Below are 43,550 nucleotides of genomic sequence, written 5' to 3'. Positions count from 1 at the left end.
TCGCAACATCCACCCGAAGGCTTCCGTCCGCGAAAACTCCGCTCGACTTGCATGTATTAGGCACGCCGCCAGCGTTCGTCCTGAGCCAGGATCAAACTCTCCATTAAAGGCAAGAGTCGATTGACTCATCTCGTACGTTCGCGCTTTGCTTCGTCTCCAAAGGAGACGGGCAACTCAAGCTCGTTGTTCAGTTTTCAAGGAGCCCTCTCGCCGTCCGCCGTTTCAGCGGCGACTTTTATAATATATCACAGTTCATCAGGAGTTTGCAACAAGTTTTTTTCTGGAATATTTACATTCCTGCAAGCTCAGAATGAGATCGAGCCGCAGCGGATATATATAATAAGCAAAATCGCCGCCCGAATCAAGCCCCGATGCATGGCATTCAAAGTAGAATTCGCCTGCCCAACCGGATTTCCCGACGTGTGATCACTCTTTCCCGTAACAATTGTCAATCCGTCAAACGCCCCAAGCACACAGACGACAAAAACCCGCGCTTGCATGTCCATCATGCTTACGCGGGTTTGAACGATTTTCATCACATCGATGCTAGATTTGAACCACGACGCGGGGTGTGCCGGCAGCCGGTGACAGCTTTATCCCTTGAGGCGTCGCTTCCGCCGATGCGCCTTCAACCGACGGCGTACCTTGGATACCGCGCAGCACGACGTGCCACGGTTTTACGGCGCCATCCGCTGCAATTTCGATGGTGCCGCCGGTGCGGAATGCGCTGACGGTCAGAACCGGACAGCCTTGCAGATCGTGAACGACCGCTTTGGCCGTCTGACCGTCTTCCAGCTCGAACAGATGGAACGTCACGTTGTCCGCATAATCGTAGTCCGGCCGCTGGTTGTTCGCGCCGATGGCAATCAACGAGTTCGGACGGACGAGCAGCGGAAGCGACATGTAGCCGTGCTTCTCGCGGTACCATTTGCCGCCGGTGACCGTCTCGCCGGTCAACAGATTCGTCCAGCGCCCTTCCGGCACATAGTACAGCACTTCGCCCCGGTCATTGAAGATCGGCGCTACGAGCAGCCGCTCCCCGAACATGTATTGCCGGTCGAGATAGTGGCAAGTCGGATCGTCCGGGAACTCGAGCACCATCGCGCGCATCATCGGCAGGCCGCGCTCCTTCGCTTCGACCGCATAGGTGAAAAGATGCGGCATGAGCGAACATTTCAGCTCGGTGAAGAAACGGAGCACGTCGACCGACTCCTCGTCGAACAGCCACGGGACGCGGTACGATTCGTTGCCGTGCAGGCGGCTGTGCGAGGAGAGCAGCCCGAAGGCGACCCAGCGCTTGTAAATGTCGGCGGGTGCCGTCCGCTCGAAACCGCTGATGTCGTGGCTCCAGAATCCGAAGCCGCTGAGGCCGAGCGACAGGCCGCCGCGCAGCGTCTCGGCCATCGAATCGTAGTTCGCCGAGCAGTCGCCGCCCCAGTGGACCGGATACATCTGTCCGCCGGCCGTCGCCGAGCGGGCGAACAGCATCGCTTCGCCCTTGCCCCGGTATTCCTCGAGCAACTCGAATACCGCTTTGTTGTAGAGATGCGTGTAGTAGTTGTGCATTTTCTGCGGATCGGAGCCGTCGAACCAGACGACGTCGGTCGGAATCCGCTCGCCGAAGTCCGTCTTGAAGCAGTCCACGCCCATGTCGAGCAGCCGTCTCAGCTTGCTCTGATACCAGCGCACCGCATCCGGGTTGGTAAAGTCGACAAGCCCCATGCCCGCCTGCCACATATCCCATTGCCAGACGTCGCCGTTCGGCCGCTTGACGAGGTAGCCGCGCTCCATCCCTTCCTTGAACAGCGGCGACTTCTGCGCGATGTACGGGTTGATCCAGACGCAGATGTGGAGGCCGCGCGCCTTGAGCCGCTTCAACATCCCTTCCGGATCGGGAAACATGGCGGGATCCCACTCGAAATCGCACCATTGATATTCCTTCATCCAGAAGCAGTCGAAGTGGAAAACATGCAGCGGAATGTTCCGGTCGGCCATGCCGTCGATGAAACTCTTGCACGTCGCCTCGTCGTAATCCGTCGTGAACGACGTCGTCAGCCACAGCCCGAACGACCACGCCGGCGGCAGCGCCGGTCTGCCGGTCAGCTTCGTATAGTTGTCGAGCACATCCTTCAGCGTCTCGCCGCCCACGATGAAATACTCGAGCGATTCGCCTTCGACACTGAAGCCGACCTTCGAGACGATTTCGGACGCGATCTCGAAAGAGACGCGCTCCGGATGGTTCACGAACACGCCGTAGCCGCCGCTCGACAGATAGAACGGCACGTTCTTGTACGCCTGCTCGCTGGCCGTGCCGCCGTCCTCGTTCCAGATGTCGACGACTTGTCCGTTCTTGAGAAACGGGGTGAACCGTTCGCCGAGACCGTAAACCAGTTCGCCGACGCCGAGATCGAGCATTTCGCGGAAGTACGGTTTGCCGTGATCCAGGATATAGCCCGCTCCTTTTACGCCCGTGCCGGTGATGCGGCGATCGTCGTAGAAAAACTCCAATCCCCAGGCCGGCTGCTTGATCCGCGCCGTCAGGCGGCCGCTTCTGACCGTTACATGATCTTCGTGCCGCTCGATCTCCGCCTTGTGGTTCACATCCGCGTTGATGGTGAAACGAGGCCCCTTCTCCCGCAATCCCGCATGATGGTACCACTTCACGCGAAGAACGTCCGGCAGCGGCGAGCTGATTTCGCACGTGAGCAGCGCAGCGTTCAGCGTGTCGCCTTTGGTGCGGACGAACTTGGTCGCATTGTACACGGACACGGCGCCGTCATGGACCACCACGTCGCGCACTTCGGTCGGATATTGAATTTCGACGCCTTTGCGCACCATCCAATAACCGTCGGTAAACTTCATTTGCGATCCCTCCCTTGCTCTGCCTATAATGATATTGTCGTCTGGCAACGCCTTCATCCCTGATTTTTGTCTGATTATATCAGGATTTTGACTAATTTGCTCCGGAACGTCCCAAGGAGGACCATCCCGATGAACAAAGCGCTGCTGAAGGAAGCCCGCCGGCACGGCAGCCCCGCTTTTCCGGTCAGGATGTATCATTTCCATTGTCCGCCGGATCAGCCGCTGCTTGATCTGCATTGGCACGACGAGCTGGAATTTTTCATGGTAACGGAAGGCCGGGCGAACCTTCGCGTGGGGACGAAGGACTATGCGGTGTCAGCCGGTGAAGCGATCTTCGTCGGCAGCGGCGAATTGCACTCCGGCTCGGTGGCCGGCGAGGAGGGCTGTTCCTTCTCCGCCGCCGTGTTCCATGCGGATCTGCTGTCGGGCAGCGCCCCCGATCTCATCCACCAGCGGTATATCCGCCCGCTGCTGGAACGGCAATACGAAGTCCCCGTCCATCTCGACCGGATGAACGGGGACAGCGCCGCCTTGCTGGATATCTTGAAGCAATTGTTTGAAATTGACCGGGCGAGACCGCACGGGTACGAGCTGGCCGTCCGCGGCATGCTCCAGACTTGCATGGCGCTCCTGCTAAGGATGGCTTCACGCACGGAGCAGGCGCGCCGCGCGGGCGCAGACCAGCAGACGGAGCGCATCAAAGAGGCGCTCGAATATATCGAGCGCCATTATGCCGAGCCGATCCGGCTTCGCGAGCTCGCCTCGACCGTGTCGATGAGCGAAGCATACTTCTGCCGCTTCTTCAAGCGGATCACGGCGGCGACCCCGGTGGAGTACATCAACCTGTACCGCGTCCGGCAGGCCGCGATCCTGCTCCGCTCCACCGACAAGAAGATCATGAACATCGCTTATGAAGTCGGGTTCAACAATATGAGCTACTTCAACACGGTGTTCAAGCAGCGGTTCGGCTGCACGCCGATGGAGTACCGGCAGCGCGGCGCAACCGGCGCGCCGTCCGACGAGTTCGGCATCGGCCACAGCTTCTAGTGCTTCGCCTTCTCGCGGTCCTGCCCCTTGTCCGCCGCGGCCGCGTTCTTCGTCGCCTCTTCGCGGTCGCGCTCCATCTCTTCGACCGTCTTCACTTTAAGCCGCGCCGCGCCTTGATAGTCGCGCGTCGGAATGAGCGTGCCCGCCGCCCGACCGGCTTCGAGCCGCGCTTTCGCCGCCGCAATCGCCTCCTTGTATTGCGGCAGCCATTGCTCCTGTGCGACAAGCATCTCGTCGACCATCTGCCAGATTTCCTTCGGATTGCACACCGCGCCGACGAGCGGGTCCATCATGAACGCCTGGCGCAGCAGGAAGTCGTCGCCGCGCACCGCCGCTTCGACGGCGAGCCGCTGCACGCTGATGCTGGCATTGCAGACGGCGGCCGGGCCGAGCGGCAAATCGCCGATATGCGGAATGGAGATGCCGTTCGCGTCCACATAGCCCGGCACTTCCACGATCGCGTCGTCCGGCAGGTTCGAGATGACGCCGCCATTCACGACGTTGAAATGTCCGCGATAGACGCGGCCCGTCTCCAGGCTCTCGATGATGAACGAACCGTGCTCGTAGCCGCGGTCTTCCGGACGGAACTTGAGCGGAGGCTCCTTCAGCCAATTCGGGAAATCCGTCTCGAACCAGTTCCGGCCTTCGGTGCAGACGCGCAGGTAGCCCCCTGTCTCGCCGTTGATCCAGCTCCCGAGATCGATCCAGTCGCGGATCTCTTCGGGGCGCTTCCGGTACCACGGTACATACTCGCTCAGGTGACCGTTCGACTCCGTGCTGTAGTAGCCGAACCGGCGCAGCATGTCGATCCGCACCTTCTCGGTCCGGCTGTATACCGGATGGCGCTCGAACGCCTCGAGCAGCTCGCCCGTCAGATCGCGGCCCTTGTGCCGAATCTGGATGTACCACGTTTGATGATTGATGCCGGCGCAGATGATGTCGACTTCCTCTTTCTTCAGACCGAACACATCGGCGATCTGCTTGTGCCCGTGCTGCACGCCATGGCAGAGGCCGATTGTACGGACGCCGCCGTATTTGTTGCACGCCCACGTCAGCATCGCCATCGGATTCGCGTAGTTGAGCAGGAGCGCATCCTTCGCCGCCACTTCGCGGATGTCCTTGCAGATGTCCAGCATGACGGCGATGCCCCGCTGGCCGTACATGATGCCGCCCGCGCACAGCGTATCGCCGACGCACTGGTCGACGCCGTAGCGGAGCGGTATGTCAATGTCCGTCTGGAAAGCTTCCAGCCCGCCGACGCGGATCGTGTTCAGCACATATTTCGCGTCCTTCAGCGCTTCCCGCCGGTCAGTCGTCGCCTCGATCCGGATCGACAGTCCGTTCTCGTCGATGTCACGCTGGCAAAGCTGGCGCACCATCTCGAGGTTACGTTCGCTGATGTCCGTAAACGCAACGCGGATGTTCCGGAATTCCGGCACCGACAGCAGATCCCGCAGCAGACTGCGCGTAAATCCGATGCTGCCCGCGCCGATGAACGCCACTTTGAATGACAAGCAAATCGCCCTCCCGTTCGTTGGCTCCGGGCTCACGCCCGTCATCCCCATTGTACCAACGGGAGAGCGAAAGCGTTATCGCAATCGCAGCCATTTGACAGCCGATATGTCCGTAATCGAAACTTAAATGTCCGAGTAGCGCTCTGTCCCGAATGAACGACGGTAGGCGGCGGGCGTCATGCCGGCATGTTTCTTGAACAGGTCGTGAAAATATTGCCGGCTGCCGATGCCGACGTAATCCGCAATGTCGGCCACCGGGATGTCGGTCTGTCGGAGCAGCATCTTCGCCTTCTCCATCCGGAATGCCGTCAGGTAGCCCATGACGGATTGGCCGGTCGACCGCTTGAAAATCCGCTGCAAGTAAACCGGGTGAAGGTTCACGCTTGCTGCAATGTCCGCGATGCGCAGCGGCCGGTCGTAATGCTCGTGCATGAACGCGGCCGCCTGCCGCACGTAGCGCTCCGCGCCGGGCTCGTCCGCCGCTTCCGATTCCTTGTGCAGCGCCGCGATGCGAAGCAGCAGTTCGGACAACAGAATCTGGACCAGCGGCTCGCGGCCGTCCGGATTGTCCAGCTCCAGCACGAGCGCCTTGAGCGCGTTGTAGATGTCATGCGGTTCGCGCAGCACGAGATGATCGCGCGGACAGGCGATGAGCGAGGCCAGCGCCGGATCTTCCGCCGCCAGCTCGCTGATCGACGGCAGCCCGCCCGACCGCTCGGCAAAACGGAACTCCACATTCAGCATCCGGCACGTCTCCGGCACGACCAGGCGGTGCGGAACGGCGGCATTGAGGAAAATAAACTCGCCCTTCTTGAGTCCGTACGCACGCCGTCCGTCGGTGCCGGGACCGAGTTCCACCCGGCACGCTCCGCGGATCACATACATGATCTCCATCGACGGATGCGTATGGTCGTCCATCTCGTAGCCGCGCCACTCTTTAAAATAATAAGCGGTCACAACCGGCCGGAATCGGCCGGTCATGATCCGCTGCGGAAACAGGCTCATTCGGGCACACGCTCCCGTCCGTTCGAATCGTTCGGAGCTCCGGTTACTGCGCCATTTTGGACCAATCGAAACCGATGGCGTTCAGGAACGCCCGCGCCAGAATCATATGGCCGGCCTGCGTCGGATGGACGCGGTCCCAAGCCAGCGTGCCGGCATACAGTGTCCCGAGCACCTTATTGAACGCCGCCTGCGTGTCGACAAACAGCGCCCCCTCCTCTTCGGCGATCCGCTTCACCACGGCGCCGTATCGGTCCATCGCCGCGCGCATCGCATCCGCTTCATTCGGCTCAATGTAGAAGGGCGTCATCAGGACGAGCCCCTCTACGCCCGGTTTCGTCCTTTGCACCAGTTCGCGCAGCGTCGCCTCATATTCGTCGATGTACACGTGCCAATCCTTGATGAACGGCACGTCGAACTGCCGCCACACATCGTTGATTCCGATCATGATCGAAAGCCAGTCCGGCCGCTGCGCGATGACGTCCGTCTCCCAGCGCGCTTTCAGGTCGCGCACCGTGTTGCCGCTGATCCCCTTGTTGACGACGCGGATGCCGAGCTCCGGATAAGTGGACGTCAGCAGCGCGCCCACGATCGTCACGTAGCCGCGGCCGGTCGCATCGAACAGCCCTTCGCCGTCCGGTTTGCTGCGGTCGCAGTCCGTGATCGAATCGCCGATGAACAGCAGTTTCTGGCCTTGCTTCAATTTCATGGCGCCATCCCCCGTCTCATGATTCGATTTCGCCGCGGCAGAAAGCGACGACATCGCGGTATTTCAGTTCGCCGCCGAACAGATCGAGCGCGCTGCCGACGGTAATGTCCAGCTTGCCTTGCGTCAGCTTCCGGAACAACGCCAGATCGTCCAGCGACCGCGCCCCGCCGGCGTAAGTGGTCGGAATCGTCATCCAGGCGGCAAGCTGCTCCGCCAGATCGGCGAGGATGCCGGTACGCTTCCCTTCCACATCGACGGCATGCACGAGAAATTCCGCGCAGTGCTGCTCAAGGCCGCGGATATTCGCTTCATTCAGCTCGAAATCGCTGAACACGGTCCAGCGGTCGGTCACAACGTACCAGCGGCCGTCCTTGCGCTTGCAGCTCAGGTCGATGACGAGCCGGTCCCGGCCGACCTCGCTGACGATCCGCTCGAGATGATCTTCGCGAAGCCGCCCGTTCTGGAACAGATACGACGTGACGATGACATGCGACGCCCCGCGCTCGAGCCATGCCGCCGCATTGTCCGCCGTAATGCCGCCCCCGATCTGGAGTCCGCCCGGCCAGGCGGCCAGCGCCTCCGCCGCGGCTTCTTCGTTGCCCGGTCCGAGCATGATCACATGCCCGCCGGTCAGGCCGTCCTTCCGGAAGAGTTCCGCATAATAGGCCGGTTCGCGTTCGGAAACGAAGTTCTCGACCAACCCCTGGCCGCTGTCGTTTAACGTTTCGCCGACGATTTGTTTGACCTTACCCTGGTGCAAGTCGATGCAGGGTCTGAATTTCACGTTTCTGCTCAGCCTTTCTCTTGCCGGCCGCCGCCTCTCCGGCCGGCAGTATTCCAATACAAGGTTAGCGCATCCGGCGCAAGTTTGTCCATCGCTTCCGTAGTGCCGGTTCCCGGTTGCCCGCAATCGGTATTTCCCGAATGATTATTTCCCGGGCGAGCGCGCGAATCGACGAATTGCCGCATTTTTCTGACGATTGTCGGCGACAACATTTTGCAAGCGTTTCCACATTTATGGCCGTTTTGCCGCCTGTTGCGGCCGTTTTCGACACGGGCCGTACCGGCAGCGGAAACCGCCTCGCACGCGCGCAGACGGTCCGCAACGCCGCAAGCGGCGCCGGAGCCGACGGCGACGGACGCCGGCAGGCAGCATCGCAGCGGCCCGCACCGCGCCCGCCGGCAGACTGTCCAACGCTTACTCCGGCAGCTTGATCTCCACTTCCCGCTTCGCTTCCGCGGAGCGGAGCACGCCGTCGATGATCGCCTGCTGAATCAGAATCTGCTCGCCCGGAATCGGCGCCGGCTTGCCGTCCCGCACCGCTTCGGCGAAATCGCGCACCTTCTCGAAGAACAGGTTCGTCTTGTGCTCGATCAGCGGAATCTCCGTATGGGTATGGGTGCCGAATTCATCGTGATAGAGCGTCATCGAGCCGATTTTGCCGTCCCAAGCGCCCGACCACGGGCCGGTGCCGTACGGCGTCACCTTCAGCCCCGCTTCCGTGCCGAGGAAGAGCGTCGGACCGAGCGTGTCCATGTGCATGGCCCAGGAAATCTTGAACTGCAGCACCAGATCGTTCTCGAACCGGATCATCGCGACGCCGAAATCTTCCACCTCGAACTTGTCCGCTTCGGGATGATACTTCGGGTTCCGGCCGAAAAGGTTCGAGGCATATGCCGATACCGTCACCGGCCGCGGATGGCCGAGGGCGTTCAGCGCCATGTCCAGCGAATAGCAGCCGATGTCCGCGAGCGCTCCGGCGCCGGCCAGCTCCTTGCGGATGAACGTGCCGCCCGGCATACCCCTCCGGCGTCCGCCGCCCACTTCGACATAGTAGATATTGCCGAGACGTCCGGACTGGACGATCTCCCTGAGCAGCTTCATGTTCGGATCGTAGCGCGGCTGAAAACCGATCGACAGCAACGTGCCCGCCGCCTTCTGCGCGGCCACCATATCCACCGCTTCCGCGAGCGTCACCGACATCGGCTTCTCGAGCAGCACATGCTTGCCGGTTCGCAGCGAATCGATCGTCGTCTGATAGTGGGCGACATTCGGCGTGCAGATGCTGACCCCGTCGAGCGGCAGCTTGAGCAGTTCTTCATGGGAATCGAACGCCGCCGCGTTCGTCAGCCCTTGCGCCTCGGCAAATTGCTTCGCCCGTCCCGGCACAACATCCGCCACCGCCGCCACTTCGACGTACGGGAGCTGCTTGTAGGCTTCCACGTGCGCCCGCGCGATTCCGCCGCTGCCGATAATGCCGATCTTGATCGTTCTCATGCCATGAGTCCCTCCCAGGTATGTATGCCACAGGAAAAGCCGTTTCGCCTTGTCCGTCAAGGCGAAACGGCATTCCTGACAACCGTTTCTTTAACGGCTCGTGTTCACGATGGAATTCACCGACGCAAAGGCAAGCGGCAGAAATCCTTCCGAAGCTTCACCCTGCGGCTGATTGAACTTCAATGCATAATCCGCGCCGTCGATCGTCTCCACGACGAACGTCCGGGTCAATCCGGTCTTCTGACCGGTCAAGTACAGGGAAGCGCCCTGCATCTGCTTGTAGATCCGGTCGCCCGTCCATTCCTCGACCGTTCCCGCGCCTTCTTTCACCCAAGCTTCGCCCGCGTTCCGGATTTCATCCGGATCATAGCCGGCCGGCAGCTTCTCGATATCGACATAGTAATTCGAATCGACGTTCATGCTCATCCGGTTCGTCTCCGGGTCGAAGGTGAATTGCGGGAAAACGTAAATGGCGTAGCCGGAACCGACCGCTTTCGTCGCTTCACGTTTCTCCGGCATGCCTTCCAGCTCGACGTCCAGCTCCTTCGTCTCGGGAAGCCGTGCGGCATCTTCGCCGGCGCCCGCGCCTTCCGCGCGCGAAAGTTCGGTGATGGTCAGCACCTTCAGCGTGTCGTCGCCTTCCACGGGCTGTTCCGTATATTTGAACTGGACGGGATCGTTCGGGTTGAGGCCCTCGAGCACGTCCGCGACGCCTTCACCGAGCTGGAACACGACCGGCGTGCCGCCGACTTCAATTTCGATCGAATGCGGATCGATCTGGCCGATATAAATGCCCGATCCTTCCTTCAGTTCCGTCTGTCCCCCGTCGTCCGTCTGGCCGTTATCCTGCTGCGGCGCTTCATTCTGCGGTGTTCCGTTGTTTTGCGCGCCGCCGTTGCCGGCATTGCCGTTGTTGTCCGAGCATGCGGTCATCGCCATCGCCGCCGTCAGAGCGGCTGCCAGCAATACCAACCTGATTTTGCGCTTGGTTGTCATTTCAGCACCTCCGTCTTTTCGACGAAAGTGTTGCCGTAAAAGTTGCAGGGCAAACGGCATGACCTGATTTTGTCACACCAGCAGCCGTTATTTCGCGCGCAGACGGTAGACGCGGCTGCGGAAATCGCCGTGGAACTGCGGCACCGGCATCCCGGCGTTCATGAGCTCGTCGCCGCCGTACACCAGGCCGTCCCGGTCCAGTTCATAATCGAGGTTCGGATCGAGCCCCTTCAGCCGAAAACGGTCAAGCGGCGCATACGGTTCCTGCAGAATCTGCACATAGACGGCGAACGCTTCCCGTTTGTCCTTCGCGACGAACATCCAGGCCGCCGCGTTGCCTTCGAACGGGCTGAGCAGCCGGTAGAAGTCGCCGAACTGGACGAGATGGCGGATTTCTTTGTACAGCGCGATCTGCGCCTTGACGATCTCCTTCTCTTCTTCGGTGAACTTCGTCAGATCCAGCTCGTATCCGAAGTTGCCGGAGAGAGCGACGTGGCCGCGCGTCTCGAGCGGCGTCACCCGGCCGACCTGATGATTCGGCACGGCGGACACATGCGCGCCCATCGCGCTGACCGGATAGACGATGCTCGTGCCGTACTGGATCTTGAGCCGCGAGATCGCGTCCGTGTTGTCGCTCGTCCACGTCTGCGGCATGTAGTAGAGCATCCCCGGATCGAAACGTCCCCCGCCGCCCGAGCAGCTCTCGAACAGCACGTGCGGAAACGCCGACGTGATCCGTTCCAGCACGCTGTACAAACCGAGCATGTAGCGATGCGCCGTTTCCCGTTGGCGCTCCGGCGGCAGCTTCGCCGAGCCGATCTCCGTCATGTTCCGGTTCATATCCCATTTCACATAGGTGATCGGCGCGCTCGAGAGAATGCCGGAGATCGTCTTCACGATATAGTCCTGCACGTCCTCGCGCGACAGGTCCAGAATGAGCTGCTGGCGCGCCTCGGTGCGGCGTCGCCCTTCGATGTGCAGGCACCAGTCCGGATGCGCGCGGTACAACTCGCTGTCCGGCGACACCATCTCCGGCTCGAACCAGAGGCCGAACTGCATGTCGAGATTGCGCACGCGCTGGACGAGGTCTTCCAGACCGTTCGGCAGTTTGCGCCGATCGACGAACCAGTCGCCGAGCGACGAATTGTCACTGTCGCGCTTGCCGAACCAGCCGTCGTCAAGCACGAACAGCTCGATGCCGAGCTCCTTGCCCGCGCGGGCGATCGCCTCGATCTTGTCGGCGTCGAAATTGAAGTACGTCGCTTCCCAGTTGTTCACGAGAATCGGACGCGTCTTGTCGCGGAACGTGCCGCGGCACAGGCGCGAGCGGTACAAGTCGTGATACTTGCGCGACATGCCGCCGAGCCCTTCCGCCGAGAAGACAAGCACCGCTTCCGGCGTCTGGAACGACTCGCCCGGCTCGAGCCGCCAGCCGAAGTCGAACGGATTGATGCCGATGAACAGCCGCGAGGTGTGGAACTGGTCCACCTCGACGCCGGCCGTGAAACTGCCGCTGTACACGAGGCTGACGCCGTAGACGTCGCCATGGTCTTCGTCCGCGCCCCGCTCGAGCAGGGCGACGAACGGGTTCTGCACATGGCTGCTCGAACCGCGCCGGCTCTCCACCGCCTGCAGCCCCGGCACGAGCGGCCGCCTGTGCACATAGCGCTCGCGCGCCCATGCGCCGGACAACTGCAGCAGGTCATACCGGTCGTGCGCGAAATCGACGCTCATGCTGAGCGCCCGCTGCACCTCGATCGCCGTGCTGCCGTTGTTGATCAGGCGGGCCGACCGGGCGATGGCGTTCCACTTCTCGAAGACGGTGTAGGCGAGCACGACCGCAAGCCCGGAAGCCGGATCTTTCATCGTGATCTCCAGCGTCTCGGCTTCGTCGTCCCGCTCGACGTAGGTCGCGGGCAGTCCGGGCAGCTTCGGCTTGCCGGGCACGATCCGGTGGCTGTCGTACACCAGTTCCGAAGCGGTCGAACCGTCGGCGAATTTCACCTGATAGGCCGGATGGCGGAAATCCGATGTGCCGTATCCCGGATATTCCTGCGGCAGCGTATCCAGCGAGAGCTCGGGGATATCCTTGATCGTCGTCGGGCTGAAGGACGCCCGGGTTTTGTACTCAAGCAGCTTGTCCAGCTTGAGCCCCCTCACGCGCGCTCCCCAGTAAACATGGGCCAGATAGCCTCCATGCGCAATCTGGATGGCGTAGCTGGTGTCATCCGTCTGCAGATGGAACAGACGGCGGGATGCGTCGTACTGAATGGCCATGATCGTCCAGCCTCCATGGTGACAATTGTCGGGCTTTTCCCGATACCATTATGGCATTTCCGGCACGGGACAGAAATGGAGGGTTGCCAGCCGTACATGGACAAATGTAGGATATTCAATCTCGTTCCGGTCGAGGTTGCGCAAGCAGACCGAGGATGCGCCGCGCCAGATCCGTGAAACCATCGGCGGTCAAATCCGCTGCCGGCCGCGGCTCCGCCGCGCTTCCCCGGGCATTGAACCAGACGGTGCGCCATCCCGCACCCGCCGCTCCTTCGACGTCGTTGACCAGCGAGTCGCCCACCAGCACGCTGGTCTCCGGCCTCGTCCCCGTCACCCGGTTGACGTGGGCGAACAGCGCCGGATCGGGCTTCGCAATCCCGATCTCGCCGGAGATGAACCAGCGCGTCCGCGGAATGAACCGCTCGATGCCGAGCGCCTCGAGCTTCCGGGCCTGATGAGGGCCGGGGCCGTTCGTCACGACGCCGAGCAGACAGTCGGCCGCCTCAAGCTCGCCGAGACACGCTTCCGCGCCGGGATGCAGCCGGATCCGGTACTGCCCTTCCTGGTACGCTTCCTGAAATTTGCGGCAATCGCCTTCTTCCGCTTCAACCCCGAATTCGGCGAGCGCTCTCCGAATCCGTTCGACCCGCATCGCATCCAGAGGCAACCTGCCCGCGCAATAGGGTTCCCACAGCGCGTCGCTGTGGTGGCGGAACCTGCGGTACAAGTTCTCCTCCGAAATTCGTCCGATCGCGGGTCCGAACACCCGCAAGGCCGTCCGGAACGGCTCCAGCTGGTCGTACAACGTGTCATCCAGATCGAAGAAAACGGCTCTCCGCCGCGCGTTCCCGCTCATGCCTGGTCTTGCTCCTCCAAATCCCGATCGTCCGCGCAATGCATGCGGCCGCCCGGCCGCTTACAGCGCAATGCCCAGTTCCGCCGCCGTCTGCCGGATGTAGTCGCTCGCCTGCCGGTATTCTTCTTCCGTCTTCAGATGCTCGACGATCATCGGCGTATCCGGATCGAGCTTCGCGATTTCGCTCAGGAACACCCGGTAATCGAGCGCGCCGGTGCCCGGCAGCACTTCCTCGAGATGGACGGTAAGCCGGGTGTCCAGGCGGATGTCCTTCGCGTGGCAGTTCGTGATGTACGCGCCGAGCTTCTTCACGAAGTCGCGGATCATCTCGCCGTTCCGGAAATAGACGCGCGGGCTCGAAATCATGTTCACCGGGTCAAAATGAACGGAGATCGCCTTCCGGTCAATCGCCTTGATGAGCGCCAGATACGAATCCGCCGTATCGGGGAACACCCACGGCATCGTCTCCAGCGCGAACGTCGTGCGCGTCGGATTCACCGCGTCGATGATCTCGCGCGTCGTCTCAACGATCAGCTCGAACGTCTCGTCCGAGAAGTTGTCCGGATGCGGCCCGTCCCATTTTTCCACATTGCGCGATCCGGCGATGTTGACGCAGCAGCGCGCGCCGACGCGGTCAGCCAGCGCGAGCTGGTTCTTGCAGTATTCGATCGCCTCGCGGCGCACCTTCTCGTCCGGGCTGATCGGGTTGCTCCAGGCGCCGACTTCAGCGATGACGAGGCCGGCCTCTCGGGCTGCGCGCGCATACGCGTCGATCACGTCGTCGCCGGCGTCGTGGCGCACCGGGAACACCGCCGCGCGATACCCCATTTTCGCATGGTCCGCCGCCCACAATTCCGGTTCCTTCCGTTCGGGAAACACTTGTCCGCCCAGTCGCATGATGCTCCATCCCTTCCGAAATGTATGGTGTGGTGTGTGAAAAATGTCGCGTGAAAAACCGTTCCGCCGTTTACCGGACGACGATCGCCTTGATCAGCCCGTCCTTCGCCTCGATGACATCCCCGAATTTCTCGGGCAGTTCCTCCAGCCTGAACATGTGGGTGACGAACGCCATCGGATCGATCTCGCCCCGCACCATCAGTTCCTGCACCGCGCGGCCGGCCGGCATCGTCGAGTAGAGCGAGCCGGTGATCGTGAGATGCTTGTGGATGATCCGGCTGGAGTTCACCCGGATCTCCGCCTTCTCGCCGACGACGACGATCGTCCCGCCCATGCCGATGACCTCGAAGCCGAGGTCGTACGAGGACGGATGGCCCGAGCATTCGACGACGCAGTCAAAACCATCCTCGCCCGCGAACCTCAGCAGCTCGTCCGCGAGCCCGTCCCCCGGGGCGCCCGTCCATTCGGCCCCCTGGCGCTTCGCCGCCGCAAGGCGCGCGGGCAGCACATCGACGGCCGCGACGCGTGCGCCGTGCTGGCGGCACAGGCCGACCGCCGCCAGGCCGATCGGCCCGCAGCCGGTGACGAGCACGGTGTCGCCCGCTTTCAGGTTCGTCCGGGCAAGCGCAGAGTACGGCGTGCCCCAATTGTCGAAAATGAGCGCGCCCTGTTCAAAGCTGATCGCATCGTGCAACTTGAGGCAGTTGCGTTCCGGCACGGCGATTTTCTCGCTGAAGCCGAATCCCATGTGGGAGAGGCCCCCGGTGCAGCGGACATACGCTTCCTCGCGGCATGCCTCGCATTCGCCGCAGCCCCGCACATTGTTGACGGCGACCCGGTCGCCGACGCGCAGTTCCCTCACGCCCGGCCCGACCGCCGACACGACGCCCGCCGCTTCGTGGCCGGCCACATACGAATGCGGCCCCTCCACGTACCAGAACCATTTGTCCGAGCCGCAAATGCCGCACGCCATCACGTCGACGACGACCTCGCCCGCGCCCGGAACCGGATCTTCCGCTTCCACCATCCGCAAATCCTGCGGACCGAATGCCCGAATCTGTCTCATGGCTGTTCCTCCTGACGTCACTCAAGCCGGGACATCCGCCCGAATCGATTGTCTCCGCTGCCACCTGCGCATCAACATGGCAAGCACGGCGAGTTCCGCCGCGACACCGCAGGACTGTGCCAGCGCGCCGACCATCCCGTTCCAGCCCGGGACGGCGGCGGTCAGCACGATCAGCGCCGCGATCGTCACCGCCAGGTTGCCGGTCTGCGACCCCATCATGAACCGCGTCTTCTTGTTCAGCATCGCCAGTCCGTTGAAATAATCCACCCACGGGAAGACGAGCGCGAACAGCAGAAAGACGCGCAGCGCCTCAATGCTCGCGTCGAGCAGCTGCCCCTCCGCCCCGACGATCGCGCCGAACGCCGCCTTCCCTAACGGCGTCCAGGCGAGCAAGGCGACCACGGCGGCCGGCAGCAGGTTGGCGCCGAGCGCGAAGCGGCGAACCGCCGCGGCGTCCAGACGGTAGAAGTTCAGCACGATCTGGTGCACGTAAGTAAAGAAACTGTTCACCAGGTTCAGCACGCTGAGCGCGACCGAGTAGGACGCGATCGCCAGCTCGATGTCCACCGTCTTGCCGAGCATCACATTGATCGCGGGGGCCAGCATGACCGAGATGAACGACGTGATGACGAGCGGACGATAGAACGGGAACACGTCGCGCGCCCGGCGGATGGACGAATGCGCCAGCCGCTCGGGCATCTGCCGGTAAATGCGCCTTCCTTCCCAGGCGCTGACCGCCGCTTCCACGAACATTCCGGTCAAAAAAATAAGCGCGCCCGCACGCCCGTCAATCGTCCAACCGGAATGCAGATAGGCGAGCGACAGCCCGTACATGGCAAGCAGCCGAACGATCATGCCGATCGTCAGCCACTTCGTCTGCATGTTTCGGATGATGATGCCGTGGAACAGGCAGCGAATCGCCGAGAACACCGTCACCAGGAACAGAATCCGGTAGCTGCCGAGCGTGCTGCCGAGCAGCGATTCGCCGGCGTTGAACAGCGTCCGGAACACCCAGGGCCCGAGCGGCGTATAGGAAAGCAGCGTGCCGAAACCGAGCGTGAACAGCAGCACGTACACCATCACGACGGCCACGGAGCGAAAGCCCGTCCGGTCGGCCGCGAGCGCGGAGCAGGTCTGCCGCAGGAAAACGGCCGGCCGCTCCGTGATCGTGAAGATGCTCATCGCGATCGTATAGGCGGCGATCGTCGATTCGGGATCCGGCGCACGCGCCAGGGTACTGTTGATGATGACATGCGACAGCGAGACGAGGCTTGCGGCCAGGCCGAGCGGCACGAAAAACCGGAGAATGCCGCGCACCGACACCTTCTCCGCGCTGACGGAGCCCGATGCCCCTGGTCCGGCGGGTGCGCTTCCGGCTGATCGGCCGCCGTCGACTGTCCGACTCATGCTGCATCCGACCTTTCGCTGACTTCGGCCGTCCACAGGTTCATGATAGCACAGCCGTCCGTGCGAAAACATGGACGGAGTTGACCTTGAGGAGGCCGGATTTGATCTGCCGCGTCTCAAGCGCGGCGGTTACACTAGCGGCTCCAGCCGCACTTTCTTCACGCGCAGCGGCTCCGTTATCCGGATGTCGACGATTCCCTTCTCCCGATATGCGGCAAGCAGCCGATTCAGGATCCTGCCGATCAGCTGCGCATCGTGCCGGGGCAGATCGCCGGCTTCGATGCCGAAGAACCGGATCAGAGAATCGGTCGAAGGAATTTCGTCGATCTCCGGGAACGCATAAGCGAACAACACCTTCGTGTCCAGAAGCAATTGTTCCGGCGGATCAAGGCCGTGAAGGCCGCACTCGCGCCTGAGCAGCGGGCCGTCGAATTCGTATCCGGCCTGCGTCACCATCACGCGGTCCGCCGCATACGCCATGAACGACCGGTACGCTTCCGGAAAAAGCGGCGCATTCGCAGCTTCTGCATTGCGGATGCCGGTCAGCCGTTCGATCGGCTCGGGGATCGGAATCGGCGGGCGGACAAGCGTTGCGAACGACCGGGTATCGGGCTCGCCGTTGCCGCCCATCCTGACCGCGCCGATCTGCGTGATATGGCCGCGAGTCGCGTCCGGCCCCGTCGCTTCCAGGTCGAAGACGCAGAAGCGGCGCTCATGCAACCGCTCGACGATGAGGCCGGAGATCTCGTACTCGGCATCGGAAACCTGCTCGATGCGCACCGCGTCTGTCCCTCCCCGAACCGTCGTTCCGCACAAAAAAGAGTTGTCCCCATTATGCGCCTCGATTGCAAGAACCGTCAACCATGAGGCCCAGTTATACAACCCCTGAACATTTTATGGCATTAAATAATCAATCGACGGGTTCACGCGGCAAAAAAGAAACCGGCTGACGGTTCCGTGCGCCGCCAGCCGGTCTTCGATTCGTCTTATGCCGGTTCCTCGTCCGCTTCGCCCTGAATGCTGAAAATGATGGCGTCCCGCTCGCACTGGCCTGCCGCCAGCGCTTTCGCCAGTTCGTGCCGATCCATTACCGCGTATTCATCATGGCCGGTCCGCACAACGTAATACGAACGTCGGGTCTCCCGGCAGTTCATTTTCGCCGTATCCACCGCTTGCTGCCTGTTCAATCCGCTCTCCTCCTCCCGCAGTGCCCCGGACGGCCGAATCGTCCGGAGTTTCGCATGATCTGGTGTCTTCCGATATCAATTCGAGATGGCCGGGGCAAAATCCTGCGTCGAGCCTCAGCGTACGGTGAACACGACGTCTGCAGCCTCAGGCGCCTGACCGTTGTAGTCGCGCAGCCCCTGAACGCCGTCGGGCGAAATCCGGATGACGCCTTCGGCGCCCGCATCCGTCTTCGGAATCCGGAGCGTGATGACCGCCCCGTCAATCGAACCGCCGGTCGGCACGATCGCACGGCCGCCGATCGTCAGTTCGAAATAGTTGACCTGTCCGTTGAAGCCGAGGACCGGTTCGCTGAAAGTCACCCGCACTTCCGTGGCCGTCGCTTCCACATTCTTGATGTACGGCGCGGGGTTGGTTTTTCCGGATCCGGAGAACCGGACTTCGCCGCCGCCGTTTGACGTGTCGAGCCGTTTGCCTTCGAGATCGGCGATGTATGCGCCGCTCGACTCCCGGTAGGACAGTTTGTAGACGCGGTCGGGCAGGAGCGGACCCGTCTTCTCCGCATTCAGATGGATCGTCACGCTGCGCTTGTCGGCGGAGACGACATAGTATCCGTAATCGTTCTTCGCGATCGGAATGTCTTGCTTGCCCGTCTCGTCATACAGCCGGTAGACATTCAGATCCGCGCCGTTAACCGGCTCCGTGAACCTGAGCTCGATGGTGTACTGATCCGCCGCGTAGGCCGATTCGAACCGGGGCGCGGCATTGACCGGCTCGACGCCGTTGAAGGAGACGGTGTACGGCCGCCCGTTCTCTTCCGTCTTCCAGCCGTTCCATCCCGGTGCATCCGTGACGCCCGAACGGAACGACAACGTATAGACGGTTCCGGCCTTAACACTTTCGCCGAGTCTGAGCGTGACGCTCGTGACGATCGCGTTGGTTCCGCCGGCATCGTTCGAGACAACCGGGATGTTGCCGCCATTCGGATCCGTGATCCGGAACACGGAATTGCTCACGCCGCGCACCGGCTCGTTGAAGTGGACGACAATGGACGTTCCGCTCGTCACTGTCACATGGGTGACGTACGGCGCCGGGTTGGAAGTCCCGCTTCCGGAGAACGCGCGCTGATTCGCGCCTCCGGATGCGAGCATCCCCGAAAGTCCGGTCACCTCGGCGACGTACACGCGCCCGGAGCGGAACAGTTCGGGATTGCTGCTTCCCTTCGTCCGGAACTGCACGGTCAGCACCTGGTCGTTGCCCGGCTTTCGGTAGACGTAATACTGGATGCCGGACATGCTGAACGAGCTGTTGTTCTCCGATTTGATCGCAATCGCGAATCGGCTCAGGTTCACGTCTTTCATCGACTTCGTGAATCTGAGATCGAGCGTGTTCACGTTCACCGCCTGGATGTCGGCCAGGGCGTAATCCGCCGGCGTCTGGCCCGCTCCGCCGAACTCGACGGCTGTGTCGGCGGCGATGAGATTGCCCGCCAGGTCGCGGACGCCGACGATGCGCACCGTGTACCGCTGTCCCGGTGTCTGATCCGTCGTGAACAGCGTCACGGTCAGCCGGTTCTCGTCGTACACCGCGCGCAGCGGCAGGCCGATGCCGCCGTCGATGATGTAGTATTGGATCTGTTCGGCATGCGCCGGATCGAGTTTCTCGCTGAATGTCAGCTCCACCGTGTTTTTCGTCGAGACGACTTTGGTCACCTTCGGCGGCGTCGTGTCGACCACCGAGACGAAATACAGGTCGCTCCGCTCATCCATCCGGTTGCCGGCCAGGTCTTTCACATTTCGCACCGTCAGGCGGTAAACCGTATTCGGACGCTGCCGCTCCGTCACGATCGTCACCGTCCGCTTGTCTTGCGACAAGGTGATGGAGGTAATCTTCAGCCCGTTGTCAAACGTGTAATTCGAACGGTTGACGGCGGAAGCTTCATCCAGCGGCTCGCTGAACCGCAGCGTCACCGTCGCGTCCGGATTGATGGCATGAGAGACAATGCGCGGCTTCTCCCTGTCCCGGCTTGCCGGATGGAGATCCAGATAGACGGCATATGCCGATTCGACGAGCAGGCTTCGCTTCGCGTACCGGGTATAGTCGGACTGGGCGGGAATCCAGCCTTTCCGCAAGGCGATGCCGACGTCCCGCGCGGCCCAGGCCGAAACTTTGCCCGTTACGCGGCTGCCCGCCTCGCCGCCGGCGCCGTAGCCGCGCACGAGCACGACGGCCAGCTGCTCGACCGTCACGTTCAGCGTCGGCCCGAACCGCCTCTCGCCGATCCCTTTCATCAGACCGGCCCGGGTGACGGCTTCGATCTCTTCGAACGACCAACGCGTCTTCAGCACATCGTCGTAAGACGGCCGTGTGCTGCCCGTGCCGAGCTCCCACAACCGGAACAGCACGGCGGCGAACTGCTCGCGCGTCATCGGATCGTTCAGGCGCGCGCTTCCGTCGCTGAATCCGGTGAAAATGCCTTTCTCCACCAAAAAGTCGTACTTGTCCTCCACACTCCGCTCTTCGGCCGTCGCCAACCCGGACGGCAAACACGCCGCAAACAGCAGCACCGAAGACAACAACAGCATCATCAGTCTTCGCATTGGAGCACCTCCACGTTTACCGCTTGAAAAGGCGAGCCGGCTTCGTTCACGGTACGATTGCGGCATACCCGAATAGAAAGACGCTCCGTCGATACATTTTGTTTCGGTGAAAAGATACATTTTGTTTCCATATTCCGCCAATCACCCGGAGCCGGGCTTTTTCAACCGCAGCCCGGGCATGTTACAATAATCGATGCATTTACCGTCACCGGAGGTATCCATGCATTACGTCATTCTCGACATCGAATTCAACGGCCGTAAATTCGCCAGCGACCTGCCGATGGAAGTGATCGAGATCGGCGCCGTCCGCCTGGATGACAAGCTGCAGCAGACCGACACGTTCACCTCGCTGATCAAGCCGGTCTATTTCGCCAAGCTGAACAAGTTCATCCGGGAGAAGACCGGTATCACCCAGAAAGAAATCGACCGGGCCGGGAGGTTTCCTGACGTTATCGCATCGTTCATCCGCTGGCTCGGTCCGCCGGAGTCGTTCCTGCTCGTCACATGGGGCGGCGAAGACCTGAAGCGCATCGTGCTCGACACGCGCATGCACCGTTTGGACGATTCGTTCTGGCTCGCCGTCCGCTATTACGATCTCCTGAAAGGTTTCCTGCGCGTTCACGATCTGAAGAGCGACGTCAGCGTCGAACGGGCGCTGGGCATGCTCGGACTGCCGGCCGGCGAGCATGCCCACCGCGCGCTGGGTGACGCGGTCATGACAGCCGGCATTTTCCGGACGCTGCATGACCGGCTCGATCTCGATCAGTTCCGGCAGTACAAGGATACGTACTCGAATGCGAAGGAACGCCGGATGGTCAAGAGTGCCATCCGCACGATGAAGCTGCGCGGAGCGGAACCGGATTGGGACACGATCGCCGAGCACTTTCTGAAGAACAAGATCGACCTGGCGAACGAGAAGAAGCGGGATGAGCTGAAGGCCTATTTTGAAGCAGAGATAAACAAATAGAGGCTCTGGATGTACATATCGCGGCATTCAAGTGTGGAAAATGACAAGCCGACCACTCCTTCCAGGAATGGCCGGCTTGTCGGTCTTGGCGGGCAGGCTCCCGCTTTGCGGTGATCGCAGGATGCCGTCGGCACCAGCTTACATATCCATTACATTGCATAAATCGTGCAAATTATGGAAATGCGAAATCGACAATAATCCCCAATTTTCATCAGAAAGGATGGAATTCATGAACACCGCTGAGACTCTGCACAGACGGAACATACTGCTCGTCAACATTATTTGGGACATGTTGTTGATCGGCATTGCCGTCGATTTCATGACGGGCGCTCCGCCCGCTTCGATCATCGCCCTGGCGATTGTCGGCTTCGTTGCCTGCGGCAGGGCACGCTCATGACATACAAGCGCTGGCTGCCCGGCTATGTCATGTATTTCATACCCGTCATCATCACCGTTTTGACCTTGCTGCTTGCCGTCACGGACCCCATCATTACAACCTTTCTCGTCTTCGTCAATCTCGCGGTCATGACCCTATACAACACTTTCCGCGCGCTCGTCTTCACCGGCGTGCTCGGACTCGGACTGTCCGTCTACCTGTTCCTCAGCCCCTACAAGGAAGAAATGTTCACCAACAACTCGCCGATCACGATCACGCTTTATCTGTACATGATTGCGGATGCGGGAGATCAACGCGAAAATCGCCTCATCCCTCCAGGCGCTCAATGCGTTCAGCTCGAACCTGAAAGAGAACATCACGTCGACCAGCCTGATCTCGCAAGAAGTGACGAAGGCGTTCAACGAAATGTCGTCGAGCATCGAAGCGCAGACCCGGGGCATCGGCGAGATCAACGACTCGATCCAGGCGGTCGAACAGGCCGTCGGGGAACTGGCGGAGCAGTCGGATACGATGAAAGAGCTCGCCGGACAGGCCGTCATCCAGATGAACAGCGGACAAGAAGACGCGTTTCGGCTGTCGGATGACATGAACCGCGTGAACGAGATGATCGACCGGACCGCGTCCATCATGGCGGAGCTGAATCAATATAATGAAGTACTCGCGTACTATGGCCTCTGCTGACTCCTGCGGATTCAGCGCAGCCTCCCGGCTGCGGTTACGAAGTGCCTTCGCGTTCTCCGCAGGCCTCCCCGGATAAGAGCGTCATCTTTCCGCCCGCGACCACTGGAGTTTACAGAATTAGCCCTTGGCGGCTTCGGATTTCGTTGTGCGCTGGCAACTCATCCGGCTTATCCTGCCTCGAATCCCGTTCGTGTACCTTGGCCCGTGCGTTTGCCTTAAGGCTTCCTTCAGATTCGGCCTCGCGACCGACTCCCTTACCCTCGGCTAATGGCAGGCGCTCGCCAGCCCCCATTCCGGACTTTCACCGTAGAGATGACGCCTATGCCGGGCGTACAACGGATGTGCGGCGGGGCATGACCCCGCCGCTCTTCTTGCCGGTTCAGACAATCGCCGCCTCCCTGCGCCTCACATGCTCGAATGCCGCTGCCAGCGCGCAGGCAAGCGCGAATGCCGCCAGTATCGCCAGGTGCAGCCACACATCCGACAGCGCCGCGCCCGATTGCAGCCGTCCGACCGCATCCAGCAGCCAGTGCTGCGGGAACAGCTTGCCGATCCGCTGCACGGACTCCGGCATCGTCTCGATCGGGAACATGCAGCCCGCGAGCAGACTCGTCGGGATAATGATCAGGTTCTGCAATGCGGACGCCTTCATGGCAGAAGCCGCGTGCGCCGTAACTGCATGGGACATCGCAATCGCCGTCAGGACGTACGGCAGCAGGACAATCAGCAGCACCTCGATCGGAAGGCCCGGGTCGATGCCGAAAGCCAGCGTCATGACGGCGAGCGCCACGGCGATGAGCAGCATCATGACAAGCAGGTTCGTCAGGACGTTCGACAACATGTATGAAACCGGCGATACGGGCGTGCTCAACACACGGGCATAGGTGCGATTCTCCCGTTCATGCAGCATCAGGTTCGACAACTGGGACGCGCAGAACAGCAGGATGATCGCCAGATAGCCGATCGTCTGCCTCGACATTCGATTCCTTCCGGATACGTCGTCGATGGACTCCGCAGTCAGGTCATAGCGAAAGGTTGCATGGGAAGCGTACAGACGTTCGAACAACCCGTCGTCCTGCGCGGCCCGGCCGATGGACGCGATGTTCCGGATATAGGCGCTCAACATCAGATCCACATTACCGGTGACGGTCGCCCCCCGGATCGACACCATCTCGATGGCCGGGGGATTTCCCCGCCTCAGACCCTCGCCGAACCGTTCCGGAAACACGACGGCGGCATCCAGTTCACCCGATGCGATCATCTGCCGCGCATCCGCCGCATCATGCTCGCTCACCTTGATCTGCTCCAGGCGGGCAAGATAGCCGGCCGCATCGGCCGCAAGCCGCGAGCCGTCGTCCATGTTGACGACGCCGATCCGAAGTTCCGCCTGTTCCGCGCCGCCGTGGAGCAGGAAAGACAGACAGACGGCGATGGAAGGCATGGTGAGGAACAGCAGCCAGAACTTGATGCTCCGCACCGATGTCTGCATGATGACCCGTATGCCGTTCATCCGCCTGAGCGCCTCGACAATCGCGCTTTCGGCCTGCTCCGGGGATTGGATCGTCAAATCCCGGACGGACTTGTCCTGCCCGGGACGGATTACGTCGATCGAGACGATGTCGCCCCCCGCCTTGCCGATCGCGGCCGCGACATCGCCGAAGCCGACCAGCCGGTGGTCAAGCTCCAGCCTTGCAGTCATGCTGTTGTACATCTTCCGAACATTCCTCCCTGTCATCTGCCGGCGATTTGAACCCTGTTCAAATTTTCCCCGTTCTTTACGCCGATGAAACGGCTTGTCCCGGCAGTGCCCAGAGGGATATTCGTCCATGGTTGAAGAATGCTATTCTTATCCATTCACGGAGTTGATCTGCATGACGCAATACAAAAACCTGTCCCGGATGCGGGCTCAAGCTTCCGGATCAGCATCTGGACGCCGCCGAGCGGTATCGCGCCTCGGGCGAATGCCGGCAATTGTATCATGAATTGTCCGCCTGGCACATGATGAATCAGGATCTTGGATTTCGCGCGCAGCATGCGGTGGATGCCTACGGCGCCCAGCATGCCGGCGGGGTGACGAAAAACATCACGACGGCTTTCGCGCTGATCGGCCTTTATCTGGCGCTGGAGAAAGGGTTTTCCGGCCGGCGGGTGCAGCAGATCCATATGGAACTGGCAAGGAAGTCGATCAAATGGCCGTCTCTGGAGCCGCCGGCGGCGAACTAAGCCATTACAGTCGCCGATGTCGTCCGCGCCGAAGAAGGACCGGCCAGAGAGGAGATGCTGATGGAATGGGCGCGCTGCGCATGGGACGCCTGGCGCGAACGCCACGATTGGGTCAGAAGCGTCTGCGCGGCACATCTCCGGCTGGATTGACGAGGCCCGATGCCCGTTTCTGCGCGGGCTTGGCTGCCGCCGCGCTCATCCCCGCGGCTCCGTCATACGGTGGAGCAAGTCCAAATTCATATGACGGAGATGAGGGGAATGGCGCGAAAACAGGACCGGTTCGCGATCACCATCCAACTCGGCAACAAGCGGCTGGTCGCGAAAGCCCCGCTAAAGAGCATCAAGCGGCTGGTCTTCATCTTCAATCGTCAGTTCACCAATGCCCCGAACACGACGCAAATCGCAAGCGGCGCAGGACACAACGGCGCCGCTGGCAGCAACGCGGCGATCCGGTCGCCGTGGACGAGGCAGCAGCAAAGCATCGGAGCCAGCGGCACAGCGCGCAACGTGGACGGCAGCGGAAAGGGCGCATTGCGCCGCATGAGCGCCCTTGCGGCGGGCCGCCGCGGAGCCGCCACGGCAAGGAATTCGTCGTGGTGATCAATGAGCAGATCGTGAAAATGCCGCCGCGGAGCCGGAACGCCTCGGCCACGCAGGTGGCGAGCGGCGCGGGCATTTTCGGGGCCGGCGGGACGAACGCGGCGATCAGCAGCCCCGGCACCCGGCAGCAGCATGCGGTGGGCGGCGGCGGAACCGCAATCAACAAATTGCTCCGCAAACGGAAGCGCAAAAAGAGATGATTAAAAATGAAACGGTCGATCCCGGATGTTCCTTCCGGATCGACCGTTTTTCACGCGCTGCTCAGATCTTCATCAAAATCCGGTTCCCCGACGGGTCGCTCGCCGCGAATGCGCCGTCTTGTTCCGCGACGTCTACGCCCAAATTCCGAAGGTTCAGGACGGCGCGGTCCCTTGCTGCTTCGTCAGGATAGATCAGGGTGAACGATTTGAGGCCGACGCTGTTTGCAGCCGGTCCGGGCGCGCCCACGCCGTTCCAGGTGTTGAGCCCGATATGATGATGGTAGCCTCCCGTCGACAGGAACAGCGCCTGTGCCCCGAACCGGTTGACCACTTCGAACCCGAGCCCGTCCACGTAAAACCGTTCAGCCGGCCCCAGCTCCGACACATGCAGGTGAATATGGCCCATCAGCGTGCCGGCCGGCAGGCCGTCCCACGGCTTGTCATCCCCCGCCGCGAGAAGATCCCGGAAATCCAGCGGGTCCACAGCCATCTCCACCTCGCCGCGCTTCCAGTTCCACTCCGAAGGGTCGCGATCCCGGTAAATCTCGATTCCGTTGCCGTCCGGATCCGACAGGTACAGCGCTTCGCTGACCAGATGGTCGGAGGAGCCTATCCGGAGGCCGATGCGGGCAAAATGCTTCACGATTCGCGCCAGGTCGGTACGGGTCGGGAGCAGAAGCGCAAAATGGTACAGCCCGGTCGTCCTCCCCTGCTTCGGCGCCGCGTCGTCCGGCCGCTCAACGGTCAGCAGCGCCGTCCGCCCGTCCGCAGTGAGCGTCGCGGATGCACCGGTTTGCGCCAGCACCTTGAAGCCGATCACTTCCCGGTAGAACCGCAAGGCTCGTTCGAGATCCAGCACTTTCAGGCTCACTTGTCCGACATAGGTGCAAGGCGCCTGATGAAAACCGACCAATGTACACACCCCATCTCAAGTTACTTACTTATTGTAAGTAATTATACAAGCTTGCGTTTAGGGTGTCAAATGCATCCCCCTGACAAAACAAGCGACCGATCGGGCAGATGGCTGGGCCGCCTGCCCGATGATCGCTTGCATCACCGACCCCGCACGGGTCGCGCTATCCATTTATTGGCAACTTCTTACTGACAACGGCTGTAGCCGCAGTTCGTGCAAGTCTTGCATCCTTCCACGTTCAGCAGCGATGCCGAGCCGCAGGACGGGCACAGATCGCGCGATTCGACCGGACCGCTCTTGCCGCCGGGCAGCGTGACGATCGGTTCGGCGGCTGCCGCAATCGGCGGCACGTCCGTCGGCGAACCTGCGTTGTCCTGGGTCAAGCCGATGTGCATCTCCAGCGACTTCGCCACGGCGTCCGCGATCGATTCGACGCGGTTCGCGCCGAAGCCGATGGCGCCGCTGCCGCCGATTCCTTTCAGGTGCTTGATCAGGAGCTTCACCTTGTTGCCGTGATCGCCGTAGCGCAGGAACAGCGAACATACGCGGCCGAGCGCTTCGGCCATTGCGAACACGTCGGAACCGGCCTTGCCGACGTTGAGGAAGATTTCGCCGGGCGTGCCGTCGATGTCGTTGATCGTGATATACGCCATGCCGAACGGCGTGTTGATCTTGTACGTCGCGCCGCGCAGCACTTGCGGACGGCGCTTGTACTGCTTGTCGAACACCTGCTCATCCTGCTTCGAGACGTTCGAATTGAGCGCGGCGTTCAGCTTGCCGATCGCCGACGCGTCGCCCGAAGCGGCCGCCGAGGTTTGCGCTCCGGCCGCTGCGCTTGCGGCGCCTTCCGCCTTCGCATCCTTCTTCTCGTCGTCCTTCGCCGTCGAGAGCACCTGCGTGTCGCGGCTGCCGTCGCGGTAGATCGTAACGCCTTTGCAGCCGAGCTCGAACGCAAGCTCGTACAGCTTCTTCGTCTCTTCGATCGTGAAGTCATGCGGCGCGTTCGCCGTCTTCGAGATCGAGCTGTCGACCCAGCGCTGGATCGCCGCCTGCACGCGGATATGATCTTCCGCGCTCAGCTCCATGGCCGTGACGAAATAGTCCGGCAGCTCCTCGCCCGGATGCTCGTCCTTCCACTTCTGCGCGATCGGCACATACTGCTTGTCGAGGCCGAGACGGCTCTGACGATAGTACTCGAAGGCGAAATATGGCTCGATGCCGGTCGACGTTCCGACCATCGTCCCCGTGCTGCCCGTCGGCGCCTGGGTAATGACGGTGACGTTGCGCATGCCGCGCTTGCGGATCGCTTCGCCGACTTCCGGATAAACGCTGACCATGTTGCGCATGAAGCCGCTCTGCAGGAATTTCTCCGCGTCGAACGCCTCGAACGACCCCTTCTCCGCGGCGATCTCCGTCGAGGCCAGGTAGGCTTCGCGCGCGATGAAGCCGTACAGCTTGTCGAGGAACTCGAGCGATTCCGGGCTGCCGTAGCGGATCTTCAGCTTGATGAGCAGCTCCGCGAGCCCCATCGAGCCGAGGCCGACGCGGCGCTCGCGCTTCTGGTTCCGCTCGTTCTCCTTGAAATGATACGGCGTCTTGTCGATGACGTTGTCCAGGAAACGGACCGACCACCGCGTCACCTTGGCGAGCTCGTCCCAGGCGACGTCGCCCTTCTCCTCGTCATAGAACTTCGACAGGTTGAGCGCCGACAGGTTGCAGACGCCCCACGCCGGCAGACCTTGCTCGCCGCACGGATTCGTGCAGATAATCGGGTTGAAGTACCAGCTGTTGGACATCTGGTTGTAATATTCCATGAATACGACGCCCGGCTCGGCCGATTTCCACGCCGACTCGATGATCGTATGCCAGACGTCGCGCGCCTTCACTGTCCGGTAAAGCACGACTTTCTTGCCGCGGGAACGCCATTTCTCCAGGTCGCCGTCCCACAGCTCGTCGTATTCCGGATCGCGGGTGTCCGGGAAGACGAGCTCCCAGTCGAGGTCTTCCTTCACGGCCTTCATGAACGCGTTGCTGATGCAGACCGACAGGTTCGCGTTCGTCACCTGGCCCATCGTCTGCTTCACCGTGATGAAGTCCAGCAGGTCCGGATGCCAGTCGTTCATCATCAGCATGAGCGCGCCGCGCCGGCTGCCGCCCTGCTCGATCAGACCGGTCGTGTAGCTGAACAGGCCGCCCCAGGAGACGGCGCCGCTCGACGAGCCGTTCACGCCCGCCACGACCGCGCGCCGCGGCCGCAGGCTGGACAGGTTGATGCCGACGCCGCCGCCGCGCGCCATGATTTCCGTCATCTCGGTCAGCGTCTCCATGATGCCGCCGCGGCTGTCCTTCGGCGACGGAATGACATAGCAGTTGAACAGCGTCAGCTCGTCGCTCGTTCCCGCGCCGGCCGCGATCCGGCCGCCCGGTACGAGCTTCCAGTCGTCAAGGATGTAGCGGAACCGCTCTTCCCACTGTTTCCGCTTCTCTGGCGTATCTTCCACGGAAGCCATCGCCTTCGCGAGCCGGTCCCACATCTCTTCCGGCGTCTTCTCGATCGTCAGCGTCAGCTTCTCGACCTCCGACTCGACGATCTGGCCGGCGCGCGTCCGCACGGTCACCTTGTTGCCATTGCGCGCAATGACTTCCCCGACTTCCTTCGCCGGGAACTTCGGGTCATCCTTCGTCAGCACGAGCACGACGTCGCCGACCTTGGTGCCGGACGGGTCTGCGTTCTTCCATGCATAGCGGTCCAGAAAAATTTTCTCGCTCAAACCTTCCAGCTTGCTGCTCTTCATCATTTTCATGCGCGAGCGCCTCCGGTTCATGCAGATTTTGCCGCTTGCGGCAGCAGATGTGTATCGCATTATGTACACAACATATAGAGTCCTCTACTCATTTTACACCACAATATATAGTATTCCAAGTCCCATTTTCGGCAACGAATCGTATCCGCCCGAAACCGACGTTCTGCTGCCGGTTCGATACAAAATGTTGCATCGGTTGAACGCGCCCGCAGAGTCTCGTGACTCATTCCGCCGCCCTTATGAATCGTTCCCCGTACGGTCATACTAACGGATAAAACAACCAGCCGGAGGAAGGAGAAGCCATGCATCCGATCCTGAGACCGGATCGCCGCGCAAGCGGAACCGGAAAGACGCCGCATCCCGATGTGGAGATCGAATTCGACCGGGCCTGGGTCGACGAACTGGCGGAGCGCACGGCGCGCAACGGCCCGTGGGATGACTGGACGCTGTTTGCGCTTGCGGTCGAGGCCGAGCGCGCGAAACTGGTCACGAGCTTCGACGAGCTGCAGGCGCTCAGATGCCTGCCGGCGTTCGAACCGATGCCGCACCAGATCGCGACGGCGCGCAAAGTGCTGCACGAGATGGGCGGACGCGCCATTCTCGCCGATGAAGTCGGTCTCGGCAAGACGATCGAAGCCGGCCTCATTCTGAAAGAATACATCGTGCGCGGGCTGGTTCGCCGGGCGCTGATCCTCGTCCCCGCGTCGCTCGTGCTGCAGTGGGTCCGCGAACTGAACCAGAAGTTCGGCATTCCGGCGACCGCGCAGAAGAAAGCGCACTCGTGGCACTCCGACTTTGTCGTCGCCTCGCTCGACACCGCGAAGCGCGAGCCGCACCGCGAGCTCCTCTTGTCCAACGATTACGACATGTTGATCGTCGACGAGGCGCACAAGCTGAAGAACAAGAAGACGTCGAACTACCAGTTCATTCAGCAATTGCGCAAAAAATACTGCCTCCTCCTCACCGCGACGCCCGTGCAGAACGACATGGACGAGCTGTTCAACCTGATCACGCTGCTCAAGCCCGGCCAGCTCGGCGGGCAGAGCGACTTCGCCGCCAACTTCGTCGCCGACAAGCGGTTGCCGAAGAACGAAGACCGGCTGCAGGAAGCGCTGTCCGCCGTCATGATCCGCAACCGGCGCAGCGACGGCGGCATCAGCTTCACGAAGCGGATCGTGCGCAATATCGAGGTGAAGCTGTCGCCGGAGGAAAAGGCGCTGTACGACGCGGTGACCGGCTTCGTCCGGCAGCGGTACGACGAGAGCGGACGCGACCTTGCGAGCATGCTGTCGCTCATCACGCTGCAGCGCGAAGTGTGCAGCAGCCGGGACGCCGTGTTCCTCACGCTCGTCAACCTGTTCAAGAAGACCCCGGAGGACTCGCCGATGCGGGCGAAGATCTGGGAACTCGTCGAGTTCATCCGCCGCATCCAGGCCAATTCGAAGGCCGAGAAGGCGCTCGAGATCATTCGCACGACGAACGACAAGACGATCATTTTCACCGAATACCGCGCGACGCAGGAATATTTGCTCCAGTTCCTGAAGCAGCACGGCATTCACGCCGTGCCCTACCGCGGCGGCATGAACCGCGGCAAGAAGGACTGGATGATGGACCTGTTCCGCGGCCGCGCCCAGGTGCTCGTCGCCACCGAGGCGGGCGGCGAAGGCATCAACCTGCAGTTCTGCCACCACATGATCAACTTCGACCTGCCGTGGAATCCGATGCGCGTCGAGCAGCGGATCGGCCGGGTTCACCGGCTCGGGCAGACGAACGACGTGAAAATCTACAATCTGTACACGACCGGCACGATCGAGGAGCACATCGTCCGCCTGCTGCACGAGAAGATCAACCTGTTCGAGATGGTCGTCGGCGAACTGGACGACATCCTCGAGCGTCTCGAGCGGGAGGAACATCCGCTTGAGCAGCGGCTTGCGCGCCTCGTGCTCGAGTCGGACGGCGACGCCGACATCCGGCGCGGCATCGACGCGCTCGGCCGCTCGATCAACCGGCTCCGCGCGGACGCGAAGCGATCGCCGAAAAGCTCGCTTGACAGCGTGCTCCCCGTCCTTTCCGTCGTCCCGGACGGCGCGGATGCCGCAGCGGAGGCCCGGCCATGAACGCGAAGCAGATCCACCGGTTTGTCGAACGGTACCTGGAAGCGACCGGCTGCACCATTCTGGAGAAGTCGCCGGCCCATTTCAAGGTGAAACTGTCGCCCGCAGCGGACCGCGAACTGACGAACCGCCCCTATTATTGGAGCTTTGTCGACCGGACCGGCGTCGAGCCGGAGACGATGTCGCTATTGCTCGTGACGGATGCGGCGAAATATGATGCGATGACCGTGGAAGCCGAATCCGCAGGCGCCGGCGGTCCGCAAGGCGGAGCGGCGGAGCAGGCCGGCATGGCGGCCCTCTCCCGCTCGTTCGGTTTTGTGCCCGCCGGGCTCGGCACGCGGATGCCGCGGGACGACCTCCATTTCGGGTCGCGGCGGCTCGAGCAGCTGTTCGCCGCGGCAAGGCGCGGCGGCCGGTTCGTCTGCCTGTTCCAGCAGCCGGACGAGCGGGCGCTTCATCCGTACGATTCGGCGCCCTGCACCCCCTGGCTCGGCGTCAACGTGAAAGTCGGATTCGTCTGCGACATGAAGCGCGAAGAAATGCACGCTTTCGGCGTCTCGCTCGCCACCGGAACGGTTGTCGAACGGTTTTTCGACCGGTTGCAAGGGCTGAAGCTCAGCCCCCGCCTGCCCGCGAACGTGCATGTGACCGGCGCTTCCCTGTCGCTCAAGAAGGCGGCCGACCTGATCGAACAGGCGCTCTTGCAGAAATTGAAAACCTACGATTACGGCTGGGCGGCCGCGGCGAACGAACGGCTGAAGGAAGAGCTCGCCCGGCTTGCGCACTATTACGAGCCGCTGCTCAAGGAAACCGACGACAAGCAGCGGGAGCAGATCGCCGCGCAGTACGAAGCGCGCAAGGAAGAAATTTTGTGGCAGCTGAAGCCGCGCGTCGTCACGGAGATTGTCAACGCCGGCGTGTTCCATTTGTCCGGCCTCGCCTGATTGCGAGAGCTTTCACCGGATTGCGGCAAAAATAGAACGATCGCGCGCGACACATTGCAACAGCCTTCTTGGGGCTTGTCCGATATGATGACACTGCGGCAACCAGGGGGTTGAACGGGAAGGAGGCGCATGAAGATGCAACGAAGAATGATCGGCCTGCTCGCCTGCCTGCTGGCGGCGGCATTGGCGGCGCCGGGCGTCTCGGCGTCAATGGAAGCCGGATACAGGCCTGCGGAGCAAAAGCTGCTCAAATGGCAGGTCGACCAATGGGCACAAGGGTTGTCCGCCCGGCCCGGATTTGAACGGATCGCCGCGGCACAGCGGACGATCGAGCCGCTCGGCCCGGGCACGCACGGCTGGATCGTGCTGTTTGAAGATCAGGGTGAGACCGTCGGCTATATGGTCGTTCACGCGGTGCGGGAAGGCGGCTTCGCGCTGACCGAGTACGGGCTCGGCGACGCGCCGCTCTATTCCGCGGATCTGCTGCGCCAGGGGCTGGCGCGGCTCGGACTTATCGGGGATGATGAGGACGGCGAAGGCAGCGCCGTCGAGCGCCGGTACGCGCACCCGCTCAGCGCGGCCTGGCGGGTCGAAACGGACGACGGCGTCTTCTACCTGGATGCGAAGACCGGCGAGGAACTGCCAGCCGACGACCCGTTCTGGAAAGAGGCGGCGTCGGAAGCGGCGGCGTGCCTCGAGAAGCGGATGCCCGGCGGCGCACAGCCCGCCGGGAGACTGATGCGGCATGCGGAAGTTCCGTCCTTCGATCCGTATGCCCGGCTGCCGTGGATTACGCGCCAGCCGCTCGCCTGGGCGGAGACGGACATCGCCGCGCTGCTGGGCAGCGGCATCGAGCTTCGGCTCGTCGCCGAACGGTTCGACGGCGCCTACCTCTATGTGCTGCCGGTCGTCGCCTGGCATGAATGGGATGACGGCACCGCCTACATCGGCGTGGATCAGGAAGGCCTTCGCTTCATCCCGCAAGCCTGCCTCGAGCCGGCCGCGAAACTGTATGATTGACGAGCCCGCCCGGACACGGCGGCATAACGTCAGGAATCCGCCGCCGGATTCGCCGCCGCTTCATCCGCGCCGGTGCGGCTGTCCCACGCGCCTTGCGCGCCGCTGCATGAGCCAGCCGTACAGCGCCCAGCCGAACCAGCGCGCGAGGAACGGTTCGCGCCGGCTCCGCGCGTCCCTGCGCATGCGCCGGCGGTCCTCCGCCGGCGTCTCGATGTAGCGGACGAGCCGATCCGTCACGAACGCGACATATTCTTTACCGTCTTTGACCGCCATGAGACTTTCCCTCCGAACCTTTGATCCCGCCTGGATCCGCGGCGGGTCCGGCATGTCGTCATGCCGCGTCATGCTCATTATGGCCGGAGCCGGCGCGCGTTAAACCCGCATAAGCCGGCCGACGGGCCGGCAAAACTAACCTGCACCCGCATCTGAACGCGCCGGAGGTCAGAATCATGAACGCGAAAGTCTTGCTTTACGCGGCTGCCGCGGCCGCTGCGACGTTGTTGGCCGCCGTTTTCATGCCGCACGCGACATCGGCATCGCGAAGCTCAAGCCCCGCATCCCCCGCCGCGGACACGCCGCGATACGAGCGCGCGCTGCCCGCGGCCGAAGTGCTGATCGATGCGGGACACGGCGGCATCGACGGCGGCGCCCATTACGGCAGCGTGCTTGAGAAAGACATCAATCTGGAAGTGGCGAAACGGCTCTATCTAGTTCTGCGCAGCCAGGGCATTCCCGCCGTTCTGAACCGGACCGGCGACTACGCGCTGAGCGACGAGAACCGGTGGCATCCTTCCCGCTCGCGGCATCAACGGGACCTGTCGCAGCGCCGGGGGCTGACGGACGAAATCGCCGTGCAGCTCCTTGTCAGCCTGCACGTGAACTGGTCCCGAAGACCATCGGCCAGCGGACCGCTCGTGCTGCACCAGGAGGAAGGAAGAAGCGCGCTGCTTGCGGCCTTTCTGCAGGATGCGCTGAACCGGGAATACGGCAGCCGCAGGCTTCCCAGGGTCGGCAAACCGTACTATCTGCTCAACCTGGTGAAGCGTCCGGCGGTCATCGTCGAGCTCGGGTTCCTGAGCAGCCCGGCGGATCGCGCGAAGCTGACCGATCCCCGCTGGCAGCAACGGCTGGCCGAAGCGGTCGCGGCCGGCATCCGGCAATATTTGTGGACCGCCGGGTAATCCGTGCGGTCCACTTTTTGACTGAAAATTAGAACTTTGTACACGCGGCTTGACTAGCGCCGCTCTCGCATGCTAAGATGAACATCGTCAGTCAACTGAACAACAGCAAACGCGGTCGTGGCGGAATTGGCAGACGCGCTAGATTCAGGTTCTAGTGGTAGCAATACCGTGGAGGTTCAAGTCCTCTCGACCGCACCATAACCGGCAAGCAAACTCCAGGTGAACCTGGAGTTTTTTGTTGCCCGGAATTGCCCCGGAACTTACGCAAGCGGATCGAGGCGCGGCTCGTCCGCCGGCTGGATCCGGTAGCTGCGGCTCACTTTCACCACTCTGCGGTTCGGCCTGCGGATCAGCACATCACGCTCATCCCAGGCGACGACGATGCCGATGACGTCGTTTGCTTCCAGCGCGTCGCGCACGACCCGCACCGTCGTTCCGGCGACGCGGTAAGCATCCAGCTGCGCTTCCGTCATCACGGCTTCTTCATCCTCCTTCCATGTACAACAATGGACCGCGGCAGGGACGGCCCCGCTTCGGTCCATTTCGGGATCATTACAGATGGATTATTCCGGCTGGTGCCCGACATGCTCGGGCGACTCATTCCGCTCGTACCATTCGTCAAGCACCCGGGAGGACATGACGCGGTTTTCAATGTAACCGGCCTGCCGCTGCGTGAATTCTTCCCGCCACGGAATGCCGAGCTCCTCGCACAACTTCACGACGGTGAGCAGTTCCGACCATGCGACATAGCGCTTATACCAGAAAAATTGCGGATGTTCGATCATATAGGGATACAAATCGTCAAATTCCGTATGCTTGCAATCCAGAGCGCGTTCGAAATGTGTCTTGGCATCGGACAACTTCGACTTGAAGAATGAAACGGGCAGCTCAAGCTTCTCCATATCCTTCTGCCTCCCTTCGCTCACTTTTGACTATTATAAAATAATTCAACCGGGAGGAAAAGAGACAGGTGGCAGGCATCGCTGCCAGAAGCCGTCATTCGAACGCGATTTTTCCGTCCGCCAGCGAAGCGATGCGCACGAGCGATTCCACGCGGATTCCCTGCTCGCGGATCAGCCGGCCGCCGGGTTGAAACGTCTTCTCGACGGCGATGCCGAGGCCGGCAAGCTTCGCCCCCGAGCGCTCGATGATGCGGATCAGCCCTTTCGCCGCATCGCCGTTGGCGATGATGTCGTCGATGTACAGCAGGACGTCGTCCGGCGAGAGCAGCTGCCGCGACACCATCAAATCCGTCACAATACCCTTTGTGAACGAAGGCACCCGCTCGCTGTAGGCGTCCGGCTCCGCGAGCAGCGTCTTCTTGCGCCGCGCGAACACGAGCGGCACGCCCAGCGTGAGCGCCGTCGCGAACGCGATCGGGATGCCCGACGCTTCGATCGTGATGACCTTCGTAATGCCTTCCCCATCAAACTTGCGCGCGAATTCGCGCCCCATCTCCATCGTCAGCTCCGGATCGACCTGATGGTTGAGCAGCCGATCCAGTCTGAGCACGTCCGTCGACAGAATGGAAGCTTCCTCGAGTATCCGCTGTTTCAACTGTTCCATGGCATCCCATTCCTTCTGCCGTTAGATCTATGTCATTAAAATTATCATACGGATCATCCGCGGCGCAACAAAAGATGATCCGAATTGCCGGTTTTGTTGAAACTTTTTCCGGTTCTGAATCGTCTACATGTATAGGATAGGGAAAGGTGATGAGGACCATGCGCAACCGCCGCATCGGTACGCTCGCGAAATCGGCCGCGCTTCTGACGCTTTGCATTGCCGCCACGTCCGCCCTCGTCGGATGCGGCGGGCACGGTTCGTCCGGCCGGACGGAGCGGACGCCGGAGCAGGCGCCCGGCGCCGTCTCGGAAGATCCGGCGGGCGGTTCGGATCAAGGCGCATCCGCTTCCGCCGGTCAGACGACGCCGCATTCGGAAGCGGTCGACGGTACAGCTTCAGCGGCAGACGCATCGGATGCCGCGAATGTGGAGCCGAACGCCGCCGGCCGGGACAACGAACATCGCCAGCCGGACGCGAATGGATGGTACGCGGAACCGCCTGCGCTTCACGGCATCGCCATCGGCGAGCGGGAAGCGGATGTCCGGGAACTCTTCGGCGATCCGTCAGATACATACAAATTGTCCGATCCGCCGATGACGGTTCTGGAATATGACGGTTTCTCGGTCGGCGTCGGTGAGAACGGCCGCGTGCAGTTCGTCGAAGTGAGCGGCGCGAACGTGGCGACCGGCATCGGAGAACTCGCCGTCGGCGACACCGCCGATGAGACGATGAACGCCCTCGGCGAACCGTCCCATGCATCGGACACGGTGCTGCTTTATGAACGGGACGGCGTCTCGCTCAAATTCGATTTTGACCCGAATACGAAAAAGATTGCATCGGTTCTGCTGTTCAAGGAGCGTTGAGACGAAAGCCCCGGCATCGATTCTGCCGGGGGCTTTGTTTTTTTGACGGAAGGCTCGTCATGCCTGTCCGCTTCCGCGCATACACATGAGAAGGCGGCACCGTTGCGGAAATGCGCCGGAAGCCCTCCAGCGGCTGATCTCCTGCGCACCGGCTGAACTCCTGCGCCATTTCCTCTCGGCCGCCGCAATTCCTGCGGGACGGGGGCTTCGCCATGAGAGCGGTCCAAGCAATCCAAATCGCCTTCACCTTCATCGGCACCATCGTCGGCGCCGGATTCGCCACGGGACAGGAAGTGCTGCAATTTTTCACCCGGTACGGCATCTGGGGCACGGCGGGCATCCTGCTGTCATCCGTCCTGTTCGTCTGGATCGGCGCCCGCATGATGCTGGCATCCGCCTGCATCAAAGCCCACTCCTACGAAAGCCTCAACCAGGCGCTGTTCGGAGAGCGCTGGGGAACCTGGGCCAGCCGGTTCATGCTGGTTGTGCTGCTCGGCGTCAACGCGGTCATGCTGGCCGGCGCGGGCGCGATTTTCAAGGAACATCTCGGCATTTCCTACCAGACCGGACTGCTCGTCACCATCTTCCTCGTCTTCCTTCTGCTCCGGAGAGGCATGAGCGCAGTGCTCGCCGTCAACTCGATCATTGTGCCGGCGATGCTCGTCTTCACGCTGCTCATCCTGTGGGACACCATGCACGGACCCGGCGCGGATCGCTGGCTGACGATGCGCAACGACACGCCGCAGCTTGCCGCCTGGGCGTCCCCCCTGCTGTATGCGGCGTTCAACCTGTCGATGGCCCAGGCGGTGCTCGTGCCGATCGGCAGCCGCATCGGCGACCGGAAGACGATCATCGCCGGCGCGTGGCTCGGCGGCATCGGCATCGGCGCGATGCTGCTCGTCGCCCATATCGCGCTGGCCGCCCGGATGCCCGGCATCGCCCAGTTCGACATTCCGATGGGCGGCATCGCCCGCGAGCTCGGCTCTCTGCTGCAGTGGATTTACACGTTTCTGATTTTCGCCGAGATTTTTACAACGCTGCTGTGCGACATATACGGCCTCACGCTGCAGCTCAGCGCCCGTCTCGGCTGGCCGGATCAGGCGATCACCGCCGGTCTGCTCACCGTCTGCTGGGCGGGCAGCCAGATCGGCTTCGGTCCGCTGCTCTCGACGCTGTATCCGCTGTTCGGCGCCCTCAGCCTCGGATGGCTGTACCAGATCATCCGCAGGCCGGGCCTGTCGGGGGCATGATCGGCTCGCAGGCCGGGGGCATGGCAGTCTGCGGCGGGCGGGAAGCGGTTCACGCGTGTCCCGCCGTATTTGCCGCCGCCCCCGCGATATCAGCCGCGCCGTCCAACGCCGCTATACCGCCGTATTGTCCACGCGATATCGCCATGCCGTCCACACCTGCTATCCCCCATACCGTCTTCACGAATCGCCGTGCCGTCCCCGCCATAACAGCGCCATCTCTTCCGTTTGACAGGCCCCTGCCCTGTATCTGTCCGCGCTTGCCCTGCGATGTAGAGTAAAGGGCTGGGGGACCAGCCCCTCCTCATCAAACCGTACAAGCGGTTTTCCCTCATACGGCTTTCCGACGTTCTTCACCTTGCGCAATACGTACTTCGCCACGTGGTAGCGGACCGCAGTCTGGCTTCCCTCAGGATCTCGTAGAAGCGGGATCGTCTCAGCGACCACTTCTTGTACTTCTTCCGGCAGAAGATCATGAGCCTCTTGATGAGGTACCAGTCGATCTTCGCCAGAAATCGGTTGGCCGCCCCTAACCAGATCATCCGCATATCGCACCAATGTTCCCAAATGGGCGAATCGCCTTGCCCGGATGGTATCGAGGCAGTTCAGGTAGATATTGGCCAACAGCGGCGAAATGACACCGCCCTGCGGGCTCCCGATCTCGGATTCATGAAACTGATCATCTTTCATGACCCCCGCTTTCAGCCACCCGCGAATCAGTTTGAGCATCTTTCGGTCTGACACCCGCATCTCCACAAGTTTCATCAGCTTCTCATGCGAGATGTTGTCGAAGTACCCCATGATGTCGACGTCCACCACCCAGTACACCTGACCATTGTTCACGGTGTCCATGATCTTCCTCAATGCGTCATGGGCGCTCCGTTTGGGGCGGAATCCGTAGGAGACATCCTGAAAGTCCGCTTCGAAGATGCTTTCCAGTACGATCTTTGCCGCCATCTGAACCAGCCGATCCCGCACCGTCGGGATGCCCAGGGGTCTTGTTCTTCCATCCCCCTTCGGAATCTCCACACGCTTAACCGGCTACGGCTGATACGTGCCATTCTTCAACTGCCCGCATGTCTCCTTGATGAAGCGGTTGTCATACAGCGCATGGAACCGCCTCGTTGGCTTTTCCTTGGCTGCAAGGTACAGGGCTCGCTGGAGTTGTCGAGCTTTTGCTTTGGTGCAGCCAGCCTTCGCAAGTTGCAAGACTATCCGAGACGCAGGCGTTTCGCGAAGGGCATCCTGCCCGCCAGCCGCTCCGCCGTGTGGGCGTGGCAGGTCAGAAAAATGAGCTGACGCCGCCGCTCGCGGACGATGCGCGTGAGCAGCCCGGCGGCCGCGTCCAGCCGCGCGTCATCGAAATTGACGAACAGATCGTCCAGCAGCATCGGCAGCGGTTCTTCCGTCTCGACTTCGTCGGCCAGTGCGAGCCGGATCGCCAGATAGATCTGCTCCGCGGTGCCGCGGCTGAGAAACGCGGCGTCGATGATGCGGCCGTCTTCCGCCGATTCCAGCTCGATCGACGAACGGCCGAACGGCGCGGCAATGCGCACGTACCGCCCGTTCGTCAGCGCCTCCGCGTATGCCGATGCGCGGCGCAGCACGGCGGGCTGGCGCTCCCGTTCGAACGTCTCGCGCGTCCGGCGGATGAGCGCCTGCATGACCGCGAGTTCCGCGAAGCGCTCCGCTTCATCCGCCAGCTGCGCCATGACCGCTTCACGCTCGTTCAGCAGCGGCCGCCGCACGTCTTCCGCAAGGAGCCGCTCGAGCGTCTCGCTCAGCCGGCCGCGCAGCTCAAGCAGACGCGCCCGCTCTTCCTCCGCCGTGCGGCACGCTTCCGCCGTCCGCTCGGCAAGGCCGCGCAGCGCGTCCTCGTCATGCCGTTCAAGCAGCGATTCCATCCGCTCCCGATCTTCTTCAGACAGACCGGATGCCAGCTCCACCTCGATCCGGATTCGTTCCTCATCCAGCTGCCTGGCTTCGCGCGCGTCCGCCAGCAATCGCTCGTAGGCCTGCTCGTCCGCCGCGCCTGCCGCTTCGAACCAGGCGCGGGCCGTATCCGCATGGCCGGCCAGCAGCGCGTTCGTCTCCCGGAGCTGCAAGTCGAGCTCTTTCACCCGCGCCTCCAGCGCGGCCGCCGCAGCGGCAGCTTCCGCTTCGCGCCGGATGGCGGCGCGGAGCAACTCCAGCGCGGCGGCAGGGTCGTCGTCCGCGAGCCGCGCTGCCGCATCATCGGCGACGCACAGCTCCCGCACCGCCGCGCGGTGCGCACGCAGCCGCCCGGCCGCCTCGGACAGCTTCGCATCGAGGCGGTCCATAACTGCAAGATGGCCGGAGGCCATCTCCAGCCGGTCGAGCGTCTCCAGCGCCGCCTCGGGAGACAGACCGCCGGGCAGTCCGCAGCTCTCGAGCCAGCTTCGCCAGCTCGTGCGCAGCGCATCCAGCCGGGCGGCTGCGGCCGCTGCAGCCGCCCGGCGCTCCGCGCGCAGCGCGCGAATCCGCTCGAGCCGCCGTGCGTGCTCGAGCGCGCGCTCGGCCGCGAGGCCGCGCTCGCGCAGCGCATCGAGGCGCGCCTGCACGGCGCGCTGCAGCCGGCTGCGCACCGCAGCCGCAGCGGCGAGCTGCGCCTCGCCCGGCAGCGCGCCATGCGCGGGGGGCGCGAACGGCTCGGCCGCCTCCCGCGGCCGCTTGAGCAGCGCCCCGAGCGCATCCGCCGCGCGCTGCCCGTATGCGGCTGCCTGCCGCGCTGCCGCAAGCGCCTCTCCCGCTTGCGGCCCGCCCGCGCGCCCGCGCCCGATGCCCCGCCGAACCAGCGGCGGCGCGGCAAGCGCGGCCAGCCCCGCGCCGACAGCGCCCGCCGCCCAGGCGGCGGCGCCATCCAGGCCGGCGGCGTGCGCGCCGGCATACGCGGCGGCAAATCCCGCCGCGCCGAGCGCCGCCGCGAGCGCGGCGGCGGCGCCGCTTCCGCCGGCATCACCCTGCCGGCTTGCCGTGCGAGTCGAGCGGGCGCGCTGCTCGCCCATGACGCGCAGGGCCTCCATCTCCCAGGCGCGGCAGGCGTCCTCGAAATGTTCCCACGCACGAAGCAGCGCATCGGCTGTCTTCGGGACGAACGGATCGTCCGCCTCATCCCGGACGCTCTCCGCCCCCGCAGCCGCTTCGGCGGCCGCAACTTCCGCCGCGGCTTCGCGTTCCTGTTCGCCGATCTGACGTTCGGCCTCCGCGCAGCGCGCTGCTTCGCGCTCCGCCTCGCCCAGCTCGGCGCGGAACGCGCGAATCCGATCGCGTTCCGCCACGCCGGCCGCGAAGCCGCGCAGCCGCTCCGCCGTCCACCCCGTTCCGGCGGAAGCGAGCAGCGCGTTCATCCGCTCCTCTTCGAGACGACGTTCCGCACGCCAATCGGCGCACGATTGTTCCAGCGCGCGCATCGCTTCGGCGGACTGGAGCAGCCGCTCGATCTCGGGTTCGAGCCCGAGCAAATCCCCTCGAATGACCAACCGTTCCCGTTCAGCCCGGGCTTCGCGCAGCGCCGCTTCCAGACGCAGCCGTTCGCGTTCCAGCCGGTCTCGTTCGGCGGCCCACATTCGCCACTTCGTCTCGGCGTCGGCAGTCAGCCGCCCGGGATCGGGCAGCGCGGCGCGCCTTGCGTCCAGCTCGCGGAGGCGCAGCCATTTCGCCCGCATGTTCAAGGCGCGCGCCGCCTCGCCCCTGAGGGCGGCCAGTTCCGGCAGCCGCGCATCCAGCGCGCGAAGCTCCGCCTCCGTCCGTTCCAGCGCTTCCGATGCTTCGTTGTACCGGGCGACCGGGTCCGGCAGCGCGCGCAGATCGCGCTCGATCCGTTCAAGCTCGGCGATCCGCCGGTTCATCGGCTGTGTCGTGCCGCGCGGCTTGTACAGCTTGTCCATCGCTTCGCGAATCGCACGCTCGGCTTCGGCCAGCCGTCTGCCGTCCGCCATCCCCGCGTGATAGAGGAATCGGCCCAGTTCCTCGCCCTGCACGGCGCCGAGGTCGCGCAGCTCCGACAGGCCGACGGCGAACAATTGGCGGTACACTTTGCCGGTCAGCCCGCCGAGCAGCAGCCGCTCGAGCTCCCGCTGCTCCAGAATTTCGGGCTCGTCCCCCCGCCTGCCGCGCAGCACCGGCTTGCCGCCCGCGCTTGCGGCATACCGCTCCAGCACCAAATCTCCGTGGCGCTCGGAGACGAGCGCCAGCCGGCCGCCGTGCCGCCCGCCGTACACCGGCTCCTGCCGCTCCGGCATATTCGCGCGGGTGGCGAAACCGTACAGCATCGTTCGCACGAATCCGAGCACCGTGCTCTTGCCCGCTTCGTTCGGCCCCTCGAGGATGACTGCATCGGCGTCAAGGTCGAGTGTGATGCCGCTGAGCTTGCCGAACCCGTCGATTGTCGCCGACCGAATCTTCACGCCGTCTCCCTCCGCATCTGCCTCCAAATCGGTTGCCGCTATCCGACACGCTTGTGCTGCCTCACCAACACAGCCGCCGCACGGTTGACTACATGCCGGTCAATCATCAACTGCCGCCGCATCACAAGCCGGCAAGCATCCCAATGCTATATATCCGTTGCTTCCGCATCTCATCGCAAGCTGCCGCAAACGGCATTGCCGACATCCCCAGCCACAACACAAAATCCCCCCGGCCTCCTGTGCCGCAGCTTCCGATGGCATAAAAAGAACCAAACCCAAATCTGCACCACATCAAGCCATTCCGGCAAATTTTCCGCCCATGTGGTGCATTTTTGCCCTTGATTTCATGGAGCGCATCCTACGAGCTAACATTGGATCGGCACCTAAAACCGAGACTCCATGCCAAAAGCCGCCCAGCCCACCTCCAGCTCCAGCATGCCCGCGGGACAGGCGTCGCCCGCTCGAGCAAGCCGTCCGCGGACAGCAGGCCGAAGCTGCCGGGCACCCGCCGATCAAGCCTCCTCCCGCTCCAGCATGCCCGCGAGACGAGCGGCGGCTCGCTCGAGCAAGCCGTCCGCAGACGTCAGGCCGCGGCTGTCAAGCAGCCGCCGCAGCCGCGCGTTCCGCGTCATCGGCTCGAGCGCTTCCTTGAGCAGCGCTTCCCGGCCTTCGGGGTCGGCCGCCAGTCTGCGCGCCAGCCGCACCGC

The 43,550-nt window shown here is 62.6% G+C and carries 37 protein-coding genes, 1 tRNA gene, 1 rRNA gene and 1 pseudogene (1 of these 40 cut by a window edge); 14 read left to right on the top strand and 26 right to left on the bottom strand.

The annotated features are described in order from the left end of the window. Together C6W55_RS06120 and yicI are read right to left on the bottom strand one after the other, a co-directional pair. Nucleotides 1-107 (bottom strand): 16S ribosomal RNA (locus tag C6W55_RS06120); the annotation flags it as partial. Between the two features lie 439 nt (nt 108-546). Further along, the gene (gene yicI / locus C6W55_RS06115) at nt 547-2,862 is read right to left on the bottom strand and encodes an alpha-xylosidase (RefSeq protein ID WP_286891941.1); all 2,316 of its coding nucleotides are present in this window, start codon (nt 2,860-2,862) and stop codon (nt 547-549) included. A gap of 129 nt (nt 2,863-2,991) precedes the next feature. On the opposite strand from yicI, the gene C6W55_RS06110 reads away from it, so the two are divergent. Continuing rightward, nucleotides 2,992-3,909: an AraC family transcriptional regulator gene (locus C6W55_RS06110; protein ID WP_015254410.1), complete on the top strand. Its 918-nt coding sequence runs from the start codon at nt 2,992-2,994 to the stop codon at nt 3,907-3,909. Here the strand turns inward: C6W55_RS06110 and melA are convergent. From melA to C6W55_RS06040, 14 genes are all read right to left on the bottom strand, one after another. After that, entirely contained in the window at nt 3,906-5,423 is a 1,518-nt protein-coding gene (melA, locus tag C6W55_RS06105; RefSeq protein ID WP_286891940.1) for an alpha-glucosidase/alpha-galactosidase, read from the bottom strand. The genes C6W55_RS06110 and melA overlap by 4 nt on opposite strands. A 123-nt stretch (nt 5,424-5,546) precedes the next feature. Further along, on the bottom strand, nt 5,547-6,428 hold the full coding sequence (locus tag C6W55_RS06100; RefSeq protein WP_015254408.1) for a helix-turn-helix transcriptional regulator: 882 nt from the start codon (nt 6,426-6,428) through the stop codon (nt 5,547-5,549). Nucleotides 6,429-6,471: 43 nt separating this feature from the next. After that, nucleotides 6,472-7,134 (bottom strand): SGNH/GDSL hydrolase family protein, encoded by a 663-nt coding sequence (locus C6W55_RS06095; RefSeq protein WP_015254407.1) that lies wholly within the window; start codon nt 7,132-7,134, stop codon nt 6,472-6,474. Between the two features lie 16 nt (nt 7,135-7,150). Beyond that, the gene (hisA, locus tag C6W55_RS06090) at nt 7,151-7,918 is read right to left on the bottom strand and encodes a phosphoribosylformimino-5-aminoimidazole carboxamide ribotide isomerase (RefSeq protein WP_286891937.1); all 768 of its coding nucleotides are present in this window, start codon (nt 7,916-7,918) and stop codon (nt 7,151-7,153) included. Nucleotides 7,919-8,332: 414 nt separating this feature from the next. Then, entirely contained in the window at nt 8,333-9,412 is a 1,080-nt protein-coding gene (locus C6W55_RS06085) for a Gfo/Idh/MocA family protein (protein ID WP_286891936.1), read from the bottom strand. Between the two features lie 90 nt (nt 9,413-9,502). Next, the gene (locus C6W55_RS06080) at nt 9,503-10,408 is read right to left on the bottom strand and encodes a hypothetical protein (RefSeq protein ID WP_286891935.1); all 906 of its coding nucleotides are present in this window, start codon (nt 10,406-10,408) and stop codon (nt 9,503-9,505) included. 87 nt (nt 10,409-10,495) lie between these two features. After that, nucleotides 10,496-12,685 (bottom strand): alpha-galactosidase, encoded by a 2,190-nt coding sequence (locus tag C6W55_RS06075; protein WP_286891934.1) that lies wholly within the window; start codon nt 12,683-12,685, stop codon nt 10,496-10,498. A 115-nt stretch (nt 12,686-12,800) separates the two neighbouring features. After that, a complete protein-coding gene (locus C6W55_RS06070; RefSeq protein ID WP_286891933.1) occupies nt 12,801-13,541 on the bottom strand; it encodes an HAD family hydrolase in 741 nt (246 codons plus the stop codon). A 60-nt stretch (nt 13,542-13,601) separates the two neighbouring features. Beyond that, nucleotides 13,602-14,438: a sugar phosphate isomerase/epimerase family protein gene (locus tag C6W55_RS06065; RefSeq protein WP_286891931.1), complete on the bottom strand. Its 837-nt coding sequence runs from the start codon at nt 14,436-14,438 to the stop codon at nt 13,602-13,604. Nucleotides 14,439-14,508: 70 nt separating this feature from the next. Continuing rightward, a complete protein-coding gene (locus tag C6W55_RS06060; RefSeq protein WP_286891929.1) occupies nt 14,509-15,504 on the bottom strand; it encodes a zinc-dependent alcohol dehydrogenase in 996 nt (331 codons plus the stop codon). Nucleotides 15,505-15,525: 21 nt separating this feature from the next. Further along, nucleotides 15,526-16,911: a multi antimicrobial extrusion protein MatE gene (locus tag C6W55_RS06055; protein WP_286891928.1), complete on the bottom strand. Its 1,386-nt coding sequence runs from the start codon at nt 16,909-16,911 to the stop codon at nt 15,526-15,528. Between the two features lie 129 nt (nt 16,912-17,040). Continuing rightward, on the bottom strand, nt 17,041-17,691 hold the full coding sequence (locus C6W55_RS06050; protein ID WP_286891927.1) for a 3'-5' exonuclease: 651 nt from the start codon (nt 17,689-17,691) through the stop codon (nt 17,041-17,043). Nucleotides 17,692-17,897: 206 nt separating this feature from the next. Beyond that, nucleotides 17,898-18,098 carry a hypothetical protein gene (locus tag C6W55_RS06045; protein ID WP_015254397.1) on the bottom strand — a complete coding sequence of 67 codons (201 nt, stop codon included), beginning with the start codon at nt 18,096-18,098 and terminating at the stop codon, nt 17,898-17,900. A gap of 114 nt (nt 18,099-18,212) precedes the next feature. Then, a complete protein-coding gene (locus tag C6W55_RS06040) occupies nt 18,213-20,696 on the bottom strand; it encodes an Ig-like domain-containing protein (RefSeq protein ID WP_286891924.1) in 2,484 nt (827 codons plus the stop codon). Between the two features lie 220 nt (nt 20,697-20,916). Here C6W55_RS06040 and C6W55_RS06035 point away from each other — a divergent pair, with 220 nt between their 5' ends. The 3 genes from C6W55_RS06035 to C6W55_RS06025 all read left to right on the top strand — a co-directional run bounded on the left by C6W55_RS06035 (nt 20,917) and on the right by C6W55_RS06025 (nt 22,741). Further along, nucleotides 20,917-21,663 (top strand): 3'-5' exonuclease, encoded by a 747-nt coding sequence (locus C6W55_RS06035; protein WP_286891922.1) that lies wholly within the window; start codon nt 20,917-20,919, stop codon nt 21,661-21,663. A gap of 229 nt (nt 21,664-21,892) precedes the next feature. Next, nucleotides 21,893-22,060, top strand: a complete 168-nt coding sequence (locus C6W55_RS06030) for a hypothetical protein (RefSeq protein WP_286891920.1) — start codon at nt 21,893-21,895, stop codon at nt 22,058-22,060. Between the two features lie 279 nt (nt 22,061-22,339). Further along, nucleotides 22,340-22,741, top strand: coding sequence for a methyl-accepting chemotaxis protein (locus C6W55_RS06025; RefSeq protein ID WP_286891918.1), 402 nt, complete (start codon nt 22,340-22,342; stop codon nt 22,739-22,741). Nucleotides 22,742-23,120: 379 nt separating this feature from the next. Here C6W55_RS06025 and C6W55_RS06020 read toward each other — a convergent pair whose 3' ends face one another. Next, nucleotides 23,121-24,452 (bottom strand): ABC transporter permease, encoded by a 1,332-nt coding sequence (locus C6W55_RS06020; RefSeq protein WP_286891916.1) that lies wholly within the window; start codon nt 24,450-24,452, stop codon nt 23,121-23,123. A gap of 188 nt (nt 24,453-24,640) precedes the next feature. Here C6W55_RS06020 and C6W55_RS06015 point away from each other — a divergent pair. From C6W55_RS06015 to C6W55_RS06005, 3 genes and pseudogenes are all read left to right on the top strand, one after another. Then, nucleotides 24,641-24,964: pseudogene (locus C6W55_RS06015) on the top strand (DUF5946 family protein); the annotation flags it as partial. Nucleotides 24,965-25,222: 258 nt separating this feature from the next. Next, nucleotides 25,223-25,564: a hypothetical protein gene (locus tag C6W55_RS06010; RefSeq protein WP_286891914.1), complete on the top strand. Its 342-nt coding sequence runs from the start codon at nt 25,223-25,225 to the stop codon at nt 25,562-25,564. Continuing rightward, the gene (locus tag C6W55_RS06005) at nt 25,561-25,764 is read left to right on the top strand and encodes a hypothetical protein (protein WP_286891913.1); all 204 of its coding nucleotides are present in this window, start codon (nt 25,561-25,563) and stop codon (nt 25,762-25,764) included. The genes C6W55_RS06010 and C6W55_RS06005 overlap by 4 nt, the downstream gene beginning before the upstream one ends. Nucleotides 25,765-25,825: 61 nt before the next feature. Here the strand turns inward: C6W55_RS06005 and C6W55_RS06000 are convergent, their stop codons facing one another. Further along, the gene (locus C6W55_RS06000) at nt 25,826-26,677 is read right to left on the bottom strand and encodes a VOC family protein (protein ID WP_286891911.1); all 852 of its coding nucleotides are present in this window, start codon (nt 26,675-26,677) and stop codon (nt 25,826-25,828) included. 185 nt (nt 26,678-26,862) lie between these two features. After that, the gene (locus C6W55_RS05995) at nt 26,863-29,481 is read right to left on the bottom strand and encodes an adenosylcobalamin-dependent ribonucleoside-diphosphate reductase (protein ID WP_286891909.1); all 2,619 of its coding nucleotides are present in this window, start codon (nt 29,479-29,481) and stop codon (nt 26,863-26,865) included. A 302-nt stretch (nt 29,482-29,783) separates the two neighbouring features. Between C6W55_RS05995 and C6W55_RS05990 the strand changes: the two genes are divergently transcribed. From C6W55_RS05990 to C6W55_RS05980, 3 genes are all read left to right on the top strand, one after another. Next, entirely contained in the window at nt 29,784-31,598 is a 1,815-nt protein-coding gene (locus C6W55_RS05990; protein WP_286891907.1) for a DEAD/DEAH box helicase, read from the top strand. Next, complete coding sequence (locus C6W55_RS05985) at nt 31,595-32,539, top strand: YqhG family protein (RefSeq protein WP_286891905.1); 945 nt, start codon at nt 31,595-31,597, stop codon at nt 32,537-32,539. Before C6W55_RS05990 ends, C6W55_RS05985 begins: the two co-directional genes overlap by 4 nt. 135 nt (nt 32,540-32,674) lie before the next feature. After that, a complete protein-coding gene (locus C6W55_RS05980; protein WP_286891903.1) occupies nt 32,675-33,559 on the top strand; it encodes a hypothetical protein in 885 nt (294 codons plus the stop codon). A gap of 60 nt (nt 33,560-33,619) precedes the next feature. Here C6W55_RS05980 and C6W55_RS05975 read toward each other — a convergent pair whose 3' ends face one another. Beyond that, entirely contained in the window at nt 33,620-33,832 is a 213-nt protein-coding gene (locus C6W55_RS05975) for a YqzE family protein (protein ID WP_286891902.1), read from the bottom strand. Nucleotides 33,833-34,008: 176 nt separating this feature from the next. On the opposite strand from C6W55_RS05975, the gene C6W55_RS05970 reads away from it, so the two are divergent. Together C6W55_RS05970 and C6W55_RS05965 are read left to right on the top strand one after the other, a co-directional pair. Then, entirely contained in the window at nt 34,009-34,740 is a 732-nt protein-coding gene (locus C6W55_RS05970) for an N-acetylmuramoyl-L-alanine amidase family protein (RefSeq protein ID WP_286891901.1), read from the top strand. A gap of 111 nt (nt 34,741-34,851) precedes the next feature. Beyond that, nucleotides 34,852-34,938: transfer RNA gene (locus C6W55_RS05965), tRNA-Leu, on the top strand. 62 nt (nt 34,939-35,000) lie between these two features. On the opposite strand, the gene C6W55_RS05960 is transcribed toward C6W55_RS05965, so the two are convergent. The 3 genes from C6W55_RS05960 to C6W55_RS05950 all read right to left on the bottom strand — a co-directional run bounded on the left by C6W55_RS05960 (nt 35,001) and on the right by C6W55_RS05950 (nt 36,306). Beyond that, nucleotides 35,001-35,213: a hypothetical protein gene (locus tag C6W55_RS05960; protein WP_408646080.1), complete on the bottom strand. Its 213-nt coding sequence runs from the start codon at nt 35,211-35,213 to the stop codon at nt 35,001-35,003. Nucleotides 35,214-35,303: 90 nt separating this feature from the next. Beyond that, nucleotides 35,304-35,642: a hypothetical protein gene (locus C6W55_RS05955; RefSeq protein ID WP_015254378.1), complete on the bottom strand. Its 339-nt coding sequence runs from the start codon at nt 35,640-35,642 to the stop codon at nt 35,304-35,306. A 94-nt stretch (nt 35,643-35,736) separates the two neighbouring features. Then, nucleotides 35,737-36,306 carry a xanthine phosphoribosyltransferase gene (locus C6W55_RS05950; RefSeq protein ID WP_015254377.1) on the bottom strand — a complete coding sequence of 190 codons (570 nt, stop codon included), beginning with the start codon at nt 36,304-36,306 and terminating at the stop codon, nt 35,737-35,739. A 158-nt stretch (nt 36,307-36,464) separates the two neighbouring features. On the opposite strand from C6W55_RS05950, the gene C6W55_RS05945 reads away from it, so the two are divergent. Then, nucleotides 36,465-37,169, top strand: a complete 705-nt coding sequence (locus C6W55_RS05945) for a hypothetical protein (RefSeq protein WP_286891900.1) — start codon at nt 36,465-36,467, stop codon at nt 37,167-37,169. Nucleotides 37,170-37,381: 212 nt separating this feature from the next. Continuing rightward, nucleotides 37,382-38,419 carry a YkvI family membrane protein gene (locus C6W55_RS05940; protein WP_015254375.1) on the top strand — a complete coding sequence of 346 codons (1,038 nt, stop codon included), beginning with the start codon at nt 37,382-37,384 and terminating at the stop codon, nt 38,417-38,419. 177 nt (nt 38,420-38,596) lie between these two features. Here C6W55_RS05940 and C6W55_RS05935 read toward each other — a convergent pair whose 3' ends face one another. From C6W55_RS05935 to C6W55_RS05925, 3 genes are all read right to left on the bottom strand, one after another. After that, entirely contained in the window at nt 38,597-39,394 is a 798-nt protein-coding gene (locus C6W55_RS05935; RefSeq protein WP_052835853.1) for a reverse transcriptase domain-containing protein, read from the bottom strand. A 233-nt stretch (nt 39,395-39,627) separates the two neighbouring features. Continuing rightward, entirely contained in the window at nt 39,628-42,843 is a 3,216-nt protein-coding gene (locus tag C6W55_RS05930) for an AAA family ATPase (RefSeq protein ID WP_286891899.1), read from the bottom strand. Between the two features lie 512 nt (nt 42,844-43,355). After that, nucleotides 43,356-43,550 carry the end of a metallophosphoesterase family protein gene (locus C6W55_RS05925; protein ID WP_286891898.1) on the bottom strand. 1,089 nt of this gene lie beyond the right edge of the window, so only the last 195 of its 1,284 coding nucleotides appear in the window; the start codon falls outside the window, past its right edge — the gene reads right to left on this strand; its stop codon occupies nt 43,356-43,358.

Origin of the sequence: Thermobacillus sp., from assembly GCF_003390775.1 — a bacterium.
Classification (GTDB): domain Bacteria; phylum Bacillota; class Bacilli; order Paenibacillales; family Paenibacillaceae; genus Thermobacillus; species Thermobacillus xylanilyticus.
This window is presented reverse-complemented; position numbering and strand designations above follow the sequence as displayed.

Coding starts and splice junctions, on each gene's coding strand:
- yicI (WP_286891941.1), bottom strand. CDS start 2,862: ATGAAGTTTACCGACGGTTATTGGATGGTGCGCAAAGGCGTCGAAATT.
- C6W55_RS06110 (WP_015254410.1), top strand. CDS start 2,992: ATGAACAAAGCGCTGCTGAAGGAAGCCCGCCGGCACGGCAGCCCCGCT.
- C6W55_RS06100 (WP_015254408.1), bottom strand. CDS start 6,428: ATGAGCCTGTTTCCGCAGCGGATCATGACCGGCCGATTCCGGCCGGTT.
- C6W55_RS06095 (WP_015254407.1), bottom strand. CDS start 7,134: ATGAAATTGAAGCAAGGCCAGAAACTGCTGTTCATCGGCGATTCGATC.
- C6W55_RS06085 (WP_286891936.1), bottom strand. CDS start 9,412: ATGAGAACGATCAAGATCGGCATTATCGGCAGCGGCGGAATCGCGCGG.
- C6W55_RS06080 (WP_286891935.1), bottom strand. CDS start 10,408: ATGACAACCAAGCGCAAAATCAGGTTGGTATTGCTGGCAGCCGCTCTG.
- C6W55_RS06075 (WP_286891934.1), bottom strand. CDS start 12,685: ATGGCCATTCAGTACGACGCATCCCGCCGTCTGTTCCATCTGCAGACG.
- C6W55_RS06070 (WP_286891933.1), bottom strand. CDS start 13,541: ATGAGCGGGAACGCGCGGCGGAGAGCCGTTTTCTTCGATCTGGATGAC.
- C6W55_RS06065 (WP_286891931.1), bottom strand. CDS start 14,438: ATGCGACTGGGCGGACAAGTGTTTCCCGAACGGAAGGAACCGGAATTG.
- C6W55_RS06060 (WP_286891929.1), bottom strand. CDS start 15,504: ATGAGACAGATTCGGGCATTCGGTCCGCAGGATTTGCGGATGGTGGAA.
- C6W55_RS06055 (WP_286891928.1), bottom strand. CDS start 16,911: ATGAGTCGGACAGTCGACGGCGGCCGATCAGCCGGAAGCGCACCCGCC.
- C6W55_RS06040 (WP_286891924.1), bottom strand. CDS start 20,696: ATGCGAAGACTGATGATGCTGTTGTTGTCTTCGGTGCTGCTGTTTGCG.
- C6W55_RS06035 (WP_286891922.1), top strand. CDS start 20,917: ATGCATTACGTCATTCTCGACATCGAATTCAACGGCCGTAAATTCGCC.
- C6W55_RS06030 (WP_286891920.1), top strand. CDS start 21,893: ATGAACACCGCTGAGACTCTGCACAGACGGAACATACTGCTCGTCAAC.
- C6W55_RS06025 (WP_286891918.1), top strand. CDS start 22,340: ATGCGGGAGATCAACGCGAAAATCGCCTCATCCCTCCAGGCGCTCAAT.
- C6W55_RS06020 (WP_286891916.1), bottom strand. CDS start 24,452: ATGTACAACAGCATGACTGCAAGGCTGGAGCTTGACCACCGGCTGGTC.
- C6W55_RS06010 (WP_286891914.1), top strand. CDS start 25,223: ATGGCGCGAAAACAGGACCGGTTCGCGATCACCATCCAACTCGGCAAC.
- C6W55_RS05995 (WP_286891909.1), bottom strand. CDS start 29,481: ATGAAAATGATGAAGAGCAGCAAGCTGGAAGGTTTGAGCGAGAAAATT.
- C6W55_RS05990 (WP_286891907.1), top strand. CDS start 29,784: ATGCATCCGATCCTGAGACCGGATCGCCGCGCAAGCGGAACCGGAAAG.
- C6W55_RS05985 (WP_286891905.1), top strand. CDS start 31,595: ATGAACGCGAAGCAGATCCACCGGTTTGTCGAACGGTACCTGGAAGCG.
- C6W55_RS05980 (WP_286891903.1), top strand. CDS start 32,675: ATGCAACGAAGAATGATCGGCCTGCTCGCCTGCCTGCTGGCGGCGGCA.
- C6W55_RS05975 (WP_286891902.1), bottom strand. CDS start 33,832: ATGGCGGTCAAAGACGGTAAAGAATATGTCGCGTTCGTGACGGATCGG.
- C6W55_RS05970 (WP_286891901.1), top strand. CDS start 34,009: ATGAACGCGAAAGTCTTGCTTTACGCGGCTGCCGCGGCCGCTGCGACG.
- C6W55_RS05960 (WP_408646080.1), bottom strand. CDS start 35,213: ATGACGGAAGCGCAGCTGGATGCTTACCGCGTCGCCGGAACGACGGTG.
- C6W55_RS05955 (WP_015254378.1), bottom strand. CDS start 35,642: ATGGAGAAGCTTGAGCTGCCCGTTTCATTCTTCAAGTCGAAGTTGTCC.
- C6W55_RS05950 (WP_015254377.1), bottom strand. CDS start 36,306: ATGGAACAGTTGAAACAGCGGATACTCGAGGAAGCTTCCATTCTGTCG.
- C6W55_RS05945 (WP_286891900.1), top strand. CDS start 36,465: ATGCGCAACCGCCGCATCGGTACGCTCGCGAAATCGGCCGCGCTTCTG.
- C6W55_RS05940 (WP_015254375.1), top strand. CDS start 37,382: ATGAGAGCGGTCCAAGCAATCCAAATCGCCTTCACCTTCATCGGCACC.